The organism is Arthrobacter sp. BI5, from assembly GCF_056680065.1.
Genome location: NZ_CM155264.1, coordinates 57,672 through 112,378, shown reverse-complemented (window position 1 = coordinate 112,378; position 54,707 = coordinate 57,672). Strand labels below are relative to the sequence as shown.

Annotated in this window: 59 protein-coding genes (2 of these 59 cut by a window edge); 33 read left to right on the top strand and 26 right to left on the bottom strand. The window is 69.0% G+C overall.

All coding sequences use genetic code 11. From position 1 onward, the window contains the following. The 4 genes from AC1MED_RS00560 to AC1MED_RS00545 form a co-directional block, all read right to left on the bottom strand. Positions 1–723: the 5' portion of a heavy metal translocating P-type ATPase gene (locus AC1MED_RS00560; RefSeq protein ID WP_479784874.1), read on the bottom strand. It extends 1,548 nt beyond the left edge of the window; the window shows 723 of its 2,271 coding nt (coding positions 1–723); the start codon lies at positions 721–723; the stop codon falls past the left edge of the window. A gap of 91 nt (positions 724–814) precedes the next feature. After that, positions 815–1,045 carry a heavy-metal-associated domain-containing protein gene (locus AC1MED_RS00555; protein WP_346958788.1) on the bottom strand — a complete coding sequence of 77 codons (231 nt, stop codon included), beginning with the start codon at positions 1,043–1,045 and terminating at the stop codon, positions 815–817. A 67-nt stretch (positions 1,046–1,112) separates the two neighbouring features. Further along, a complete protein-coding gene (locus tag AC1MED_RS00550; protein WP_346958789.1) occupies positions 1,113–1,460 on the bottom strand; it encodes a metal-sensitive transcriptional regulator in 348 nt (115 codons plus the stop codon). Between the two features lie 233 nt (positions 1,461–1,693). Next, positions 1,694–2,203 (bottom strand): universal stress protein, encoded by a 510-nt coding sequence (locus tag AC1MED_RS00545; protein WP_479784872.1) that lies wholly within the window; start codon positions 2,201–2,203, stop codon positions 1,694–1,696. A gap of 109 nt (positions 2,204–2,312) precedes the next feature. On the opposite strand from AC1MED_RS00545, the gene AC1MED_RS00540 reads away from it, so the two are divergent. From AC1MED_RS00540 to AC1MED_RS00505, 8 genes are all read left to right on the top strand, one after another. Beyond that, positions 2,313–2,513, top strand: coding sequence for a hypothetical protein (locus tag AC1MED_RS00540; RefSeq protein WP_346958791.1), 201 nt, complete (start codon positions 2,313–2,315; stop codon positions 2,511–2,513). A gap of 50 nt (positions 2,514–2,563) precedes the next feature. Then, positions 2,564–3,703 (top strand): WD40/YVTN/BNR-like repeat-containing protein, encoded by a 1,140-nt coding sequence (locus AC1MED_RS00535; protein WP_479784870.1) that lies wholly within the window; start codon positions 2,564–2,566, stop codon positions 3,701–3,703. Positions 3,704–3,712: 9 nt separating this feature from the next. Further along, positions 3,713–4,000, top strand: a complete 288-nt coding sequence (locus tag AC1MED_RS00530; protein ID WP_479784868.1) for a MoaD/ThiS family protein — start codon at positions 3,713–3,715, stop codon at positions 3,998–4,000. A 189-nt stretch (positions 4,001–4,189) separates the two neighbouring features. Next, positions 4,190–4,996: an ABC transporter ATP-binding protein gene (locus tag AC1MED_RS00525; protein WP_479784866.1), complete on the top strand. Its 807-nt coding sequence runs from the start codon at positions 4,190–4,192 to the stop codon at positions 4,994–4,996. Continuing rightward, positions 4,983–5,693 (top strand): ABC transporter ATP-binding protein, encoded by a 711-nt coding sequence (locus AC1MED_RS00520; protein ID WP_346958795.1) that lies wholly within the window; start codon positions 4,983–4,985, stop codon positions 5,691–5,693. The genes AC1MED_RS00525 and AC1MED_RS00520 overlap by 14 nt, the downstream gene beginning before the upstream one ends. 6 nt (positions 5,694–5,699) lie before the next feature. Further along, entirely contained in the window at positions 5,700–6,581 is an 882-nt protein-coding gene (locus AC1MED_RS00515; RefSeq protein WP_346958796.1) for a branched-chain amino acid ABC transporter permease, read from the top strand. After that, complete coding sequence (locus AC1MED_RS00510) at positions 6,581–7,654, top strand: branched-chain amino acid ABC transporter permease (protein WP_479784864.1); 1,074 nt, start codon at positions 6,581–6,583, stop codon at positions 7,652–7,654. The genes AC1MED_RS00515 and AC1MED_RS00510 overlap by 1 nt, the downstream gene beginning before the upstream one ends. Beyond that, positions 7,651–8,907 (top strand): ABC transporter substrate-binding protein, encoded by a 1,257-nt coding sequence (locus AC1MED_RS00505; protein WP_346958929.1) that lies wholly within the window; start codon positions 7,651–7,653, stop codon positions 8,905–8,907. Before AC1MED_RS00510 ends, AC1MED_RS00505 begins: the two co-directional genes overlap by 4 nt. On the opposite strand, the gene AC1MED_RS00500 is transcribed toward AC1MED_RS00505, so the two are convergent. From AC1MED_RS00500 to AC1MED_RS00460, 9 genes are all read right to left on the bottom strand, one after another. Further along, complete coding sequence (locus tag AC1MED_RS00500) at positions 8,908–9,522, bottom strand: PadR family transcriptional regulator (protein WP_479784862.1); 615 nt, start codon at positions 9,520–9,522, stop codon at positions 8,908–8,910. It lies immediately after the preceding gene. Between the two features lie 70 nt (positions 9,523–9,592). Beyond that, complete coding sequence (ligM, locus tag AC1MED_RS00495) at positions 9,593–11,005, bottom strand: vanillate/3-O-methylgallate O-demethylase (protein ID WP_479784860.1); 1,413 nt, start codon at positions 11,003–11,005, stop codon at positions 9,593–9,595. Between the two features lie 87 nt (positions 11,006–11,092). After that, positions 11,093–11,965: a formyltetrahydrofolate deformylase gene (purU, locus tag AC1MED_RS00490; RefSeq protein ID WP_479777592.1), complete on the bottom strand. Its 873-nt coding sequence runs from the start codon at positions 11,963–11,965 to the stop codon at positions 11,093–11,095. 10 nt (positions 11,966–11,975) lie between these two features. Next, positions 11,976–12,872, bottom strand: coding sequence for a methylenetetrahydrofolate reductase (locus tag AC1MED_RS00485; protein WP_479784859.1), 897 nt, complete (start codon positions 12,870–12,872; stop codon positions 11,976–11,978). 165 nt (positions 12,873–13,037) lie between these two features. After that, positions 13,038–14,531, bottom strand: coding sequence for an aldehyde dehydrogenase family protein (locus tag AC1MED_RS00480; RefSeq protein WP_479784857.1), 1,494 nt, complete (start codon positions 14,529–14,531; stop codon positions 13,038–13,040). After that, on the bottom strand, positions 14,531–15,589 hold the full coding sequence (locus AC1MED_RS00475) for a VOC family protein (protein ID WP_479784855.1): 1,059 nt from the start codon (positions 15,587–15,589) through the stop codon (positions 14,531–14,533). The genes AC1MED_RS00480 and AC1MED_RS00475 overlap by 1 nt, the downstream gene beginning before the upstream one ends. A gap of 28 nt (positions 15,590–15,617) precedes the next feature. Then, on the bottom strand, positions 15,618–16,697 hold the full coding sequence (locus AC1MED_RS00470) for a 4-oxalomesaconate tautomerase (RefSeq protein WP_479784854.1): 1,080 nt from the start codon (positions 16,695–16,697) through the stop codon (positions 15,618–15,620). Then, positions 16,684–17,394 (bottom strand): 4-carboxy-4-hydroxy-2-oxoadipate aldolase/oxaloacetate decarboxylase, encoded by a 711-nt coding sequence (locus AC1MED_RS00465; protein WP_479784852.1) that lies wholly within the window; start codon positions 17,392–17,394, stop codon positions 16,684–16,686. The genes AC1MED_RS00470 and AC1MED_RS00465 overlap by 14 nt, the downstream gene beginning before the upstream one ends. Continuing rightward, a complete protein-coding gene (locus AC1MED_RS00460; RefSeq protein ID WP_479784851.1) occupies positions 17,391–18,122 on the bottom strand; it encodes a PIG-L deacetylase family protein in 732 nt (243 codons plus the stop codon). The genes AC1MED_RS00465 and AC1MED_RS00460 overlap by 4 nt, the downstream gene beginning before the upstream one ends. 254 nt (positions 18,123–18,376) lie before the next feature. Between AC1MED_RS00460 and AC1MED_RS00455 the strand changes: the two genes are divergently transcribed. Together AC1MED_RS00455 and ligM (AC1MED_RS00450) are read left to right on the top strand one after the other, a co-directional pair. Further along, positions 18,377–19,750, top strand: a complete 1,374-nt coding sequence (locus AC1MED_RS00455) for an aminomethyl transferase family protein (protein WP_479784849.1) — start codon at positions 18,377–18,379, stop codon at positions 19,748–19,750. Between the two features lie 24 nt (positions 19,751–19,774). Beyond that, positions 19,775–21,187: a vanillate/3-O-methylgallate O-demethylase gene (ligM, locus tag AC1MED_RS00450; protein ID WP_479784847.1), complete on the top strand. Its 1,413-nt coding sequence runs from the start codon at positions 19,775–19,777 to the stop codon at positions 21,185–21,187. A 42-nt stretch (positions 21,188–21,229) separates the two neighbouring features. On the opposite strand, the gene AC1MED_RS00445 is transcribed toward ligM (AC1MED_RS00450), so the two are convergent. Continuing rightward, entirely contained in the window at positions 21,230–21,931 is a 702-nt protein-coding gene (locus AC1MED_RS00445) for a GntR family transcriptional regulator (RefSeq protein ID WP_479784845.1), read from the bottom strand. A gap of 58 nt (positions 21,932–21,989) precedes the next feature. Here AC1MED_RS00445 and AC1MED_RS00440 point away from each other — a divergent pair, with 58 nt between their 5' ends. Further along, positions 21,990–22,802 (top strand): NAD(P)-binding domain-containing protein, encoded by an 813-nt coding sequence (locus tag AC1MED_RS00440; RefSeq protein ID WP_479784843.1) that lies wholly within the window; start codon positions 21,990–21,992, stop codon positions 22,800–22,802. Between the two features lie 53 nt (positions 22,803–22,855). Here the strand turns inward: AC1MED_RS00440 and AC1MED_RS00435 are convergent, their stop codons facing one another. The 3 genes from AC1MED_RS00435 to AC1MED_RS00425 all read right to left on the bottom strand — a co-directional run bounded on the left by AC1MED_RS00435 (position 22,856) and on the right by AC1MED_RS00425 (position 25,912). Further along, positions 22,856–23,092, bottom strand: coding sequence for a hypothetical protein (locus AC1MED_RS00435; RefSeq protein ID WP_346958810.1), 237 nt, complete (start codon positions 23,090–23,092; stop codon positions 22,856–22,858). A gap of 142 nt (positions 23,093–23,234) precedes the next feature. Beyond that, the gene (locus AC1MED_RS00430; protein ID WP_479784841.1) at positions 23,235–24,929 is read right to left on the bottom strand and encodes an alpha-amylase family protein; all 1,695 of its coding nucleotides are present in this window, start codon (positions 24,927–24,929) and stop codon (positions 23,235–23,237) included. After that, positions 24,926–25,912, bottom strand: a complete 987-nt coding sequence (locus AC1MED_RS00425) for a TIGR03885 family FMN-dependent LLM class oxidoreductase (RefSeq protein WP_479784839.1) — start codon at positions 25,910–25,912, stop codon at positions 24,926–24,928. The genes AC1MED_RS00430 and AC1MED_RS00425 overlap by 4 nt, the downstream gene beginning before the upstream one ends. A 116-nt stretch (positions 25,913–26,028) precedes the next feature. Between AC1MED_RS00425 and AC1MED_RS00420 the strand changes: the two genes are divergently transcribed. Continuing rightward, entirely contained in the window at positions 26,029–27,105 is a 1,077-nt protein-coding gene (locus tag AC1MED_RS00420) for an ATP-dependent DNA ligase (protein WP_479784837.1), read from the top strand. Positions 27,106–27,252: 147 nt separating this feature from the next. Here AC1MED_RS00420 and AC1MED_RS00415 read toward each other — a convergent pair whose 3' ends face one another. Beyond that, complete coding sequence (locus AC1MED_RS00415; protein WP_479784835.1) at positions 27,253–28,572, bottom strand: MFS transporter; 1,320 nt, start codon at positions 28,570–28,572, stop codon at positions 27,253–27,255. Between the two features lie 226 nt (positions 28,573–28,798). Here AC1MED_RS00415 and AC1MED_RS00410 point away from each other — a divergent pair, with 226 nt between their 5' ends. The 12 genes from AC1MED_RS00410 (at position 28,799) to AC1MED_RS00355 (ending at position 40,469) form a co-directional block, all read left to right on the top strand. Continuing rightward, positions 28,799–29,698, top strand: coding sequence for an IclR family transcriptional regulator (locus AC1MED_RS00410; protein ID WP_479784834.1), 900 nt, complete (start codon positions 28,799–28,801; stop codon positions 29,696–29,698). Between the two features lie 160 nt (positions 29,699–29,858). Beyond that, entirely contained in the window at positions 29,859–30,740 is an 882-nt protein-coding gene (locus AC1MED_RS00405; RefSeq protein WP_479784832.1) for a shikimate dehydrogenase, read from the top strand. Then, entirely contained in the window at positions 30,740–32,668 is a 1,929-nt protein-coding gene (locus AC1MED_RS00400) for a bifunctional sugar phosphate isomerase/epimerase/4-hydroxyphenylpyruvate dioxygenase family protein (RefSeq protein WP_479784831.1), read from the top strand. Before AC1MED_RS00405 ends, AC1MED_RS00400 begins: the two co-directional genes overlap by 1 nt. A 45-nt stretch (positions 32,669–32,713) precedes the next feature. After that, a complete protein-coding gene (gene pcaH, locus AC1MED_RS00395) occupies positions 32,714–33,619 on the top strand; it encodes a protocatechuate 3,4-dioxygenase subunit beta (protein ID WP_479784829.1) in 906 nt (301 codons plus the stop codon). Then, positions 33,612–34,229: a protocatechuate 3,4-dioxygenase subunit alpha gene (gene pcaG, locus AC1MED_RS00390; protein WP_479784827.1), complete on the top strand. Its 618-nt coding sequence runs from the start codon at positions 33,612–33,614 to the stop codon at positions 34,227–34,229. The genes pcaH and pcaG overlap by 8 nt, the downstream gene beginning before the upstream one ends. Continuing rightward, the gene (locus AC1MED_RS00385; RefSeq protein WP_479784826.1) at positions 34,226–35,737 is read left to right on the top strand and encodes a lyase family protein; all 1,512 of its coding nucleotides are present in this window, start codon (positions 34,226–34,228) and stop codon (positions 35,735–35,737) included. The genes pcaG and AC1MED_RS00385 overlap by 4 nt, the downstream gene beginning before the upstream one ends. Beyond that, on the top strand, positions 35,730–36,548 hold the full coding sequence (locus tag AC1MED_RS00380; RefSeq protein WP_479784824.1) for an alpha/beta fold hydrolase: 819 nt from the start codon (positions 35,730–35,732) through the stop codon (positions 36,546–36,548). Before AC1MED_RS00385 ends, AC1MED_RS00380 begins: the two co-directional genes overlap by 8 nt. Further along, complete coding sequence (pcaC, locus tag AC1MED_RS00375) at positions 36,545–36,988, top strand: 4-carboxymuconolactone decarboxylase (protein WP_479784822.1); 444 nt, start codon at positions 36,545–36,547, stop codon at positions 36,986–36,988. Before AC1MED_RS00380 ends, pcaC begins: the two co-directional genes overlap by 4 nt. An 8-nt stretch (positions 36,989–36,996) precedes the next feature. After that, a complete protein-coding gene (locus AC1MED_RS00370) occupies positions 36,997–38,211 on the top strand; it encodes a thiolase family protein (RefSeq protein ID WP_479786726.1) in 1,215 nt (404 codons plus the stop codon). 3 nt (positions 38,212–38,214) lie between these two features. Next, positions 38,215–38,874 (top strand): 3-oxoacid CoA-transferase subunit A, encoded by a 660-nt coding sequence (locus AC1MED_RS00365; RefSeq protein WP_479784821.1) that lies wholly within the window; start codon positions 38,215–38,217, stop codon positions 38,872–38,874. A 1-nt stretch (position 38,875) separates the two neighbouring features. After that, positions 38,876–39,544, top strand: coding sequence for a 3-oxoacid CoA-transferase subunit B (locus tag AC1MED_RS00360; protein WP_479784819.1), 669 nt, complete (start codon positions 38,876–38,878; stop codon positions 39,542–39,544). 106 nt (positions 39,545–39,650) lie between these two features. Continuing rightward, positions 39,651–40,469, top strand: a complete 819-nt coding sequence (locus AC1MED_RS00355) for an IclR family transcriptional regulator domain-containing protein (protein WP_479784817.1) — start codon at positions 39,651–39,653, stop codon at positions 40,467–40,469. Here AC1MED_RS00355 and AC1MED_RS00350 read toward each other — a convergent pair. Beyond that, positions 40,438–40,800: a hypothetical protein gene (locus AC1MED_RS00350; RefSeq protein WP_479784815.1), complete on the bottom strand. Its 363-nt coding sequence runs from the start codon at positions 40,798–40,800 to the stop codon at positions 40,438–40,440. The two genes, AC1MED_RS00355 and AC1MED_RS00350, sit on opposite strands and share 32 nt — an antisense overlap. A gap of 111 nt (positions 40,801–40,911) precedes the next feature. Beyond that, the gene (locus tag AC1MED_RS00345) at positions 40,912–41,145 is read right to left on the bottom strand and encodes a hypothetical protein (RefSeq protein ID WP_479784813.1); all 234 of its coding nucleotides are present in this window, start codon (positions 41,143–41,145) and stop codon (positions 40,912–40,914) included. Between the two features lie 210 nt (positions 41,146–41,355). On the opposite strand from AC1MED_RS00345, the gene AC1MED_RS00340 reads away from it, so the two are divergent. After that, complete coding sequence (locus AC1MED_RS00340; protein ID WP_479784811.1) at positions 41,356–42,309, top strand: diacylglycerol/lipid kinase family protein; 954 nt, start codon at positions 41,356–41,358, stop codon at positions 42,307–42,309. On the opposite strand, the gene mscL is transcribed toward AC1MED_RS00340, so the two are convergent. Then, positions 42,306–42,821 (bottom strand): large conductance mechanosensitive channel protein MscL, encoded by a 516-nt coding sequence (gene mscL, locus AC1MED_RS00335; RefSeq protein WP_346958933.1) that lies wholly within the window; start codon positions 42,819–42,821, stop codon positions 42,306–42,308. The genes AC1MED_RS00340 and mscL overlap by 4 nt on opposite strands. A 213-nt stretch (positions 42,822–43,034) precedes the next feature. On the opposite strand from mscL, the gene AC1MED_RS00330 reads away from it, so the two are divergent. From AC1MED_RS00330 to AC1MED_RS00315, 4 genes are all read left to right on the top strand, one after another. After that, positions 43,035–44,087, top strand: a complete 1,053-nt coding sequence (locus tag AC1MED_RS00330) for an FUSC family protein (protein WP_479786724.1) — start codon at positions 43,035–43,037, stop codon at positions 44,085–44,087. A 99-nt stretch (positions 44,088–44,186) separates the two neighbouring features. Then, positions 44,187–44,966, top strand: a complete 780-nt coding sequence (locus AC1MED_RS00325; protein WP_479784810.1) for an IclR family transcriptional regulator — start codon at positions 44,187–44,189, stop codon at positions 44,964–44,966. A 110-nt stretch (positions 44,967–45,076) separates the two neighbouring features. Beyond that, complete coding sequence (locus AC1MED_RS00320) at positions 45,077–46,267, top strand: 4-hydroxybenzoate 3-monooxygenase (protein WP_479784809.1); 1,191 nt, start codon at positions 45,077–45,079, stop codon at positions 46,265–46,267. Between the two features lie 117 nt (positions 46,268–46,384). Next, positions 46,385–46,777, top strand: a complete 393-nt coding sequence (locus tag AC1MED_RS00315; protein WP_479784807.1) for a nuclear transport factor 2 family protein — start codon at positions 46,385–46,387, stop codon at positions 46,775–46,777. A gap of 24 nt (positions 46,778–46,801) precedes the next feature. Here AC1MED_RS00315 and AC1MED_RS00310 read toward each other — a convergent pair whose 3' ends face one another. From AC1MED_RS00310 to purB, 4 genes are all read right to left on the bottom strand, one after another. After that, positions 46,802–47,305: a GNAT family N-acetyltransferase gene (locus AC1MED_RS00310; protein WP_479777519.1), complete on the bottom strand. Its 504-nt coding sequence runs from the start codon at positions 47,303–47,305 to the stop codon at positions 46,802–46,804. Between the two features lie 104 nt (positions 47,306–47,409). Next, the gene (locus AC1MED_RS00305; protein WP_479784805.1) at positions 47,410–48,081 is read right to left on the bottom strand and encodes a histidine phosphatase family protein; all 672 of its coding nucleotides are present in this window, start codon (positions 48,079–48,081) and stop codon (positions 47,410–47,412) included. A 52-nt stretch (positions 48,082–48,133) separates the two neighbouring features. After that, positions 48,134–49,009, bottom strand: coding sequence for an endonuclease/exonuclease/phosphatase family protein (locus tag AC1MED_RS00300; RefSeq protein ID WP_346958832.1), 876 nt, complete (start codon positions 49,007–49,009; stop codon positions 48,134–48,136). 108 nt (positions 49,010–49,117) lie between these two features. Next, on the bottom strand, positions 49,118–50,560 hold the full coding sequence (gene purB / locus AC1MED_RS00295) for an adenylosuccinate lyase (protein WP_479784803.1): 1,443 nt from the start codon (positions 50,558–50,560) through the stop codon (positions 49,118–49,120). Positions 50,561–50,755: 195 nt separating this feature from the next. Between purB and AC1MED_RS00290 the strand changes: the two genes are divergently transcribed. Beyond that, positions 50,756–51,052, top strand: a complete 297-nt coding sequence (locus AC1MED_RS00290) for a hypothetical protein (protein ID WP_479784801.1) — start codon at positions 50,756–50,758, stop codon at positions 51,050–51,052. Positions 51,053–51,117: 65 nt separating this feature from the next. Beyond that, positions 51,118–52,521 carry a hypothetical protein gene (locus tag AC1MED_RS00285; RefSeq protein WP_479784799.1) on the top strand — a complete coding sequence of 468 codons (1,404 nt, stop codon included), beginning with the start codon at positions 51,118–51,120 and terminating at the stop codon, positions 52,519–52,521. Here AC1MED_RS00285 and AC1MED_RS00280 read toward each other — a convergent pair. Further along, complete coding sequence (locus AC1MED_RS00280) at positions 52,518–52,946, bottom strand: phage holin family protein (RefSeq protein ID WP_479777506.1); 429 nt, start codon at positions 52,944–52,946, stop codon at positions 52,518–52,520. The genes AC1MED_RS00285 and AC1MED_RS00280 overlap by 4 nt on opposite strands. Positions 52,947–53,005: 59 nt before the next feature. Between AC1MED_RS00280 and AC1MED_RS00275 the strand changes: the two genes are divergently transcribed. Together AC1MED_RS00275 and pdhA are read left to right on the top strand one after the other, a co-directional pair. After that, positions 53,006–54,124: a histidinol-phosphate transaminase gene (locus tag AC1MED_RS00275; RefSeq protein ID WP_479784797.1), complete on the top strand. Its 1,119-nt coding sequence runs from the start codon at positions 53,006–53,008 to the stop codon at positions 54,122–54,124. 148 nt (positions 54,125–54,272) lie between these two features. Then, positions 54,273–54,707 carry the 5' end (the start) of a pyruvate dehydrogenase (acetyl-transferring) E1 component subunit alpha gene (pdhA, locus tag AC1MED_RS00270; RefSeq protein ID WP_479784795.1) on the top strand. Its footprint extends 843 nt past the window's final position, so only the first 435 of its 1,278 coding nucleotides appear in the window; its start codon is at positions 54,273–54,275; its stop codon lies beyond the right edge, outside the window.

The window sequence follows — 54,707 nt, the reverse complement described above, 5'->3', positions numbered from 1 at the left end:
GGCATCCTTGGCGCCCAGGTCCAGCAGGGCCTTGAGCGCGTCGCCGGCCTTGCGCTTGGCGTTGGCCTCCAGGTAGCGGCCGAGCAGCAGGAAGGTGGTGACGACGGCGGCGACCTCGAAGTACAGGCCGGCGGAGCCCATCCCCTCCATGCCCGGATGTTCGGTGAGGCGGGGATCGGCCAGGAGCTGCCAGGCGGAGAAGACGTAGGCGGCCGTCACACCGATCGACACCAGCGTGTCCATGGTGGATGACAGATGCCGGGCATTGACCGCCGCGGCCCGGTGGAACGGCCACGCCGCCCAGGTGACCACGGGCAAGGCGAGGGCGCCGGCAACCCAGCCCCAGTTCGGAAACTGGACTGCCGGGACCATGGAGAGCACAAAGACCGGCACGGTGAGGGCGGCCGCGGCGATCAGCCTGGGCCGCAGCTTCGCCGCCGTGCCAAGTGCGGGGTCCTCGGCCGCGGCGGCCGGCGCCTGCGGAGTCCTGACGGTGGCCTTGTAGCCGGCGGCGTTCACGGTGGCGGCGATTTGTTCGTCCGTGATGTTGGCCGGGACGGTGACCCGGGCGGACTCCAGCGGGAGGTTGACCGAAGCCTGCACGCCGTCGAGCTTGCCGAGCTTGCGTTCGACCCGGCCGACGCAGGAGGCGCACGTCATGCCCTCGATGTCGAGCTCAATCACCCGGCTCCCGGGCTGGTCCAGCAGTTTCGCGTTGCTCACGGTATGTTCCTCTCGTCCTGCTTGGTGAAGTCCTGCCCGGTGAAGTCCTGCCCGGCTCCGGCCGGGGTACCGCCGAATCCCGCGGCGGGGTTCAGGCCTCGTTCGCGACCACCAGGTAGCCCGCTTCGGCGACTGCCTCGCCGATTTCGGCAGGGGAGAGCTCCTTGTTCGAGGTGATCGTGACGGTGGAGATCCCGCCGGCGTTGAGGTCGACGTCGACGCTTTCGACGCCTGCCAGCGACTCAAGTTCTTCCGAGACGGAGGACACGCAGTGCCCGCAGGTCATGCCGGATACCTCGACGGTGGTGGAAACGGTGCTCATGGCTTGCTCCTTGGTGGGGGACTGGTCATGGTTGATCAGTCCTATTGTGTGGTGGGTGGTGGTGCCGCTACCGCAGCAGGCGCCCGATGGCATCGGTGGCCTCCTTGACTTTGAAGTCGATGGCTTCGGCCCGGAGGTCCGGATCCGGCTCCGCGGCTGCCCCGACGACGCAGTGCCCGATGTGTTCCTCCACCAGCCCGAGGCTGACGGCATGCAGGGCCTTGGTGACGGCGGCAACCTGGGTCAGGATGTCGATGCAGTACTTGTCTTCATCGACCATCCGGGCGATCCCGCGGACCTGGCCCTCGATCCTTTTGAGCCGCTTGAGGTAAGCGTCCTTGTTCGCGGAGTAGCCGTGCTGCTGGGCCGGTGCGCCGTCCAGCGTGCCGGCAGGGGAGGCTTCGGACTCGTTCATGCCACCCAACATATACCCCCTAGGGGTATATGGCAAGTACCCTCCGGGGGTACCGCGGTGTTATGGGAACGGTCCGGAAATTAAAGAGCTCCGGAGTGCGTTATTGGGGGATACGCACTCCGGAGCAGCTATGGGGTAGGGGGTTTCCCGCCTACGGATACAACCTTACGGGGCGGTAGGGACGATGCGCCAGCACCTCGAATAACTACTTTCGCTTTATTTTCCCGGGCCCGTTAGGGGCCGCGGGGTGCCCGGCGGGCGCCGGCGGTCCGTGCCGGGACCATCAGGACCGGACGGTCCTGATGCTGGCTCAGCCAGGCCGCTACCGACCCGTTGAGGGCGGCGCTGAGCCGGTGTCCCAGTCCCGGCTCCGGAGTGCCCACGATGATCATGGCTGCGCCGGCCTCCGCAGCCAGCCGCCCGAGCGCCCGCGCCGGATCCCCGGCCAGCGTCCGCAGGCTCCACGGCACCCCGGCGCCGTCGCAGGCGGCCGCGATGCCGGACCGCAGCGCTTCGGCGGTCGCCTGGATCTCGGCGCTGTCCGCTTCGGGGTGGAGCGAGAGCCGGTGGGCGGAACGTGCCGGATCCCATTCCACGAGGAAGCTGGCCTCGTCCACGTAGGCGCAGAGCAGCGGTGCGGCCAGGCTATTCGCCAGGGCCGCCGCCGTTTCCAGCACCTCGCGCGGCTGGCCCGGCAGGACGCCGACCACCAGGGGTGCGGGGCTCGTGCGCTCGGCAGGCATACTCGATTGTTGGCCCGGCCTTCCTCCCCGGCTAGGGCCTTCCTCCCCGGTCCCTTGCCCGCCTCCCGCCCCGGACCTACCGTGGAAGGACACGGAAAGGCGGGCAGCGGTGGAAATCTTCATGTGGTGGCTGGACCTGGATCTCGCCAGCAAGGAATGGCTGCGTGCGAACCTGCGGGCCGACGAATTGCCCCTGCCGGTGCTGCAGGGCATCGCGGAAGCCGGCGGCCCGCACCCGGACAAGGCGTCGGGCGTGCTGAGCGCCGCCGACTGGGACTTCGTCGAAACCCAGTCCGAATTCGTCGATTGACTGGCGAAAAACCATTGCGGCCTCCGGGCCGCAGTGGTTGCATGTAGGGCATGGCTACCGCAGAGAGTTATGTCCTGGCGATTGGAACCAAAAAAGGCCTGTGGCTGGCAACCAGCCCGGACCGTCGGGAGTGGTCCCTCTCCGGCCCGCACTTCCTGATGAGCGAGATCCCCAGCATCGGCATTGACACCCGTGAAGGCAGGACCCGGATCCTGGTCGGGGTCCGCTCGGAACACTGGGGACCTACCGTCTTCCACTCCGACGACCTCGGCGAAACATGGGACGAGCCCGAAAACGGTGCCATCCGCTTCCCCGAGGACACCGACGCCGCGCTGGAGCGCGTCTGGCAGATCTATCCCGACGCGGAGTCCCGCCCCGGCGTCGTCTGGGCCGGTTGCGAGCCGATTTCGGTCTGGAAATCCACCGACGGCGGCCAGCACTTCGAGCTTAACCGCGGTCTGTGGGACCACCCGCACCGCAGCGAATGGGGCGCCGGGTACGGCGGGGCCGCGGCGCATTCGATCGTCGTCCACCCGGACGGCGAGAAGGTGCACGTCGCCATGAGCACCGGCGGCGTGTACCGCTCGCTCGACGGCGGGACCTCCTGGGAGCCGCGGAACAAGGGGATCTCCGCGTACTTCATGCCCGATCCCAACCCCGAATTCGGCCAGTGTGTCCACAAGATCGCCGCGGACGCGGCCGTGGACGGGCGGCTGTACGCGCAAAACCACCACGGCGTCTACCGCAGCGACGACGACGCCGAGAGCTGGGAGTCGATCGCCGAGGGGCTGCCGGCCGATTTCGGCTTCGTTATGCTGACGCATCCGCGCCGCGCCGGCACGGCCTGGGTCATTCCGCTGAAGGCCGACGGCGAACGGATCCCGCCGGGCGGAAAGCTGGCCGTGCACCGGACCGACGACGCCGGCGCGAGCTGGAAGCGGCTCGACGCCGGGCTGCCGGAGTCCGAATTCAATGCCGTGCTCCGCGACGCCGCCTGCGTCGACGCGGCCGAACCCGCCGGCGTCTATTTCGGCACCCGCGGCGGCAGTGTCTACGCCAGCGCGGACGAGGGCGAACACTTCACCGAGGTGGCCTCCCACCTGCCCGACGTCCTCTGCGTCCGGGCCGCGCAGGTGGCCGGAGCCCGGGTTCCCGGGGCGCAGCCCGCCGCCGCGGCGGCCTCCGCCTGAGGCTGCGCCGTGCCGGAGATCAGCGTGCTGCTCCCCAGCGTCCTGGCGCCGCTGGCCGGCGGGCAGTCCGTCCTGACGGCGCCCGCGGACGCGGCCGTGACCATCGAAGGGCTACTGGATTCCGTGACGGGGAAGTTCCCGGCCCTGTCCAGGAGGTTGCGGGACGAGACCGGTGCCGTCCGCCGCTACGTGAACATCTACGTCAACGGGAATGAGATCCGGCGGCTGCAGGGCCTGGGCACGGAAGTGGCGCCGGGTCAGGAGGTCCTGATCATCCAGTCCGTCGCCGGCGGCTGACCGCGCCTACCGGGTACCGGCCAGCCGCCTGCGGGCAACCGGCCGGCACCCCCGAGCGGGTGCGCGCGGGCCGGTCGTTCAGCGTCCCGAGCACCCGGCGCCAGGCCTTGCTCAAATCGTTGACAATTGTGTCTGCGATCCGTACCGTCGGTCTCGGGCGGTCGTGACTGATCGCGTCGATTCCTAGCAATGGTGCGACAGGAAGGTGCTCCGGTGGCCGCGAGCCTGAGCCTCAAGGACGTGAACCTGCATTTCGGCGGGGTCAAGGTGCTGCAGGACGTGAGCTTCGACGTCGAGCCCGGTGCGATCTTCGGCCTGGTCGGTCCCAACGGGGCCGGCAAGACCTCGCTGTTCAACTGCATCAGCGGCCATTACAAGCCCAGCTCCGGATCAATCACCATCAGCGGCACCGAGGTGTCCGGAAGTGCCCCGTCCCGCCTGGCCCGGCTGGGCCTGGCGCGCACGTTCCAGCACCCCGCCCTGCAGCTGAATGCCACCGTGCTGCAGAATGTGCTCCTCGGCGGGCATATCCGGCTTCCCGGCGGACCGGTGTCCTGGGCGCTCCGGCTGCCGTACACCGCCCGCGCCGAGCGCGGCATCCGTGCCGAGGCGCTCGAACTCCTGACCCGCGCCGGGCTCGGCTGGGCCGCGGACCTGCCGGCCGATGAGCTTTCGCACGGGCTGCACAAGGGGGTGGAGCTGTGGCGGGCCCTGCTCTCCAAACCCGCTTTGCTGCTGCTCGATGAGCCCGCGGCCGGACTCTCGCACGGCGAGGTGGAACAGTTCATCGCGACGGTGAAACGGATCCGCGCCGAGCAGGACATCACCATCATCATCGTTGAGCACCACATGGGACTCATCTCGGCGCTCACCGACCAGGTCGTGGTGCTCGACCACGGACGCAAGCTGATGGCAGGCACCGCGGCAGAGGCGCAGTCCGATCCGCGCGTCATTGAGGCCTACATCGGGAAGGACGCCGCGGATGACGCTGCTTGAACTCACCGACGTGACCGCGTCCTACGGTCCCGTGCAGGTGATCGACGGGGTCTCGCTCAGCGTGCCGGAGGGCGGCTCCGTCGGCATCCTCGGCGCGAACGGCGCCGGCAAGACCACCACGCTGCGCGCGATCAGCGGCACGGTGCGCACCGGCGGCCGGATCACCTTCGACGGACGTGACATCCGGGGCCTGCGCCCCGACCAGGTCGCCGCCCTGGGGATCGCCCACGTCCCGGAGGGCCGCGGGACGCTCGGCCAGCTGAGCGTCCGGGAGAACCTGATGGTCGGCGCGTACCTCCGCAGGGGCCGGCAGGCCATCGCCGCGGACATCGACTACTGCCTGGACCTGTTCCCGCAGCTGCAGGACCGGGTTGGCTCCCGCGCGGCCGCACTCTCCGGCGGTGAGCAGCAGATGCTCGCCGTGGGCCGGGCCTTTATGGCCAAGCCGCGGCTGTTGCTGCTCGACGAAGCGTCGCTGGGCCTGGCGCCCAGCACGGCCAGGACCGTGTACGACGCGATCCGCCGGCTCCGGCGCGAGTCGGGGATCGCCATGCTCGTCGTCGAGCAGAACGCCAACCTGGCCTTCTCGCTGGTCGACACGGCGACCGTGCTCGAAACGGGCCGCAACGTGCTGACCGGGTCCTCCGCCGAACTCAAGGGCATGGACGAGATCCGCCGCGCCTACCTGGGGGGTTGAACGGAGATGGGAACCTTTATCCAGCTCGTCGTCGACGGCCTCTCGACCGGCTCAATCTACGCCGCCCTCGCCCTCGCGATCGTGCTCGTGAACCAGGCGACCGGCCTGATCAACTTCGCCCAGGGCGGCATGGCCGTGCTGTCCAGCTACATCGCCTACGCCTTCGTCAAGACCGGCCTGCCGCTGATCCTCGCGATCCTCATCGCCGTGGTGCTCTCCTTCTTCATCGGCGCGCTGGTGGAGCGGTTCCTGGTCCGCCGGTTCGAACGCGGCGATCCGGACACGGCCGTGGTGGTGACAATCGGGTTGCTCACCCTTGTCACCGGCATCGCCGCAGTGCTCTGGGGCTACAACAACCTCGGATTCCCGTCGCTGTTCCCGCTCACCAGCGTGGAAATCCTCGGCGCGGTGGTGAGTGTCCGGTCGCTGGCCACCACGGTGACCATCGTGGTGATCATGGTGGTGCTGCAGCTGTTGTTCCTCCGCACCAAGCTCGGGCTCGCGCTCCGCGCCGTAGCGGACAACCCGGCGTCGGCAGCCTTTTCCGGCCTCCCGGTGGGCCGGCTGCTGATGGTCGGCTGGGGACTGGCCGCGACCCTCGGGGCGATCGCGGGCGTCCTGGTCGCCCCGCAGCTGACACTGACGCCGGGCATGCTAGATACCGCCCTGGTGTACGCGCTCGCCGCCGTTATCCTCGGCGGCCTGAGCAGCCCGATCGGCTGCGTCGTGGCCGCCTCGGCGATCGGCGTGCTGGAGAACCTGGTGGCCGTCTACGTGCCCCTGATCGGCCATGACCTGAAGATCGCCGTCCCGTTCGTCCTGATCTTCGTCATCCTCATCCTCCGTCCCCAGGGCCTATTCGGCAGAAAGGTCGTGGTGAGGGTCTGATGGCTACCGTAGCGTCCGCTTTCCGCAACCGGCCGGCACGGATTGCCCTGGGCCTCGTGGCCGCGGTGGTGCTGATCGTTGCCCCGCTCGTCCTCCCCGCGTTTGCGAACCAGACCCTGGTGCGCATCGGCGTTTACGCCGTCGCGGTGCTGGGGCTGAACATCGTCATGGGCTACACCGGACAGGTCAACCTCGGGCAGATCTTCTTCGTCGGGCTCGGCGCCTACGTCACCGCCTACGGCGTCAACCAGGGCTGGAACATTCTGGTGGTGTTCCTTGCGGCCTGCGCTGTCGCGGGGATTGTCGGGCTGCTGGTGGCGCTGGCCGCTGCCCGGCTCGGCGGCCTGGCGATCGCCATGGTGACCATTGCCCTGCCGATTGTCGGCGTCCCCCTGGCCAAGCGCCTCTCGGAGTTCACCGGCGGTTCGCAGGGCATCTCGGCCCGCTTCTCGGATGCCCCCGACTGGTCTGGCCTGTACAGCGACCAGTGGCAGTTCTACATCGTGCTGCTGGTGACCGCTGTGGCGTTCCTGCTGGCCCGGAGCCTGGTGCAGGGCAAGTACGGCAGGGCCTTCGCGGTGGTGCGCGAAAACGAAGCCGTCGCCGCCTCGATGGGCGTCTCGCCCTACCGCACCAAGGTGCTCGCGTTCACCATCGCCTCGATCTTCGGCGGCGCCAGCGGGTTCCTCTACCTCGCGGCCGTGCAGTACACCTCACCGGAGACCCTCAGCTTCGGCCACTCGATCAGCCTCGTTGCGGCGATGGTCATCGGCGGCGCCGGCAGCATCGCGGGCGCGCTCCTGGGCGGCGCCTATTACGTGTTCGTGCCGCAGCTGACGAACGCGATCGATCCGAACTTCACAACCCTCAGCCAGGGCGTGATCCTCCTCGCGGTGCTGTTCCTGTTGCCCGGAGGACTGGTCAGCCTTCCGCGGGTGGTCCGCCGGCTCAGCCGGCGGCGGACCGGCCGCCACCAATCCGGGAATCCCCCGCAGCCCGCTCCTGCGCATCATCCGGTTCCGGACGCCGCGCCGGAGGGAGTCGAAAACACAGAGAGGCAAGACCGACCATGAAGATTAGAACAAAGCCAGGCGGGGTCCTTGGCATCGTTGCGATGGCATCGGTCCTCGCGCTCTCCCTCTCAGGGTGTACCCGCGACGGCGCCGGCCAGGGCGGCGGCTCGGGGGCGTCCCCCGGCATCACGGACACGTCCATCACGCTCGGCATCACCACCCCGCTCAGCGGCGCGACGGCCGGCCCGGGCAAGTGCACCGTCGCTGGCGTCTCCGCCTACTTCGGCGCGGTGAACGCGGCCGGCGGCGTGAAGTTCGGCGACGGCAAGACGCGCACCGTCAACATCAAGTCCTACGACGATGCGTATGATCCGCAGAAGTCGCTGGCCAACTTCCAGCAGATGGTGTCGGACAACGTCTTCGCTGCCACCGCGGGCCTCGGCACGCCGACCAACCGGGCCTTCCGCGACGCCGCGATCAGCCAGAAGGTCCCGCAGGTGCTCGTGATGACCGGCGATCCCTTGTTCAGCGACCGGAAGCAAAGCCCCTGGCAGCTGGGGTTCGTGCCGGTCTACCAGAACGAGGGAGCGGCGTTCGGCAAGCTGCTTGCGGCCTCCAAGGACCAGCACAAGGTCGCCATCTTGTCGCAGAACGACGACTACGGCAAGGGCTACGTCCAGGGCTTCAAGGACGCCATCAAGGGCGCCTCCAACATCTCGGTGGTGGGCGAACAGACCTATGAGGCCACCGACACCTCGGTGGACGCGCAGCTCACCCAGCTGGCGTCGTCGAAGGCCGATGTCTTCTTCAACGCCATGTCGATCACGCCGCTGACCATCGCCGCGCTGCAGAAGGCGCAGCAGATTGGCTGGAAGCCCAGCTGGTTCCTCCCGTCCAACACGTCGAGCCCGACGGCGATCCTCGAGCCGGGCGGCGGGTCCGCCTACCCCGGCGTCTACTCGGTGTCCTTCGCCAAGGCGCCGCAGAGCCCGGCGTTCGCCAAGGATCCCGACGTCGTGAAATTCCTCGCCGAACTCAAGCAGTACGGCAACTACCCGGATATGCCGGCGTTCCCGCACTGTATGTGGAGCTACATGGTGGGAGCCACGCTCGAGCAGGCGTTCAAGTCCATGACCGAGCCGACGCGCGACAGCTTTATGACGGCGCTGCGGAACATCAAGGACCTGAAGGCGCCACTGATGCTCTCGGGCACCGCGGTCGACACGACGGTCGACGGCCAGCCGGCCGTGTCGTCCGTCATCGTGCAGAAATACAACGGCAAGGGCTACGCGACGGCCGAGAACTTCGGTTAGCTAGACCAGCCCGGGGCCGGACCACACCCCGCCCGAGGCCTCCAGCTCATCGATGAGCTGGAGGCCTCGCCGGGCCCAGGCGATCTCGATCCGGGCCCGCTCGACCAGGCCCTCGTAGGTAAAGCGTTTGAACGCTATGGTCCGTTCGCGGTCCTCCGGCTCGGTGACGGCGAGGCGCCGCACCAGCATCGGGTTGGCAGTCTGCGCGATCCGGACCAGTTCACCCTCCCACTGGGCCAGTTCAGCCTCCCACTGGGCGATGTGTCCGCGGAAGAACTCGCGCGCCGCCGCCGGTGACGCCGCCTCCAGGTAGGCGGCCCGCAGGTGGGCGGGGTCGCGGACGCGGGCGTACTCCAGCGGCGTCTGCATCCAGTCGAGGAACGCGCGGTTCCCGGCCTCGGTCACGTGGTAGACGCGCCGGGTGGCGCGCTGGCCCCTGGGCTGCTCTTCGCCCTCGATGAGGCCCTCGGCCTCCATCTTGCGCAGCTCGGGATAGATCTGGGAGTCCGGCGCGTGCCACACGTGGCCGACCGACATGGCGAACTGCTTCTGCAGTTCGTAGCCCGAGAGCGGGCCCACCCGCAGCAGCGCCAGCAGCGCGTATCGCAGGCTCATGCGGCACTCCTTCAGTGGGCGGGGTAGGTACAAGGGGGCGCCGCCGCCCCCTTGTACCGGGGTCCCCAGCCTAGGCCGACTGGTAGTTCGTGCGCCAGCCGCCCTGGTAGGTGGCGCGGGCGACGGTGGAGTAGGGCACCGGGCTGACGACGGCGCGCACCTCGGTCTGCACGTGCGGTTCGACGGCGGCCTTGGCGGTTCCGCCGTTCGGCTCCCCCCAAACGACCTTCAGTTCGGTGCCTTCGGGGACGTTGGGGTCGATCGTCGCCAGCGAGAGGGCCCGCCGTTCGTTCGCGCTGTACCCGGTGAACATCGAGTATCCGACCACCGTTCCGTCGGCGTCCACGACCGAGTCATAGTTGGCCGAGCCGTAGTTCGCCAGCGGCAGGTCGAAGAACTTGTAGCTCGGCCCCTCAACGTTGAACAGCGAGGCGTAGATCGACGTGACATCCTCGGCGTCCCAGGCCAGTGTGACCTTCTTGCGCTGGGCGGCCATGTCCAGCCGCTGCAGGGCGTCGCGGCCGATGAAGTCGTGGTCGAACTTCACGAACGAGCCGTAGCCGAGCTCCCAGGGGGTCAGGTAGTAGTCCTCGATGTTTTCGGACACGAACGAGCCGGCCAGGGTCCCGGTCGCTTCGTAGCCGTCCGCGGGGAGCCACTCGCGGTAGCCGCGCTCGGCCTCGCCGGTGTAGATGGCCGGCAACGGCGAGGGGATCCAGCCTGATTCGAGCGTGTTGGACGGGTAGGCGCGCGACCCGACCGGGACGAGCCCAAACTCGGCGCCGGCCTCGACGATCGCGTCGCGGATGCGGCCGTGGTCGGCGTACGGGCCCCAGATCTCGAGCCCCGGCGCGCCGGCCATGCCGTGGCGGAGGGTGCGGACGGTTGTGCCGTCGATCGTCATGGTCGACATGTTGAAGAACTTGAGCTGCTCGAGCGGGCCCCCGTTGAGCTTTTCGATCACCTGCCAGGCGTTCGGGCCCTGGATCTGGAAGCGGTAGTACTGGCGGGTCACTTGGCTGCCGTAGGGCCGTGACGGCGAACGGCGGTCCACGGTGATGTCAAGATTCCCGTAGCCGCCGGTCTCGCCGTGGTAGAGCAGCCAGTTCGCGGCCGGGGCGCGCCCGACATAGACATACTCGTCCTCCGCCTCGCGGAAGAGGATGCCGTCGCCGATGACGTGCCCGGACTCGGTGGTCGGCACATACTGCTTCGCCTTGTTAACCGGGAACAAGGCGGTCGAATTGATCGCCGTGGACGTGATCAGCTTGATCGCGTCCGAGCCTTTCATGAACAGGTTGTCCATGTGGTGGGACTGGTCGTAGAGCACGGCGGTCTGGCGCCAGGCGGTCTGCTCCTTGATCCAGTTCTGGAAGTCGGCCGGAACCACCGGGTAAATGTACGAGCCGATCTGGGAGTTGCGGAGGAGGTCGACTGCGCCGCGGGACGCGTCGAGGACTTCCTGCAGATTCTTAGGTGCCACGGTGAACCTCTTGTTCTGTGTCGGTTGGTGCTGTCGGACTGTTGGGTCGGGGCTGCGGAAGGAAGCCCGCGGCGCCGGGTTGATGGGTCAGAAAACGATGGTCTGGTTGCCGTGCCGGATGACGCGGTCCTCGGCGTGCCATTGGACGGCGCGCGAGAGCACGGCCCGCTCCACGTACGCGCCGCGGGCCTGGAGGTCGAGCGCCGAATGGGCATGCGTCACCCGGGCGACGTCCTGCTCGATGATCGGGCCCTCATCAAGGTCCTTCGTGACGTAGTGCGACGTCGCGCCGATCAGTTTGACGCCGCGCTCCTTGGCCTTGCGGTACGGGGCCGCGCCGATGAACGCGGGCAGGAAGGAATGGTGGATGTTGATCAGCGGCACCCCCACCCGGTCCAGGAAGTCCGGTGACAGGATCTGCATGTAGCGCGCCAGCACCACAAAATCGACGTTCCCGTCCAGCAGTTTCAGGATCTCGGCTTCCGCCTGGGACTTGTCCTCGCCCAGGGAGGGCACGTGAAAGAAGGGCACCCCGAAGGAACGGACGTCCTCCGCCGTGTTCGTGTGGTTCGAGATCACCATCGGGATGGTCACCGGCAGCTCACCGCGCCGGTGCCGCCACAGCAGTTCGAGCAGGCAGTGGTCCGACGTCGACACCAGGATGGCCATCCGCTTGGGAACGGACCGGTCGGTGAGCGTCCAGGAGAGCCCCAGCGGGGCCAGGGTCTTGTCCAGGTCCGCTTCGATCGCCGGCATCGCGGCGGCAAGGTCGGGCCGGTTGAACACCACCCGCTGGAAGAAATCGCCCGACGTCGGGTCGGACGAGTACTGGTCCAGGGAGACGATGTTCCCGTTGTTGCGGGTGACCAGGGCTGCGACCGCTGCCACAATCCCGGGCTGGTCGGGGCCGTGGACGATCAGGCACGACTGATCCTTCAGCGATTCGGTATGAAGGGCCACCGCCGCCTCCTCAGCCCTGCTCGGCGGTGAAGTGCCGGGCCCACTCCGCCGTCGCCAGCAGGCCTCCGAAGGTGTAGAAATGCAAGCCCACCCGGCCGCCGATCTGCGGCTGCGCCCCCGGCGTATGGGCCGCCAGGACGGCCGCAAGATCGTTGACGAACCGGTCCGGTCCCGCATCCCCCATCAGGTTCGTCAGCGAGAACCCGTACTTCTTCACGATCATCGCGTTGGCGCCGACGCCGAAGCGGCGCGCGAAGCCAAGGAGCCGTTTGATGCCCGCCGGCCCGGGCGTGCCGACGCGGATCGGGGCCTTGATGCCCTTGGCCCGCACGGCATCGATCCAGTCGGCGACCGGGTCGGTGTCGAACGCGAACTGGGTCAGGATGACGGCGCCGAGCTCCTGCTCGGCAAGGGCGGCGGCCTTGTCCTCCAAGGCGCCCCAGAGGCGGTCCTTCGGGATGTCCGGGTGTCCTTCCGGATATCCGCCGATGCCCACCTCGCGGACGCCGAACTGCTGCAGGATGCCGCTGCGGATGACAGCGAGCGAATCCTCGTACGGGCCCTCCGGCGTCGCCGGGTCACCGCCGACGGCGAACACATGTTCGGCGGCGCCGACCTCCTGCAGCCGGCCGAGGAACTCCTCCAGCTGCCCCTGGCTCTTCAGGCGGCGGGCGGAGATGTGCGGAACGGGCACGAAGCCGAGGTCGCGGACTGCCTTTGCGGCGGCCACCCGCATCTCGAGGTCCTCGTTGCCGAGGAAGGTGACGTTGATCCGCGTGCCGGGTGGGATCTGGTTTTTCGCCTCATTCAGGGCGGGGATGTCCTTGCCGGTCATCTCTAGTGAAAAATCCTGGATGAGTTCCAGCGATGCTGCCCGGTTGGTCGCGGGCGTGATTCGAGTCGCCATCGGGGAGTCCTTTCGGTGGGTGCAACGGTGCGCCCACTCCCGACTTTAGCTATGTCGATAGGGACTGTCCATAGGTATTTGCAAGGAAGCGGCGGCCCGCCCCCCGCTGCGCCGGTCAAGACGCAGCGGGGCGTTCCCGCTCCCGGGCTTAGCCCGTGGCGCCGGTCAGACTGCTGACGGGTCAGCAGGCTCCAGGTGGGCGATCGCCCGGGTGTCCTGGAAGGCCCGGACCCCTTCGATCCCCTGCTCCCGGCCCATGCCGGACTGCTTCATGCCGCCGAACGGAGCGCGCAGGTCCAGCCGGGTGGCGCCGTGGTCATTGACCCAGACGTAGCCGCAGACCAGCTTCCCGCCGACGCGGTCCGCCGTGGCGGGGTCAGCGGTCCAGACCGAGCCGCAGAGCCCGGCCCAGGTGGCGTTCGCGGCCTCGATCCCTTCCTCCTCGGTGTCGAACGGGATGAGCGGGATGACCGGGCCGAACTGCTCCTGGGTGACGACGCGCAGCGCGGGGTCCGGGTCGATCACCAGGGCCGGGCGCAGGAAGTTCCCGCCCTGCAGGGCCGGGTCCGTCGGCAGTGACCCGTACTCCCTCACGTCGGCCCCGGCCGCCTTCGCCTCCTCGATGAGCGCGGTGACGAAGGCCTTCTGGGCCGGGGAGTGCAGGGGCCCCATGGTGGTCCCCTCCTGGAGCCCGTAGCCGATCACGGCCTGCTCGAGCCGGCCCGCCAGCCCCGCGACAACCTCGTCCAGGCGCGAACGGTGGACGTAGATCCGCTTCGCGTTCATGCAGATCTGCCCGGTGGTGTCGAAGATCGCGGCGTAGAGCCGGTCCAGATGGGTGTCATCGAGAATGGCATCCGCCAGGATGACGGCGGCGTCGTTTCCGCCGAGTTCCAGCGTCACCCGGGTCAGCGATTTCGCGGCCATCTCCATGATGCGCTGTCCGCCGCCGACGCTGCCGGTGAAGCAAACCTTCGCGACGTCGGGGCTGGTGATGAGGGCGGCCATGTCGGCATCCTTGCCCGTCACGACGTTCAGCACGCCCGGCGGCAGTTTCTCGGCGATCCTCTGGACCACCCGGGCAGTCGCCAGCGGGGCCGTGGGCGGCGGCTTCACGATGGCGGTGTTGCCGGCGAGCAGCGCGTGCGGCAGCGAGGCCGCAAGGATCGCGATCGGCCAGTTGAACGGCACGATTACCGTCACCACGCCCAGCGGCTGGAACGCGACCGTTGTGGTGACCGGGATGCCGGGTGCGGGCGGGAGCACCTTGGTGGCCTCCACCTCGTCGGCAAGCGCCAGGGCAAGGTTCCAGCGGATCTCGAACACCAGCGAGTCGACCCACGCCTCCATCCGGATCTTCCCGTTCTCCTGGGACAGGATGGCGGCGTCCTCGTCGCGGAAGTCGGCGATGCCTTCAAGGGCCGCCCGCATCTGCCCGGCGCGTTCCTGGGCGCTCAGCGCGGACCATCCGGGGTAGGCCGCCTTCGCCGCGGCGATCGCGTCGTCGACGTCGCCGGGGCCCGCCGCGGCCGCGTGCCCGACCGTGACGCCGGGCTTTCCCGGGTCGGCGATCTCCAGGGTCGAGGCCGCCTGGCGCTCGGACCCTCCGATGTACAGTCCGGTTGTCACCGGCGTCGACGTGTTCGTTGCGTTGGTCATCACTTCGCACCTCTCTGTGCAGTATTGCTCTGTGCGGTATTGCCGGGTCCGTTCATTGCGTCGTTCACTGGGCCGCCGGCCACGTTCGGCGTTCCGTGGGTGTGGAAGGTCTCGATCGTTTTCATGCCCCACGCCTGGCCCTTCTTGCGTTCCTCCTGGGTCCATTCCACCACCGGCGAGTCGGGATCCAACAGCAGGCGGGCACCGGCGTTGGCAAATTCGATCCGGTTGCCGCCGGGCTCCCAGACGTAGAGGAAAAAGGTCTGGTTTATGGCATGCTTGTGCGGGCCGGACTCGATGTGGATGCCGTTCTCCAGGAAAATGTCGGCGGCCTTGAGGATGTCCTCGCGGGTGTCGGGGGCGAAGGCGACGTGGTGCAGCCGGTTGCCGTGCTTGAGCCAGTCGTCGGAGTACACAATGTCGTAGGACTTGTTGTTGAAGTGGAACCACCAGGCGGCGTAGCCGCCGTCGTCGAGCTTGATCCGCTCGCTCTCCCGTCCCCCCAGCGCCTTCGCCACGAACTCGCCGTTGGCCACCACGTCCCTGGCCAGGTAATTGATGTGGTCTAGCCGCCTGGCGTTGACGCCGCGGCCGGGGAATGCCGAGGCCTGGTTTTTCAGCGCGGGCTTGTCGTCGGTGGCCACATACCGCTCGGTCTCGTAGTAGATGGCCATGTCGTGCCCGTCAGGGTCGCGGAAGGCATACGCGGGGCCCGTCCCCATCTCACCGTTCACCCAGCCGACGCCGAGGCCGGTGGCCTCGATCGCCGCCACCCGGCGCTCCAGCGCCGCCTGGCTGCTGGTCCGGAAGGACGTCCGGCCGACGCCGGCGTCGGCCGATTCGGTGAGTTTCAGCGTGTAGACCTGGTACTCGTCCCACGTCCGCAGGTAGGCGGACCGCTTCGACCCGGCTCCATCAGCTCCATCAGCTCCGCCGGTTTCCGCGACGACGCGCATGGCCAGCAGGTCGCGGAAGAACCACAGGCTCTTCTCAAAGGTGGGAGTCAGTAGCTCCACGTTTCCCAGGTGGGCGACGTCGAACGAGGTGAACTCGGTCATGGAACTGTCCTCTCTCAGGGGGTGGGTGTCACAGGCGGGGGCGTGGATAGACGCGGCCCTCGAAGATTTTTCGCGCCGTGCGCAGGGCGGCCGAGCCGGTGACGGTGAAGCCGCCGGCGGAGGGCTCGACCCCGACCTCGACGTCGAAGTGGCCGGTGGGATGCTCCACCCGGAACGGGGCGTCCGGCGGCGGCAGCGCGGCAATTCCGTGGCCCACCGATCCGTCCGCCAGCACTCCGGCGGCGACCGTGAGCGCCCCGAGGACGCCGATCGAGGTGTGGACGCGGACGGGCAGGAAACTGCGGGTGGCGATGCTGCCGCCGGCCCGGGGCGGCGCCAGCAGGACCAGCTTGGGCACGGTCGCGCCGGTGACGTCGCCCATGCCCATCAGGCCGGCCGCGGCGAGGCGGAGTTCGGCCAGGCGGGCGGCCAGGCCGGTATCAGCCTCCAGTTCTTCCGGCGGTTCGTCTCCGGTGACGCCGAGGTCGGCGGCACGCAGCAGCACGCTCGGCATGCCGTTGTCGACGCAGGTCAGTTCCACCTCCCCGACGCGGTCCAGGACCCGGCCCGTGGGGAACAGTGCCCCGGTTGACGAGCCCGCGGTGCCTTCGAAGTTGAGCCGAATCGCGGCCGCCGTCCCGGGGACGCCGTCGATCGCGAGGCCTCCGTCGTAGTCCACCGCGCCGCCGGGGGTGGCGAAGCGGGCGGTGGCGATGCTGTTGGTGTTGACCATCCGGATGCGCACTTCGGTCTGCTCCCCGCCGGCCGGCACCAGGCCGCGCTCAAGCGCGAACGGGCCCACCCCGGCCAGGATGTTGCCGCAGTTCTGGCGGCCAGTGACAAACGCCGTGTCGACACCCAGCTGCAGGAACAGGTAGTCCACGTCGGCGCCGTCGTCCGGGGATGGCGCGATGACGGCGACCTTGCTGGTGAGCGGGTGCGCGCCGCCAAGCCCGTCGATCTGCCGGGGGTCGGGGGTGCCCATGATCCGCAGCAGCAGCCCGTCGCGTTCACCGGGGTCCGCAGGCAGGTCCGAGGCGAGGAAATATGCGCCCTTGGAGGTGCCGCCGCGCATCAGGAGGCACGGGATGCCCTCAGCCGCGGCCATCGTCCGCCTCGTACTCCGCCGCGCTCACGTACCGGACGCCTAGCCCGTCCAGCAGGCCGCGGAGCCGGTTCCGGTCCAGGCTCAGCTCTCCGGCGCGGTAGGCCGCGCGCGCTTCGGCCTCTTTCGCTACCCGCGCGTCGGCGGCCTCGAGGGCGGCCCGCACACCGCCGCGCGGCACGCACAGCACCCCGTCGTCGTCGGCCACGATCACGTCCCCCGGGCAGACGAGGGCGCCGCCGACCGTGATCGGCACGTTCACCGAGCCGGCCGTGGCCTTGACCGTCCCCTGCGCGTTGACCGCGGCGGACCAGACCGGAAAACCCATCTCGCGCAGCTCGGCGACGTCGCGGACGCCGCCGGTGGTCACGAGCCCGCGCACCCCGCGGTACCGCAGCGCCGTCGCGAACAGTTCGCCGAACGAGCCGTCCAGGCACGGCGAGGTGGTGGTCACCACCAGCACGTCCCCCTCCTGGCACTGTTCCACGGCCGCATGGATCATAAGGTTGTCCCCCGGCCAGCAGAGCACCGTAACGGCCGAGCCGGCAATCCGGACCCCGTCCTGGATCGGCCGGAGCGCGGCGCCCACCAGCCCGCTGCGGCCCATGGCCTCGTGCACCGTCGCCACCCCGTGCGCGGCGAGGGCCTCGATCGACGGCGCGTCCGCCCGCTGCACGCCGGTGACCACAACGGGTCTCACTCGAGCACCTCGGTGACCTGCGGGTAGTAGCGCATGTAGGCCTCGCCCCGGGTATCGACGGGCAGGCCCAGGTTCGGTCCGGCATTGCGTTTGACCTGCACGCCCCGGCGCACGGCGAGCGAGCTGTAGTAGTCCCACATGTGCTGCTGGGCGGGCAGGCACTTCATTGCCCGCTCCTTGGCGGGAAAGGCGGCGGTGATGTCGAGCAGGACGTCGGGCTTGAAGTCGCACTGTTCGGGCTGGTGCGGTTCGAAGAAGAACACCGGCGGCGCGCCGAGCACCTCGCCGGGCGCGTCGTACCCGATCGCCTGGGCCAGGATCCTGGCCTCGATCGCCAGCTTCGCGGCCGTCGGGTGGTCGCCGTTGTACGGGTCCAGCAGCGGATGGGTCAGCACGACGGTGGGCTGCACCCGGCGGTAGACGCGGACGAGGGCATCGAGCAGTTCCCGGCTCGGCAGGAGCGGGTAGTCGCCGGCGTCGAGGAATTCGATGTCCGCCCCGAGGGCCGCCGCGGCAGCCTCGGCCTCACTGCGCCGCAGCGCCTTGATCTCCTCCAGCGACTTCCCGGCCAGCCACTGGCTGGCGGACTCGCCGCGCTCGCCGTAGGAGAGGCAGACGACGACGGCGCGCTCGCCGCGGGCGGTGGCGGCGGCGATCGCCCCGCCGGCCCGCCAGACGAAGTCGCCCGCGTGTGCGCTGACCACCAGCACAGTGCCTCCGTTGCCCATGATGAGGTCCTTCCCGGATTGCTTGCCCATCCTCGACGTGCGTTCACGACGTGCGTTCCCGATCTAGCCCCCGGCAGCCGCGGACAATGCCAGCGAACCACGCTCTGGCACTGCGGTCAAGGCATCGGATACAATTTTGTTAGCAATCGCGGGCTGAGGGCTTCTGCGGCGATTTTCGCCCGCTGGCATTCGTCCTGCGGACCGAAGAGTCCGGTGGTCCGAACAAAGGAGTTCACAGTGACGGAGGCCGTGCGGTGACGGAGTCCTTGCAGGAAGCGCTGGACCGGGCCGGTTCGCCGGTCGAGCTGCTGCGGAACTCGCCGGCCCGCCCCCATGTGTTCCCGGTGGCGGCGGAGTTCAGCAACTGGCGCTCCGAGCAGCGTTCCTGGCGGACCAGCTGCGCACTGCTGGACCAGTCCCACCACATGACCGACCTTTTCCTCAGCGGTTCCGGCGCGGAGCGCCTGCTCAGCGGGCTCGCGGTGAACTCCTTCGCCAGGTTCCCGGTGGACCGCGCCAAGCAGTTCATCGCGGTGAACCACCGCGGGCAGCTCATCGGCGACGCCATCCTCGCCCACCTTGAGGACGACTCCTTCAACCTGGTCGGGCATCCGATGGTGATCGACTGGGTGCAGTTCCATGCGGAGACGGGGGACCACGACGTCGACGTCGTCCGCGACGGCAATTCGATCGTGCGCCCCGGCGACCCCCGGCTGTTCCGCTACGAGCTCCAGGGACCCACCGCCGTCGCGATCATCGAGAAGCTGATCGGCGGTCCGGTGCCGCAGATCGGCTTCTTCCACATGGGGCGCTTCCCGATCGCGGGACTGGAAGTCCGCGGGATCCGCCACGGCATGGCCGGCCAGCCCGGCTACGAGCTTTTCGGACCGTGGGCCGACGGCGCGCGCGTCCGCGACGCGCTGCTGCAGGCCGGAGCCGAGTTCGGCCTGACCCCGGTGGGGGCGAAGGGCTATTCGACGGCGAACCTTGAGTCGGGATGGGTGCCCTCGCCGGTGCCGGCGATCTTCTCCGACGAGCGGCTGCGGGCGTACCGCGAGTGGCTTCCGGCCCCGGCGGCGGGGTCGCTGGGCGGCAGCTTCGACCCGCCGGACATCGAGGACTACTACCTGACCCCGTTTGACCTGGACTATGGACGGTCGGTCGCGTTCGACCACGACTTCGTCGGACGCGAGGCGCTGGAGGCGCTGGCCGCCGGCCCGCAGCGGCGCAAGGCGACGCTGGTCTGGAACCCCGACGACGTCCAGGCTGCGATCGGCTCGCTGCTGCGCCCGGGCACCCCGGCGAAGTACATCGACCTGCCAAAGGCACGGTACGCCCTGTACCAGGTGGACCGGGTGCTCCAGGACGGGGTGACCGTCGGCCAGTCCTTCGACTGCGGCTATATCGCCAATGAGCAGTCGTTCGTTTCGCTCGCCACCCTGGACCCCGGCCGCGCCGAGCCCGGTGCCGAGGTCACAGTGCTCTGGGGCGAGCAACCCAACTCGGCCAAGCTCCAGGTCGAGCCGCACCGGCAGATCGCCGTGCGCGCCACCGTCGCCCCGGCCCCGTTCGTCCGCTATGCCCGTGAAAGCTACCGCGCCGCCACGCTGCGCGGCCCAGGCACCTGATCGACTACCGAAGGAGAAAAACCGATGGCCCAGAAGTCCCTGCAGGATGTGCTCGATGCGGCAGGCAACACCGTCGAACACCTGCGCAATTCACAGCTCGGCACCTACATCTACCCGGTGGTCCCCGCGGAATTCACCAACTGGCGGCGGGAACAGCGCGCCTGGCGTGAGACCGCCGTGCTCTACGACCAGTCCCACCACATGGTGAACTTCTTTATGAAGGGCCCCGATGCGCTCAGGCTCCTTTCCGATACCGGCATCAACAGCTTCGCGAACTTCCCCGTGAACACGGCCAAGCAGTTTGTGCCGACGGCGTCCAACGGAGGCGTGATCGGCGACGGCATCCTCTTCCACCAGGCCGAGCACGACTTCGTCTACGTCGGACGCGCCCCCGCCGCGAACTGGCTCCAGTTCCACGCCGAGACCGGCGGGTACGACGTCGAGTGCCGCTACGACGACCGGTCGCCGTCGCGCCCCTACGGCCAGGCCGTCCAGCGGGACTATTACCGCTTCCAGATCCAGGGTCCGAACGCCTGGCAGATCATCGAGAAGCTCAACGGCGGGACCCTCGAACAGGTGAAGTTTTTCCACATGGGGCACCTGGACATTGCCGGCGAGCAGGTGCGCACCCTGCGCCACGGGATGGCCGGGGCCCCGGGGCTGGAGATCTGGGGACCCTACGAGCAGCACGGCAAGATCCGGGACGCGGTGCTTGAAGCCGGCGTCGAATTCGGCATCGAACCCTGCGGCTCCCGGGCGTACTCGTCGAACACGCTCGAGTCGGGCTGGATTCCGTCGCCGCTGCCGGCCATCTACAGCAGCGACGCCGAGCGGGGCTATCGGGAATGGCTGCCCGCCACGAGCTATGAGGCGATCAACGCGCTCGCCGGCTCCTTCGTGTCGGCGGACATTGAGGACTATTACCTCACGCCGTGGGAACTCGGCTATGGCTCGTTCGTGAAGTTCGACCACGACTTCATCGGCCGCGACGCCCTCGAGCAGATCGACCCGGCCGCCCAGCGCAAAAAGGTCACGCTCGCCTGGAACGACGAGGACCTGGCGAAAATCTGGGCGTCCTTCCTGGACCGCGACACCCCCGGCTACCAGTTCTTCGACGTCCCCAACGCGAACTACGGCTCGTCGAACTACGACTCCGTGGTGGACGCCGACGGTGCGGCGGTGGGTCTCTCGCTCTTCACCGGTGTGACGGCAAACGAGCGCCGCGGATTGTCCCTGGCGACGGTGGACCCCAACGTGGAAATCGGCACCGAGGTGCGCGTGGTCTGGGGCGAACCCGACGGCGGATCGCGCAAGACCACCGTGGAACCGCACGAGCAGCTCAGCGTGCGCGCCGTCGTGAGCCCGGTGCCCTACGCCGTCACCGCCCGCACCGAGTACCACGGCGGCTGGCGTACCGCGGGCACCGCTGCCGGGTGAGGACCGCCCCCTGCCAGGCTCCGGCCAGGCCGGGGGCGCACCTCAGCCCGCGGAAGCCGGACCGGCTTCCGCGGCTGAGACCTCGCGCAGGGCGTCGATGACGCTCAGCAGGTGGCGGCGCACGGCGAGTTCGGCGGCGTCGGGGTCACGGGCGACGACGGCGTCGATGATCGCCGCGTGCTCCAGCACCGAGACTTTCGCCCGCTGGGGCCGTGAGGAGAGCTTGAACTGGTGCCGGACGCTTTGGGCGTGCAGCCGGGCCAGCACCTCGGAGGCGGTGGCATGATGGCTCAGTTCGCGGAGCCGGACGTCGAGGGACAGATGCAGGCGGGAGTACTCGACCAGGTCGCCCTCGGCGACCGACTCGATCATCCGGGTCCGCAGGTCCGCCAGGGCCGCCGCATCGTCGTCGGAAAGGCGGCCTGCGGTCTTGGCGGCACACAGGCCCTCGACGCCGATCCGCACCTCGAGGATTTCGATGGCCTCGTCCACGGAGATCGCCCGTACCCGGGACCCGCGGTTCGGCAGCCGTTCCACCAGGCCTTCGCCCGCGAGCTCGAGCAGCGCGGTCCGTACGGTGGCCCGGCTCGCCGAGAACGCGGCACTGAGGTCCGCCTCGATCAGCCGCTGGTTGGGCGCGTACTCGCCGCGGATAATCGCCTCCCGGACGACGTCGGTGACGCTCGGGTCAACGGTGGCGGCGGCTTCGGCCCCCAGCGGTGGACCGCCAGTGACTGACGACATGTGCATTCAACTCCCAGAAAGGCCGGACAAGGAAGGGGCCCCGATGCGAGACACCATATTGTCTACAATCCTAGGAGCAACGGAGGGCAGTGTCCGCAGGCGCGTCGCCGTTCTGGGTCTCGGCGAGGCAGGAAGCATCTACGCCGGGGACCTGGCCCGGGCCGGAGCGGCCGTCACGGCGGCCGATCCGGCCGTCACCGCCGTCCCCGCCGGTGTAACGCCCGCCGCCGGCGTCGGCGACGCCGTCCGCGGTGCCGACCTGGTGCTGAGCCTGGTTGGCGGAGCCGCCGCGGGCGCCGTCCTCGAGGAGGCGCTGCCGGCCATGGCACCGGGAGCCCTCTTCGCCGATATGAACACCGCCGGCCCCGGGGAAAAGCGGCGGCTCGCGGCCCGCGCGGACCGGCATGGCATCCTCTTTGTCGACGTCGCCATCATGGCTCCGGTTCCCCGCGCGCGGATCCTGACGCCCCTCGTGCTGAGCGGGGCGGGGGCCGATGAGCTGCTCGCCGTCCTCGCCGGATGGGGGATCCCGGGGACCAGTGTGGGCGGCGACGCCGGGCGGGCCGCGGAATTGAAGCTGCTGCGCAGTGTTTTCATGAAGGGCCTGGCCGCGACCGTCCTCGAGTCGGTGGCGGCGGCCCGGGCAGTGGAAGCCGGGGACTGGATCATCGACCAGATCGCCGCGGAACTGGGCCCCTCCGGCCACGCGGTCGTGGCGCGGCTGCTGGAGGGCAGCCGGATGCATGCCGTGCGGCGGGAGGAGGAGATGTGCCAGGCGCGCTCGTTCCTCGAATCGCTCGGGGCCGCCCATCCGATCACGGACGGCACGATCGAGTGGCTGCATTCGCTGGCCGCGGGCAGTCCTGACTGACTACGCCCGCCGGCCCGGTCGGCTGACTGTGCCGCGCAGCGCCCCCAGCTGCCTCAGGCGACCCGCCAGAGGCTGCATTCGTCCGCGTTGACGGCCTTGCGCGTCCCGGACTGCCGGTCCAGGATCCAGACGACGCCGATCCCCGGCGCCGTTTCCTGCACGCTGCCGCGGCGGATCACGACGTCGTCGTAATTCGGGCCGACGCGCAGCCGGGCCTCGATCTCGTCGCCGCGGTGCAGCTGGTCGAGGGCGCGGATGCGGGTTGTCTGGGCTTTGGCTTCCTTCAACATGGAGGGCCTCCTGGACTGGAGCTGGTGCCAGCTCTTGCCGGCATCTCCAGTGTCCTGCGCCATTGTTGCCGCCGCGTTTCGGCCCGGTAAGCGGTGGGTTAGTTTTGCGGAGCCGCCGCGTTTCCGCGCCATTGCGCCGGCATCAGGGGCTGAGCCGGTCCTCCGGGTGGTGGATCCGGAACCAGCGGTAGCCGTAGCGGTCCAGCTCCAGGTCGAAGCCGCCGTCGTCCTGAAGCGGGATGTCCTCGCCGTCCAGCAGGTCCTGCAGCACCGCGCCGGCGTAGGAGCGCCCCGGTTCCTGCGCGGAGGCCGCATTGGCGCTCACCGAGGCCGGTTCGGCGCCGAAGTTGTGGGCCAGCAGCAGGGCGGAGCCATCCCGGCTGCAGCGGTGCAGCAGCACCCTGGCCACCGGCTGCTTGACGAGTTCGAACCGGCCCCAGCCCAGCTCAGGACTTTCGCGGTAACGCTGGATGAGCGAGGCAATGAAATTCCACAAAGATTCCGGGTCCCGCTTGCCCGCAGCCGCGTTAATGTTCTTGGGACCGAAGTAGCCGTCCACCACCTGGGCCACCAGCTCCTGCTCCCGGGCGGTGGAGAAGCCGGCGTTGGCCGTGTCATTCCACTGCATGGGGGACCGGACTGCGGAGCGGCCTTTCGCCCGCAGGTCCTCGCCCATCCCGATCTCCTCGCCGTAGAACAGCACGGGGGTGCCCGGAAGCGAGAACATCAGCGAATAGACCATGCGGATCCGGGCCGGGTCGCCGTTAAGCATGCCGGGCAGCCGGCGGCGCAGGCCCCGGCCGTACATCTGCATGTCCGGGTCGGGCCCGAACGCGGCGAAGACTTCCTCCCGCTCCGCGTCGCTGAGCTTGTCCAGCGTCAGTTCGTCGTGGTTGCGGACAAACATGGCCCACTGGTTGTCGGGATGGATCGCCGGCCGGGAGCCCAGCGTTTTAGCCAGCGGCCGGGCATCCTCGCGGGCCAGGGACAGGTACATGTTCTGCATGGAGAGGAAATCGAACTGCATGTTCAGTTCATTTCCCGCCGCGCCGCCGAAGTACTTCAGCTGCTCCTTGTAGGGCAGGTTGACCTCGCCGAGCAGGACGGCGCTGCCGTGCCGCCGGTTCAGGAAGCTGCGCAGCGCGCTCAGGTAATCGTGCGGATCGATTCTGGCCGCCTTGTCCTTGGGCTCTCCCCGGAGTTCGAGGAAAAACGGCACCGCGTCGAGGCGGAAGCCGTCCAGGCCCAGCTGCAGCCAGAAGCCCATGGATTTTGCGATCTCGTCCCGGACCCGCGGATTCATCACGTTCAGGTCCGGCTGGTGTTTGGCGAACATGTGCAGGTACCACTCGCCGGTGGCCTTATCCTGGGTCCAGATGGCGGTTTCCTCGCCCGGGAAGACCACCTGGTCCGAGGTGTCCGGCGGGGTGTCCTTCCGCCACACGTAGTAGTCCCGGTACGGGTTGTCCACCGACTTGCGGGCTTCGACAAACCACGGGTGCTTGTCCGAGGTGTGGTTGATGACGAAGTCGGCGATCACCCGGATGCCCCGGTCGTGGGCGGTGCGGATGAATTCCACCACATCGCCGAGGGTACCCAGGCGCCGGTCCACCCCGTACATGTCCGTGACGTCGTAGCCGTCGTCACGGTCCGGGGACGGGTAGAACGGCATCAGCCAGATGCACGTGATCCCCAGGGCGGCCAGGTAGTCCACGCGCTGGGTGAGGCCGGAGAAATCCCCCGTGCCGTCGCCGTCGTTGTCGAAGAAAGTCTCCGGATCCAGGCAGTAAATCACGGCGTTCTTCCACCACAGGTCCGAGGTCTCGGCGATCCTCACGCGGTCACCTCCTGCGGCCGGCTGCCGGAGCGCAGCTGGGGAAGCACCCGTTCGGCGAAAGCGTCGATGAACGGCGCCTGCTCCTGGCCGACGAAGTGCAGGTAGAGCTCGTCGAAGCCGAGGTCCAGGTATTCGGCCAGCCACTGGGCATGCTCCCCGGTGTCGGCCGAGATGTTGACGACCTTGCGCACCTGGTCCGGGCCGACGTCGGCGCTGACGCCGTCGAAGTGCGCGGCGCCGGGGAGGTCCCACGGGATGGGCGGGCTAAAGACGTTGCTGCGCCACTGGTCCATCGCGGTCGCCAGGGCCGCCTGCTCCGTCGGGGCCCAGGACAGGTGGACCTGCAGGACGGCCTCGCCCCGCCCGCCGGCGTCCCGGTAGGCGGACAGCACCTCCCGGAGCTTGCCGGGCGGCTGGTTCACGGTCACCAGGCCGTCCGCCCACGCCGCGCCGCGGCGGGCCGTTTCCACACTGACGGCCGGCGCGATCAGCGGGGGCTTGATCTCCGGCACGTCCCACAGCCGGGCCTGTTCCACCGTGACCAGCCCGTGGTGCGTCACCTCTTCGCCGTTATGGAGCCGGCGGATGATGTCCACACACTCCTCCAGCCGGCGCTGGCGGGTTTCCTTGGCCGGCCAGGGGTCGCCGGTCACGTGTTCGTTCATGTTCTCGCCGCTGCCCGGAGCCATCCAGAACCGTCCGGGAAACATGTCGGCCAGGGTGGCCGAGGCGTGCGCGATGATGGCCGGGTGGTAGCGCTGCCCCGGGGCCGTGACCACGCCGAACCGCAGTCCTGTGGTGGCCAGGGCGGCGCCGAGCCAGGACCAGGCGAATCCGGAGTGGCCCTGCCGTGCCGACCACGGCTCAATGTGGTCCGAGCACATGGCGGCGTCGAATCCCGCCTGTTCCGCCAGCTGGACGTCCTTGAGCAGCCGGCCCGGGCTGATCTGTTCGTGCGAGGCATGGAATCCGAGAGTAGCCATCGTTAATGTCTACCGCCGGGCCGCGGGTCTGTCGAGGGCGCCGGCCGGCGGCGGCCCGGCGCGCCGGACGGCCCCGGGGATCGACGCCGGCGTCCGGCCGCGCCAGAATGGGCCGTATGCGACTGCCGTTGATGCCCCCGATCGCGCCGATGCTGGCGAAGGCCGTCAGCGCCCTGCCGGAGGGGGACATGAGCTTCGAGCCCAAGTGGGACGGGTTCCGCTCCATCATCTTCCGCGACGGCGACGAGGTGGAGATCGGCAGCCGCAACGGCAAACCGCTGACCCGCTACTTCCCGGAGCTCGTGGAGGCGTTGAGGGCAAACCTGCCGCCGCGCTGCGTGCTCGACGGCGAGATCATCCTGGTCGGTCCGCCGGGGAACCGCCTCGACTTCGACGCGCTCCAGCAGCGGATCCACCCCGCGGCGAGCCGGGTCCGGCTGCTCGCCGAGCAGACCCCCGCGAGTTTTGTCGCCTTCGACCTGCTGGCCCTCGGCGACGAGGATTTCACCGGCCGGCCGTTCCAGGAGCGCCGGGCAGCCCTGGAGCAGGCGCTCGCGGACAGCTCGGCGCCGGTGCACCTGACCGCCGCGACCCGGGACCGGGATACCGCGGCACTGTGGTTCCGGCAGTTCGAAGGCGCCGGCCTGGACGGGATCGTGGCCAAGGCAATCGACGCCAGCTACCAGCCGGACAAGCGCACCATGTTCAAGGTCAAGCACGAACGCACCGCTGACTGTGTCCTTGCCGGGTACCGGGTGCACACCTCCGGCCCGGACCGGATCGGTTCGCTGCTGCTGGGACTGTACGACGACGACGGCGTGCTGGCCAACGTGGGCGTGGTGGGCGCCTTTCCGATGCAGCGACGCAAGGAGCTGTTCGAGGAACTGCAGCCGCTCGTCACCGACTTCGCGGACCACCCGTGGGCCTGGGCCCGGCAGGAGGAGGGATCCCGGACGCCGCGCAACGCCGAGGGAAGCCGCTGGAGCGGGGGCAAGGACCTGAGTTTCACGCCGCTGCGGCCCGAGCGCGTGGTGGAAGTGAAGTATGACCACATGGAGGGCGAGCGTTTCCGGCACACCACGCAGTTTGTGCGCTGGCGGCCGGACCGGGAGCCGACCTCCTGCACGTACGCCCAGCTGGAGGAACCGGTCAGCTACGACCTGGCCGCCGTGCTGGGCGCCGGCCGCTCTTAGGGGCCCGGGGTTCGGCGTCGGGCGTTCCCCGCGACGCTCCAGCCCGGTTCTTCCGCCGTCCGCTGCCCCGACACGCGGAAAAGCCCGGCGTGTTGCGGTAACACGCCGGGCTTTTCCGGGCAGAACCGGGCAGGAGCGTCGGGGACCTTAGCGCAGGCCGAGCTCCTTGGTGGGAACCTTGAAGGTTTCCTTGGCGGTCAGGGCCGAGACGGCGGCAATGACGCAGATGATGCCGGTGAAGATGGTGATCTGGACCCAGCCGCCGGGCTTGATGCCGCCCATGGCCGCCACGATGGCCGGGGCAAAGCCCGCCATCAGGAAGCCGAGCTGGGTGCCGATCGCCAGTCCGGAGAAGCGGACCTTGGTGCTGAACATTTCGGCGTAGAAGGAAGGCCAGACCGCGTTGGAGGCCGCGTAGCCGAAGGAGAAGAAGCCGATGGCGGCGAGGAACATCAGCGGGACGCTGCCGGATTCGAGGCTGAGCAGGAACACCGGGGTCAGGACTGCACTGGACAGCGCGCCGTAGATGAAGACGGGCTTGCGGCCGATCCGGTCGGCCAGCTTGCCGAAGAGCGGCTGGGTGCCGAGGGCGACCAGGTTGGCGCCGACGACGAGCCACAGGGTGATCGTGCCGTCCACGTTGGCGACGTTCTTGGCATAGGCGATCGCCAGGGTCCCGAACACGGTGGAGACGGCGGCGATGAAGGCGCAGGCAACCACGCGCAGGACGTCGCGCCAGTGGTGCTTGAGCAGGTCCGCGACGGGGAGTTTGGAGATCTGGGCGCTCTTCTGGGCTTCCTCGAAGGCGGGCGGCTCGTGCAGGGTGCGGCGGATAAAGAACGCAACCACCACGACGACGGCGCTGAGCCAGAACGGAATGCGCCAGCCGATGCCGTACTTGATCTCGTCCGGCAGGGCCAGGACGGGGATGAAGACGAGCGCGGCAAGGATCTGGCCGCCCTGGGTGCCGGTCAGGGTCCAGGAGGTGAAGAACGAGCGGCGGTTGTCCGGTGCGTGCTCCAGGGTCATGGACGACGCGCCGGCCTGCTCGCCGGCAGCGGAAAGACCCTGGCAGAGCCGGGCCACGACGAGCAGCGCGGGAGCCCACCAGCCGACGGTCTTGAAGTCCGGCAGGCAGCCGATCAGGAAGGTGGAGGCGCCCATCAGCAGCAGGGTGAACATCAGGACCTTGCGGCGGCCCACCCGGTCACCGAAGTGGCCCAGGATGACGGCGCCGACCGGCCGCGCCACGTAGGCGAAGCCGAAGGTCGCGAAGGACATGATGGCGGCGTTGGCGCCCGCGTCCGGGAAGAAGACCTTCGGGAAGATCAGCGCGGCGGCGGAACCGAAAATGAAGAAGTCGTAGTACTCGACGGCGCTGCCGAGGAAGCTGGCGAGGGCCGCCTTCTTTGGTGTCCCGGCCGGTGCGGCAGTGCCCGGCGTCGTAGACGGGAGTGTCTGGCTCATGGTGTTCCTTTGGTGTGACGACGTTGTCGCGGATGGATCGGGAAGGTCTCGCCGGCCGCTGGCTTCGAGTGTGCGGCAGCCGGTGGACCGAGGAAAGACCCGGACTAGTAGCCACATGGTGGGAGCTACTTGTGCGATGTAGCAAGCATGGCTGTGAGCGCCATCACTTGTCAAGAAAAATAATCACGATCTAGCAATAGCTCTCATCATGTGAGAACATCGATCCATGAGTGTGAACCAAGACACAGAGGCGGCCCCTGCCGCCGACACCCCCGCGGAAGCCCCCGGCGACGGTCCGGACGAAGCCCTGAAGCCGGCCACGGCCCTCCAGGTGGACGAGTCGCTCAAGCCGGCGAAACCCGCCAAGGAAGACTCGCGCACCGACATGGTCGGCAAGGCCTTGGGGCTGTTGGTCCTGCTGGGTGACGAGCCCCGCGGGGCCAGCGCCGCCGAGCTGTCGCGCCGCGCGGAGCTGCCATTCAGCACCACTTACCGGCTGCTCGGCTCGCTGACCAGGGACGGTTTTGTCGACTACGAGGCCGACGGCCGCCGCTACCACCTGGGCCTGCGCGTCTTCCAGCTCGGCCAGCGGGTCTCCAACCACCACGGTTTTGCCGGCACCGCGCTCCCCATCCTGCGGCGCGTCACCGAGGAGACCGGCGAGGCCACCATCCTGTCGGTCCGCGACGGGCAGCACCACCTCACCGTGAACAAGGTGGACGGTCCGCAGACTTTCCGCGTCACGTCCGATCCGGGCCACCTCGGTGCCCTGCACACCACGTCCGTGGGCAAGGCGCTCGTCGCGTTTGCCGACGACGCCACGCGGCAGCAGCTGGTGGAGGACCTTGAGCTGGAGCCGCTGACCGACCTGTCCATCACGGACCGGGACGCCTTCCGGGCCGAGATCGAGCTGGTCCGCAAGCGCGGTTACGCCACCATGGACGAGGAGAACGAGCTGGGCATGCGTGCCGTAGCCGTCCCGGTCTTCAATTCGCAGGGCCACGCCTTCGCCTCGCTGGCCACCGCGGTACCCGTCTTCCGGATGAGCATGGAAGCCCTGGTGGCCCTCGTGCCGCTGCTCCAGGCCGCCGCGGCCGAGCTCTCGGCCCGCCTTCCCCAGGGCTGAAACCGGCGGATCTCCCGGGTCCACCCCAAAAGTCATCAACGAGTGTTCGACATAAGAACATCCGTGCAATATGTGAACACTTGCGCTAATGTAATCCCTATCACCCGGCCCGCCGCCTACTTCGCGGCCGCCGAGTGCCGTTGTCAAAGGAGCTAGACGGATGAGCAACCGAGCAGAGTCCTTCCTCGTGGGCCTGGTAGGCGATGGCGTCACGCCGTCCCTCACGCCCCCCATGCACGAGCGCGAAGGCGACGTACAGGGCCTCCGGTACCTTTACCGCCCCATCGACCTCACCGAACTGGGCCTTCCCGGCCAGGCCGTCGGAGAACTCCTGACCGGCGCCCACCGGCTCGGCTTCAACGGACTGAACATCACCCACCCCTGCAAGCAGCTGGTGCTCGAACACCTCCACGAGATCTCACCGGACGCCCGGCGCCTCGGTGCCGTCAATACCGTGACCATCGAGGACGGCCGCTTCATCGGCCACAACACCGACTTCTCCGGCTTCGCCTCCGCCCTGGCTACCGGCCTGCCCGGCGCGAAGCTGGACCGTGTTGTGCAGCTCGGCGCCGGCGGCGCCGGATCCGCCGTCGCCTATGCCCTGCTGACCGCCGGAGTCCGGCAGCTGGACCTCGTGGACACCGACGCGGCCCGTTGCGCCGCCCGCGCGGCCGAACTGGCCGGCTTCTTCCCGGACAGCCAGGTCACGGCCCGTACGACGGCGGAGCTGCCGGAGCTGATGCCGCTCGCCGACGGGCTGGTGCATTGCACGCCGGTGGGCATGGCCGCCCACCCCGGCGTCCCGCTGGACATGTCCCTGGTGGAGTCCCGGCACTGGGTCGCGGACATCGTTTACCGGCCGATCGAGACCGAGCTGGTCCGCGAAGCCCGGTCCAGGGGCTGCGAGGTGCTCGACGGCGGGCGGATGGCGGTGGGGCAGGCCGCCGACGCGTTCCGGATCTTCACCGGTCTCGAGGCCGACGCGGACCGGATGCGGGCCCACTTCCTGGAGCTCGTCGCCGCCGAAGAGGTGGCCGCCTGATGCGCACCGGAATCGCCACCGTCTGCCTCTCCGGCACCCTGAAGGAGAAGATGCAGGCCTGCGCCGTCGCCGGCTTCGACGGGATTGAAATCTTCGAGCAGGACCTCGTGACGTCGTCGCTGAGCCCGGAGGAGATCCGGGCGATGGCCGCGGACCTGGGCCTCAGCCTTGACCTCTACCAGCCGTTCCGCGACTTCGACAGCGTTCCGGAGGAGCTGCTCGCGGCGAACCTGCGCCGGGCGGAGGCCAAGTTCCGGCTGATGTCCCGGCTGGGCATGGACACCATCCTGGTCTGCTCCAATGTGGCCACCGCCAGCATCGACGACGACGAGCTCCGCGCCGCGCAACTGTCCCGGCTCGCCGCCCTCGCCGGTGAGCACGGTGTGAAGGTCGCCTACGAGGCCCTGGCCTGGGGCAAGTACGTCAACGACTATGAACACGCCCACCGCCTGGTGGAACTGGTGGACCACCCGAACCTGGGCACCTGCCTGGACTCCTTCCACATCCTGTCCCGGGACTGGGACACCGCCCCGATCGAGCAGTTCAACCCGGAGAAGATCTTCTTCGTCCAGGTCGCGGACGCGCCGAAGCTGTCCATGGACGTGCTGTCCTGGAGCCGGCACTACCGGGTCTTCCCGGGCGAGGGGCAGTTCGAGCTCGCCAAGTTCATGGGCCACGTGGTCCGCGCCGGCTACACCGGTCCCGTCTCGCTGGAGGTCTTCAACGACGTCTTCCGGCAGTCCGACGTCGAGCGCACCGCCGTGGATGCCATGCGCTCGCTGATCTGGCTGGAGGAGCAAAGCGCCCAATGGCTGGAGACGCACCCCTCGTCGGCACAGCCTGCCGAGGCCGCCGGCGGCGCCGGCCGCCGCCGCTACCCGATGGAACTGGCCACGCTGCCGCGGGTGGCCGAACCGGCCGGGTTCAATTTTGCCGAGGTGCGGGCCGCGGACACCGCCGCGCTGGAGACCCTGCTGGGCCAGTTGGGGTTCGCGTTCAACGGCCGGCACCGGACCAAGAATGTGCAATTGTGGAGCATGGGCCACGCACGCGTGATCATCAACGAGGAAGCGCCCGCCGCGGCGGAGACCGCCATTGCCGCGGTCGGCTTCGACGTCGACTCCCCGGTGATCGCCGCCGCGCGGGCGCAACAGCTCAAAGCCCCGGCCGTGCCGCGCAAGAGCCAGGCGAACGAGGAAATTTTCCAGGGCTTCGCCGCCCCGGATTCCACCGAGGTCTTCCTGTGCCAGGGCAGCCCGGACGGCACCGCCGCCTGGGTCAACGAATTCGGCACCTCCGGCGACGCAGCCGGCCCGGGCGCGGGCCCGCAGGCCGTGATCGACCACGTCAACCTCGCGCAGCCCTGGCAACACTTCGACGAGGCGGTGCTTTTCTACACCAGCGCCCTGGCCCTGGAGCCCCAGCCGTACGCCGAGGTGGCGAGCCCCACCGGCCTGGTCCGGTCCCAGGTGATGACCACGCGGGACCGCGGCGTGCGGCTGGTGCTGAACCTGGCCCCGCTGCTCCAGCAGGAGGCCGGCCCGGACGCCGGCGCCGCTTCCCCGGGAACGCAGCGCCGGACCTACCAGGAACACATCGCGTTCGCCGTCGACGACCTCGTGGCGACGGCCCGCGCCGCGCGCGGCCGCGGCCTGGAATTCCTGCAGATCCCGGCCAACTACTACGAGGATCTGGACGCGCGCTTCGACCTGGACCCCGCATTGCTGGCCACCCTGCGCGAACTGAATCTGCTCTATGACCGTGACGCCGACGGCGAGTTCCTGCACTTTTACACCGCCACCGTCGGCAGCGTGTTCTTCGAAATGGTGGAACGCCGCGGCTCCTACGACGGCTACGGGGCCCCCAACGCCCCGGTCCGGCACGCCGTCCAGTACGACCACCTGCACCAGCTGAAACTCACCGCCTGACCGCACCCGGCCAGGACCGACCCACCCCAACGAAAGGAGGCTGCTGTGCCTGAAGAAATCAACCTCGAAATTTTCAACGCGGACCCGCTCACCGAAGACGTGTCCGACGCAGCGCCCGCGGCACCGGCTCAGGCCGCAAAGGCTGTCCCGGCCCTGGACACCGCGGCGGAATCGCAACAGATCCTCAGCGACGAGATGAAAGCACTGGGGGAGGCTTACGCACAGGCCCGCCGCAACGGCGCCCCGGCGGAAACCCAGCCCCGGCTGGACTACCCGCCGTACCGCAGCAGCATCCTGCGGCACCCGACGAAGAGCCTGCAGCACGCGGATCCGGAAACCATTGAGCTGTACTCGCCCGCGTTCGGACACATGGACGTGCACGCGCTGGAATCCGACCTTACGATCCAGCACAACGGCGAACCGCTGGGCGAGCGGATCATCGTCTCCGGCCGCGTGCTCGACGGCGACGGCCGGCCCGTCGCGGGCCAGCTGGTGGAAATCTGGCAGGCCAACTCCTCCGGCCGCTACATCCACAAGCGCGACCAGCACCCGGCGCCGCTCGACCCGAACTTCACTGGCGTCGGCCGCTGCATCACCGGCGCGGACGGGTCCTACAGCTTCATCACGATCAAGCCCGGCGCCTACCCGTGGAAGAACCACCTGAACGCCTGGCGCCCCGCCCACATCCACTTCTCCCTGTTCGGCCAGGAGTTCACGCAGCGGATCGTCACGCAGATGTATTTCCCCGGCGACCCGCTCTTCGCGCTGGACCCGATCTACCAGTCGATCGTGGACCAGGACGCCCGGGACCGCCTGGTTGCCACCTACAACCACGACCAGACCAAACCGGAGTGGGCGCTGGCCTACAACTGGGACATTGTCCTGACCGGTTCAAAGCGGACCTGGACCGAAAACGAGGCATTGGGTGCAGAAGGAGACGACCATGAGTAAATTGACCCCCACACCCGGCCAGACGGTGGGCCCGTTCTACGGCTACGCCCTGCCCTACGCCAAGGACCGGGAGCTGCTGGCGCCCGGTTCCGCCGGCTCCATCCGCCTGCAGGGCACCGTGTACGACGGCGCGGGACACCCCGTGCCGGACGCCATCCTGGAGATCTGGCAGGCGGACGCCGAGGGACAGGTCCCGCAGCGCACCGGCTCGCTGGTCCGTGACGGCTACACCTTCACCGGCTTCGGCCGCAGCGCGGTGGGCAACACCGGCGTCTTCACCTTCACCACGGTCAACCCCGGCCGCACCGCGCCCGGTGCAGCGCCGTTCATCTCCGTGGTCGTGTTCGCCCGCGGCCTGATGAACCGGCTCTTTACCCGCGTCTACCTGCCGGAGAACGAGGAAGCCCTCGCCGCGGACCCGCTGCTGTCCTCCCTCGATCCGGAGCGCCGCCGGACCCTGATTGCCCGGCGCGACCCGGACGGCGGCCTGAGCTGGGACATCCGGCTGCAGGGCGAGGGCGAGACGGTGTTCCTCGACTTCGAAGGCGAAGGCCAAAGCGCCGCGGGCACCGGCGCTGAGGAAAACAGCGCCCCGGACGCCTCGCAGTGACGGCGGGCAACCGCGGCGACTTCGGGCAGGACGGCGATGTCGGCCTGCTGAGCCCGGTGTCGGCGTCGCCCGCGGTCGCGGCCCTGACCGGGGACCGGGCGGTCCTCGCCGCCCTGCTCCGGGTCGAAGCCCGCTGGGCGGAGGTGCTGGAAGAGGCGTCCCTCGCTCCGGCCGGTTCCGCGGCCCTCGTGGCGGAAGCCGCCGGCGTTGACCGCTATGACATTGCTTCAATCGCCGTCCGCGCCCAGGGCGGCGGCAACCCGGTGATCCCGCTGCTCGGCGACCTCCGGGCGCAGGTCACGGCCCTCGACACCGCCGGGATCGGCGCCGCACGGGCCGTGCACACCTCGCTGACCAGCCAGGATGTGCTCGACTCCGCCCTGATGCTGCTGGCTTCCGGCGCCGTCCGGGAACTGCTCGGCGAGATCAAGTGCACGACGGCGGCCCTCGCCGCCCTCGCGCACCAGCACCAGCAGACCCTGTGCGTAGGCCGGAGCCTGACCCAGCACTCGCTGCCGTTCAGCTTCGGCCTGAAAGCCGCGCAGTGGTTTCACGGCCTCGCCGCGGCCGCGCACCGGCTTGAGGGCCTGCAGTTTCCGGTGCAGACCGGGGGTGCGGCCGGAACCCTGGCGGCCGGCACCGTGCTGACCGAAGGCTCGTCGCTGGCGCCGCTCGACCTCGCCGACCGCCTCGCCGGCCGGCTGGGGCTGGCCGCGGTCCCGGCACCGTGGCACACCAACCGCCTCGCGGTTACCGCGCTCGGCGACGCCCTGGCCGCCGTGACGGACGCCGCAGGCAAGATCGCCGCCGACGTGCTGTTCCTGAGCCGCCCCGAGGTGGCCGAACTCGCCGAGCCGCGCGCCGCCGGGCGCGGCGGCTCCTCGGCCATGCCGCAGAAGCAGAACCCGGTGCTGTCCGTGCTGGTCCGCAGCGCCGCGCTGCAGGCACCGGCGCTGGCCGCCCAGCTGCACCTCGCGGCGGCCAACTTCAACGACGAACGGCCCGACGGCGCCTGGCACTCCGAGTGGTCCGCGCTGCGCTCCCTGCTCCGGCTGGCCCTGGGCGCCGCCGGCCAGCTACGCGAGCTGACCGAAGGCCTGCAGGTCTTCCCGTCGGCGATGCGGCGCAACCTGGACCTCTCCGGCCCGCTGCTGCTTTCCGAGGCGGTGACCGCCGCCGTCGGGCCGCTGCTGGGGACGGACGGCCGGCGCCGGCTCCAGGACGTGGTGGACCAGACCCTGCAGGTGCCCGCGGCCGAACAGCCCGGCGCCTACCGGAAACACCTCCGCGCAGCAGTCCCGGCCAGCCTGCTCTCCGATGAGCGGCTTGAAGAACTGCTGGACCCGGCCAACTACCTTGGCGAGGCCGCGGAAATCTGCCGCCGCATCCTCGCGGCGTGGCCCGACTTCGCGCAGCCTGACCCCGCGCAGCCTGACGCCGCGCAGGCCCGCCCCGAACCGACTGAACCGAATCAACCGACTGAAGTGAAAGGCGCCAACCGTGGCTAGACCAACCGTCAAGGCCGTACTGCTCTCGCCCGTGCGCGAGCTCGGCGACAAGCCCCTCCTCGTCCTGGGCCCGTCCCTGGGCACGTCCACGCTGCTCTGGAGCCAGGCCGGCGCCCTGCTGGGCGACGACGTCGACGTCGTCGCCTGGGACCTGCCCGGCCACGGCATCTCGCCGGCCGCGGCGGAAACCTTTTCCATCGCCGAGCTCGCCGACGCCGTCGTCGAACTGGTCGATTCGATCGCTCCCGGCGCGCAGTTCCACTACGCCGGCGTCTCGCTTGGCGGGGCCACCGGCCTGCAGTTGGGCATCAAGCACGGGGAGCGGCTCAAGAGCCTCTCCGTGCAGTGCACCGGCGCGAAGATCGGCACCCCGGAAGGCTGGCTGGAGCGGGCTGAGACCGTCCGCACCCAGGGCACCCCGGTGATGATCGAGGGCTCCGCCCAGCGCTGGTTCGCGCCGGGCTTTATGGAGCGCGAGCCCGACCGCAGCAGCCGGCTGCTGCACACCCTGCGCGACGCGGACCGCTTTAGCTACGCATACTGCTGCGAGGCCCTGGCCGGCTTTGACGTGCGGAGCGAACTGGGCAGCATCCGGGTCCCCACCCAGGCGGTGGCCGGCGCGGAGGACGCTGTCGCGCCGCCGTCGCTCGCAAAGGAAATGGTGGATGGGATCACGGCCGGAGGCGGGACGGCCAACGCGGTCACCCTCGAAGGCGTGGCGCACCTGGCCCCCTTCGAGGCGCCGGGCCACGTGGCCGACCTGCTGCGCAGCCTGATCAACTGGACCGAATCGCGCGGAGCGGGCCAGTGACCGGGCCCGAACTCGGCGGGCCGGAGCGGAACGGTGTGGTTCAGCCGGACGCCACCAGCCAGGAGATCTACGACGGCGGTCTGCGGGTCCGCCGCGAGGTGCTTGGCGCCGCGCACGTGGACCGGGCCAACGCCAACAAGGATTCCTTTACCGAGGACTTCCAGGACATGATCACCCGGATCGCCTGGGGCGGGATCTGGACCCGGCCCGGGATCAGCCGCCAGATGCGCTCCGCCGTCACGATTACCGCGATGGTGGCGCACGGCCACTGGGAGGAACTGGCGATGCATATCCGCGCCGCCATCACCAACGGCCTGAGCAGGGACGAGATCAAGGAAATCCTGCTGCAGACCGCCATCTACTGCGGAGTCCCCTCCGCCAACACCGCCTTCAAGACCGCGCAGCAGGTTTTCCATTCCATGGACGCGGAGAGAATTTAGAGGAAATGATGAAACAGGCTTTTGTGTACGACGCCGTGCGGACGCCGTTTGGGAAGTTCGGTGGCGGTCTTGCCGGGGTGCGCCCGGATGATCTGGCCGCGCACGTGATTGGCGAGGTGGTGCGGCGTGCGCCGGGGCTCGACGCCGGGCGGATCGATGAGGTGGTGTTCGGCAACGCGAACGGCGCGGGCGAGGAGAACCGCAATGTCGCCCGGATGGGCACGCTGCTGGCCGGGTTGCCGGTGTCGGTTCCGGGCACCACGGTGAACCGGCTGTGCGGGTCCTCGCTGGACGCGGCGATGATCGCGTCCCGGCAGATCAACACCGGGGACGCGGACCTGGTGCTGGTCGGCGGGGTCGAATCGATGTCGCGGGCGCCGTGGGTGCTGCCCAAGACCGAGAAGCCCTACCCGGCCGGGGACCTGTCGCTGGTCTCCACCACGCTGGGCTGGCGGCTGGTCAACAAGAACATGGCCCCGGAGTGGACCGTGTCCCTGGGCGAGGCGACCGAGCGGCTGGCCGACAAGTACGGGGTGGGCCGGGCGGCGCAGGATGAGTTCGCCGCGAACTCGCACAACCTGGCCGCCGCGGCCTGGGACGAGGGGTTCTACGACACCCTCGTCACCCCGGTCCCGGGCACCGACCTGGTCCGGGACGAGGGCATCCGTCCCGGGTCCTCGGCGGAGAAGCTCGCCGGGCTCAAGACTGTGTTCCGCGCCGAGAACGGCACGGTCACGGCCGGGAACGCGTCGCCGCTCTCGGACGGGGCCTCCGCGGCGTGGCTCGGGTCCGAGGATGCGGCCGGGATCCTGGGGCTGGAGCCGCTGGCCCGGATCGCGGGCCGCGGCGCGCACGCGAACGACCCGCAGTTCTTCGGCTACGCCCCGGTGGAGGCGGCGAACAAGGCCCTCGCGAAGGCAGGCATCGGCTGGGATCAGGTCGGCGCCGTCGAACTGAACGAGGCGTTCGCCGCGCAGTCCCTGGCCTGCATCAACGCCTGGGGCATCGACCCAACAATCGTGAACCGGCACGGCGGCGCGATCGCGATGGGCCACCCGCTGGGCGCCTCCGGCGGACGGATCCTGGGCACCCTGGCCCGGTCCCTGCAGGCCTCCGGGGAACGCTGGGGCGTCGCCGCGATCTGCATCGGCGTCGGCCAAGGACTCGCCATCGTCCTCGAAAACGTTTCTGCCGTACCGTCGGCACCGGCTGCAAAGGGCTAGGACATGCTGAACTTCATTGACACCGTCGGCGAGGCTGTCGCCGACATCAGGGACGGCTCCACGGTGATGATCGGCGGCTTCGGCAACGCCGGGCAGCCGTTCGAACTCATCGACGCCCTGATGGACTGCGGCGCCACGGACCTCACCGTGGTCAACAACAACGCCGGCCAGGGCGACCAGGGCCTCGCGCTGCTGATCAAGGAGGGCCGGGTCAAGAAGATGATCTGCTCCTTCCCGCGGCAGTCCGACTCCTGGCACTTCGACGCGAAGTTCCGTGCCGGCGAGATCGAGCTGGAGCTGGTGCCGCAGGGGAACCTGGCTGAGCGGATCCGCGCCGCCGGCGCCGGCATCGGCGGCTTCTTCACCCCCACCGGCTACGGCACCATGCTGGCCGAGGGCAAGGAGACCCGCTTTTTGGACGGCAAGTGGCAGGTGTTCGAGACCCCGCTCCACGCGGACGTCGCGCTGATCAAGGCGCTCAAGGCCGACGGCAAGGGCAACCTTGTCTACCGCAAGACGGCCCGCAACTTCGGGCCCATCATGGCGGCGGCTGCCAAACACACGATCGTCCAGGTCTCCGAGCTCGTCCCCACCGGCGCCCTGGACCCCGAGAACGTCGTGACCCCCGGAATCTACGTCAACACCATTGTGAAGGTGGCCTGAGATGAGCCTCAAGACGAGTATCCAGACTTCGGACGCGCCGCTGGGCCGCGACGATTTGGCCCGCCTGGTGGCCCGGGATATCAGGCCCGGCTCGTTCGTGAACTTGGGCATCGGCCAGCCCACCCTGGTCTCCAACTACCTCGAACCGGAGCAGAACATCACCCTCCATACCGAGAACGGCATGCTGGGGATGGGCCCGGAAGCCACCGGTGACCAGATCGACGACGACCTCATCAATGCGGGCAAAATTCCCGTGACCGAACTGCCCGGCGCCTCCTACTTCCACCACGCCGACTCTTTCGCGATCATGCGCGGCGGTCACCTCGACATCTGCGTCCTGGGCGCGTTCCAGGTCTCCGCGACCGGCGACCTCGCGAACTGGCACACCGGCGCTCCGGACGCGATCCCGGCCGTCGGCGGTGCCATGGACCTGGCCACCGGCGCCAAGGACGTCTTCGTGATGATGACCCTGCTGACCCGCGAGGGTGTGTCCAAGCTGGTGGAAAGCTGCAGCTACCCGCTGACCGGAATCGGCTGCGTCACGCGGGTCTACACGGACAAGGCGGTGTTCCTGACCGGACCCGACGGCGTCCAGGTGCGGGAGACCTTCGGCTGCACCCTCGAGGAGCTGCAGGCCCTGGTGCCGGTGCCGCTCACGGCCGCCGCCTGACCCCCCCATAGCGCGAACGTACACTTCGGGCCCCGCCGGAGCGCCCCTGCCGGCCCTGATGTGTACGTTCGCGCCGATAGAGTGATGCGTGATCGAGAGGCGTGAAATGACTGAGGCAGCACAGGGCACCCGGACCGGCGGGGCGCCGTCGGCCAGCGACCAGTACGTGCAGTCGCTGGCGAGGGGACTGGCGGTGATCCGCTCCTTCGATTCCGAGCATCCGCTGATGACGCTGACCGAGGTGGCGGCCCGGACCGGCCTCACCCGCGCCACGGCACGTCGTTTCCTGCACACCCTGGTGGAGCTCGGCTACGTCCGTACCGACGGCAAGACCTTCGCCCTGACCGCCAAGGTGCTGCAGCTCGGTTACGCCTACCTGTCCGGCCTGTCCCTGCCGCAGATTGCCCACCCGCACCTGGAGGAGCTTTCGCTCAAGCTCGGGGAGTCGACGTCGGCCGCCGTCCTTGACGGGACGGACATCGTCTACATCGCGCGGGTCGCGACGCGGCGGATCATGACCGTCGGCATTACCGTGGGCACCCGGTTCCCTGCCTACGCCACGTCCATGGGCCGGGTCCTGCTTGCCGGCCTGCCGCCTGCGCGACTCCAGGAGTACCTGGCCGCGGCTGAGATCCGTCCGCTGACGCCGCGTGCCATCGGCACCCGCGAAGGGCTGCTGGCGGAGCTGGACACCGTCCGGGCGCAGGGCTGGTGCCTGCTGAACCAGGAACTGGAGCTGGGGCTGATGTCCCTGGCCGCGCCGATCCACGACGGGCCGGACAAAGTGGTCGCGGCCATCAACGTCTCGCTGCAAGCCCAGGCCGTGGCCGCCGAACCGGATCCGGAGGCTTACGTTGCCGCGGTGCGCGAGGCCGCCGTCGCCACCGCCGAACTCATTTCCGCGGACCTCTCCGCCGGACGGTAACGACGCCGGCCAGGACCAGCCAGGCGGCCCCGGAAGCCGTCAGGAACCCGGCGATCGACGCTGGCCAGCCCAGCTTCCACAGGATCAGCCAGAGCGCGACGGCCGCCACGACTGCGGCCACGGCAAGGGCAAGGACGGTTCCCCGGCTCCTGCGGTCGCGGGATTCGGGCCGGGCCTTGGGGAGGGGCAGCGCCGGCAGCTGCGCGTGCCGGTGCTCCGAGGAATCCGGCCAGGGCGCGCCGTCGGGCCAGAGTTGGCCATAGCCCGGCTCGGCCCTGAGATAAGAATCGGATGGTTTTCCGGCGTCAAAATTTGCGCGCTCTGTCATCATTCCCCCAAATGAGATCAGTGTCCCGGTCCGCAGCGGGCCGGTAAATCCCGCCCAGTCTGGCACAACCAGGCCGGGAAATGACGAATTCCGCGGCATTATTTCAGCCGGGCGTCACCGCTCGGAACCCGACGGCGTCGATACGGTGATGGTGACCCCGGCCGCTTCGTCACGGATGAGCAGGTTCAGCGGCCGGTCCACGAGGCTGGCGTGCATGTCTTCGCTGTCCTCCGGGGCCAGCTGCTCTGCCAGCCGGGTCAGGGCCAGCGCCATCGCCCGGCCCCAGTCGTGCGGATCCCTGCTTGATGCCTCAGCCTCGGCTGAATAGTTTCCTTCTGGTCCGGTCATGTGCCCCGCCTTCCGCGCCTGGAACGCGGCCGCCCCGGCGAATCCGGAGAGGCAGCCGGCCGAGCCGGCACGCTTCAGTTCCTGAACATGGCCAGTGTAGTGACCGGCCACACAGCGCGTCCATGATTCCGCGCCCCGCTGCAAGAGTTGGCCGCCGGCACCGATAGGATTTCCCTGCGGGCACCTCCCGCCTACTTGCCAAAGGACGCCATGCCACAGACCAATGCCGCGCAGGACACCACCGTTCAGACCAAGCGCGCCGCCGTGATCGTCAATCCCATGAAATCCTCCGGCGAGGACTTCAAGGCCGCGTTTTACCGGCTCTGCGAAACGCAGGGCTGGACTGAGCCGCTTTGGCTGGAGACCACGGCCGAGGACACCGGCCTGGGCCAGGCGCGGGAAGCACTCGAGGCGGGGGTCGACGTCGTGATTGCTGCCGGCGGCGACGGAACCGTCCGCTGCGTGGCCGAGGTCCTTGCGGGCACCGGGACGCCGATGGGCCTGGTCCCCATGGGCACCGGCAACCTGCTGGCCCGCAACATGAACGTCGACATCACCGACCCGGTAGCGGCCAGCTACGACATCCTTAACGGCGCGGACGTCAAAGTGGACGTGGTCAAGGCGACGCTGGACCACAGCCAGGACGAACAGCTCTTCCTGGTCATGGCCGGCCTTGGCTACGACGCAGCGATCATGGCCAACACCGTGGACGAACTCAAGGACCGGGTGGGCTGGCTCGCCTACGTGGAGGCCGGCATCCGGCACCTGCCCGGCAAGCCCGTGAAGGCGAAAATCAGCGTCGACGGCCAGCACCCGGTCCGCCGCCGGATCCGCAGCGTGATGGTAGGCAACTGCGGCAAAATCACCGGCGGGGTGGAGGTTTTTCCGGACGCCAGGCTGGATGACAACATCCTCGACGTCCTGCTCCTGGCCCCGAAGGGCAAACTGGGCTGGTTCAGCGTGCTGGCGGGCATGTTCGGCCGGAAGAACGGCAAGAACAAGTCGGTGGAGTATTTCGCCGGGAAGACCGCGGAAATCAGCCTCGAGCACGAACTGGAGTTCCAGCTTGACGGCGACCACATCGGCAAGGCCAAGCACCTCAGGGTCGAAGTGGAGCACGAGGCGCTGACCATCCGGATGACGCTGCCTCCGGAGCTGTCCTAGCTCGTCGCCGAAGCCTGCTGTTTCGGGGCCGTGGCGGACAGGTGAAGATTGTCGCCCGGGCGCGGCCCGGGACGGGCGCCGTCGTCCGCGTGCTCAGCGGTTCCTCCGCTTCCGGCCAGGCCGGCCAGCAGGTCGCGGATCTCCGCGAGCAGCGCGGTGTCCGCCGGGAGTGGCTCTTCCTCGGGTTCCTGGGTGGCCAGCCGGTGCTTGACCATCCTGTTAAGCCGGTTCATTGGCGCCACGAAAATGAAATACACCACCGCCGCGGTGATCATAAAGGTCACGAACGACGTGATCACAGCGCCGATGTTCACGAACGTCTTGGAGTTTCCGGGCCAGATGGCAAAGCCGAGCCCGTCGGCGTGGACGCCGCCCGTCGCGGCGACGATCGGGTTCACGATGTTCGTGGTGAAGGCCGTGACCAGTGCGGTGAAAGCCGTGCCGACGACGACGGCGATGGACAGTTCGATCACGTTGCCGCGCAGGATGAAGTCCTTGAAACCTTTGAACATGGGGTCCTCTGAAATGGTGCCGGGCGGGTGGTTCAACCGATAGACGCTACCACCTCACCCGCCTACCACGCCTTCCGTTGAACGGAAAATGAGACCGGTTCGGCAGCGGATCCGGCGTACGCTTCAGGAGGATGCCAGTGCCGCCGTCGTTCCCCGTTCGACTGCAAAGGAAAGCCCATTCCACCTGTGAAGCCTGCGAAACTGCTCGCCGAGATGTTCACCATGGCTCCAGCCAACAAAGACCACCAGGCCGCGATCCGTTGCGCCGTGGGCGTCTTTGTCCCGCTGATCACGCTGCTATTGCTGGGCCGGTTGGATCTGGCGATTTTCGCCTCTTTCGGCGCCTTCGCCGGGATCTACGGACGGAACGAGCCCCACGGCCGGCGGTTCGTGCTGCAGCTGCGCGCCGGCTCGCTCATGCTCGCCGTGATCCTGCTCGGCGCCCTGACCGCCCGCGCCGGGTCAGCTTTCGCGCTGACGCCGTCGGCCACTACCTGGCTGCAGGTCCTCGCAACCACGTTGGTGGCCGGCGGCTGCTCCCTGATCGTGGCCTGGTGGCGGCTCCGCCCGGCCGGATCGCTGTTCCACATCTTCGCCTTCGCGGCCATCGCCTCGATCCCCAGCCAGCCGCCGCTCTGGCAGGGAATGCTGGTGGCTGTCCTGACGGTGGCGTTCTCGCTGCTGGTTGGCCTGTCCTCCCGGGTGGCGCCGGGCCGCCGCCAGCCGTGGGCATGGCCCCGGCGCGTCCGGCTGGCCGCCGAGGAGCGCCGCGTGGCCCGGCTCGAAGCGGTGGGCTACCTCGTCGCGGCCGGGCTGGCCGGCACCCTCGCCACCCTGGCCGGCGAATGGCTCGGTTTTGGCCATAACTACTGGGCCATGGTGGCCGCCGTCGTGCCGCTGGTGGGGCACAGCACGCGTCACCGCATCAGCCGCGGCGTGCAGCGCATCATCGGCACCGCGCTGGGGCTGGTGCTGCTGGCGGCGATCCTGCTGCTGGAGCCCACCCCTTGGCAGACCGTGCTGGTCATTGCGGCCTGCCAGTTCGGCGCCGAGATGTTCATCGCCCGCCAGTACATGCTGGCCCAGATCTTCGTCACCCCGCTGGCGCTGATCTCGACCCTGCTGGTGGCCCGGGTGCCCGCGGGAATCCTGCTGCGGGACAGGTTCCTGGAGACCATCATCGGAGCCGTCGTCGGCGTCGGCGTCGTGCTGGCCCCGGCCCTCTGGCGCCGGCTGGCCCCGCGCCCGGCCCCGCAGCCCAACTAACTCAACAACGGCGGGTTACCTGGGGGCGAGGCGGGCGGCGGTCGCCGTTCAATGGAAGACTGGTCCCAGGCAGACAACAGTTCGCAGGAAGCGGGACGCGTGGCTAATTCCGGGTCGGGTGACTCCGTGGTGGACCGTGTGGTGCGCCTGCTCGAGGCCTTCCCCGAGGGCTCCGCGGCCCTGCAGCTGTCCGACCTCGCGGACCGTGCCGGCCTGCCGCTGACCACCGCGCACCGGCTGGTCCGGCAGTTGGCCGGGCACGGCCTGCTTGAGCTGGGCGACGCCGGGTCGGTCCGGCTGGGGCTGCGGCTGTGGGAGCTGGTCAACCGGAATTCGCCGACGCTGGCCCTCCGGCAGGCGGCGATGCCCTTTATGGAGGACATCCAGCAGGTGCTCAACCAAAACGTGAACCTGGCCGTGCTGGACGGCTGGGACGCCCTGTTTGTGGAGCGGCTGTCCCGCCGCGGCTCGGTGGCTAACCGCGCCAAGATCGCCGGACGGATGCCGGTGCACCTTTCTTCCGCCGGGGTGGTCCTGATGGCCCACCAGCCGGCCGCCGTGCAGTCCGCGTACCTGCGCCAGTTCAGCGAGCCGGCGGGCCAGCTCCGGCCCGGTGACCTCCGGGCACTCCTGGCCGAAGCGGCCGGCCAGGGCTATGCCCAGCTGGCCGGGGTGGTGGATCCCGACACCTGGGGAATCGCCGTCCCGGTGCGGGACACCAGGAAGCGGACCGTGGCGGCGCTCGGCGTCGTGGTCCCGCTGCGCGAGATGCGGCTGCAGGCGCTGGTGCCGGCGCTGCAGACCGCGGCGCGGGGCATCGGACGTCGGCTGGGGGACTCCCGCGCCGCCCTCGATTTCCGTTCAATGGAAGACATGTAACGCGGATCACTGCTCCGGGGGCACACTGTTAGCCAGAACACCGATCCGGTCCGGAACCCGGGCGTGCACCCGCCACGCGGTTCCGGACCCCGCAACGAAGCGAGGACACAATGGCAGCCCGAAAAGTCATCGCCACCCAGGTGGCCATCGTTGGCGGCGGCCCCGCGGGGCTCATGCTCTCCCACCTGCTGGCCAAAGAAGGCATCGAGTCCACCGTGGTCGAACTGCGGAGCCGGCAGGAAATCTCCGAAACCGTCCGGGCGGGCATCCTCGAACACGGCACGGTCAACCTGCTCGTGGACAGCGACGTCTCCGACCGGGTGCTGCGCGACGGCGACCGCCACGACGGCATCGAACTGCGGTTCAACGGAGAAAGCCACCGCATCGACTTCCAGGACCTGGTGGGCGAGTCGGTCTGGCTCTACCCGCAGACCGACGTCTTCAGGGACCTCGCCGCGCGCCGGGAAGCCGACGGCGGCGACGTCCGGTACAGCGTGACGGACACCAGCATCCATGACATCGAAGGCTCACCTAGGGTCTGGTTCACGGACGCCGACGGCACCGAGTTCGAGCTGCAGGCCGACTTTATCGCCGGGGCGGACGGCTCGCGGAGCCACTGCCGGGTCCAGATCCCCGAGGCGGACCGAAAGTGGTACTTCCACGAGTACCCCTTCGCCTGGTTCGGCATCCTGGCCGAGGCGCCGCGCAGCTCCGATGAGCTGATCTACGCCAACTCGGACAACGGTTTCGCGCTGATCAGCCAGCGCACCGAGACCGTGCAGCGGATGTACTTCCAGTGCGACCCGCACGAGGACGTCAACAACTGGGACGACGAGCGCATCTGGGAAGCGTTCCGCAGCCGCGTCAACGGCAACGGCTTCGAACTCAAGGAGGGCCCGGTCATCGACAAGACGGTCCTGAAGTTCCGCAGCTTTGTGCACGCCCCGATGCGGCACGGCAAACTGTTCCTGGCCGGCGACGCCGCCCACACCGTCCCGCCGACCGGCGCCAAGGGCCTCAACCTGGCCATCCACGACGTCCGGGTGCTGTTCGGGGGCCTGGACAGCTTCTACAAGACCGGGTCCACCATGCTCCTTGACTTGTACAGTGACCGCGCCCTGGACCGGGTCTGGAAGGCGCAGCACTTCTCCTACTGGATGACCTCCATGCTGCATACCCCGGCCGACGCCGACGACTTCGCCCGCGCCCGCCAGCTCGGCGAACTCAACTCCGTGGTGTCATCGCGGCACGGCCGCGCCTACCTGGCCGAGGCCTACACCGGCTGGCCCGCAGGCGGCTAGGGGCCCCGCCGGTGGCTCCGGCAGCTCCGCAGATTTCCGTCGACAGTACCCCGGGCCGGGACTAGCCTTAAACCGTCCCAGCATGACCCGACAAGGACGACGGAGAGGTGTCCGATCATGGGAACCGCAGAGAATGTTGAATTGGTCCGGCGGGGGTACGAGGCCTTCAACGCAGGGGATATGGCGACCCTCAGCGAGCTGTTCGCGGAGGACGCAGTCTGGCATGTGGCCGGAAGCGGCGTGCTATCGGGAACGAAGCAGGGCCGCGACGCGATCCTGGCGTACTTCGGCGAACTGGGAGCGCGCACCCAGGGTAATTTCCAGGCCAACGTCCAGGACGTCGTTGGCGGAGAAAACTACACGGTCGCAATCCAGCAAACCCATGGGGAAGGCAACGGCAAGACCCTGGACATGGGCACCGTGATCACGTTCGTGGTCCGCGATGGAAAGATCGCCGAGGGCCGGGAGTACTTCGAGGACACGGCCACGGCAGACGATTTCTGGACCTGACCGCTCGCCAGCCGGGCCCTGCGCCTAGGCCATCGCGGTGTGCGCGGCGCTGTGCGAATCGATCCGCTTCGCGTAGCAGTACGAGTGCTCCACGCCGATGTACGGGCCGAAGTTCGGCACGGCCACAAAGCCCGAGTTCTGGTAGAACTGCCGCCCGTCGGTCTGCACCGACCCCGCCTCCGCGGTCAGGGTGGTGATGCCCAGGGCATGGGCGTGGCCCTCCAGTGCAGCCAGAATGGAACTGGCCACGCCTGAACCGCGGGTGTACGGCAGCACGTAGAGCCGCTTGATCTCGGCGGTGTGCTCGTCCAGCAACCGCAGCCCGCCGCAGCCGACGGGCTGTCCGGAGCCCTTCTCGTAGGCGAGCAGGAACACGGCGGTGTCGGCTTCCGACGGCGGTGGCCCCGCTTCGTGCGCGCTGTGGCCGAAGCGGGCATCCAGTTCCGCCTGCTGGGCTGCCCGCAGGTCGGCGCCCACGGGGTTGGTCCAGGGGACCTGCCGGATGTTGAGCCGCGGATTGGTCTGCATCGCTGCCTCGCTTCGCCGAAGGGTTATGCAGACCAAGGCTATGGAGCGGCGGTTTCGATGGTGTTTCCTGCAGGTTAGGGTTCTGCGAAATCGCCGCCGGCGCATCAGGCGGGGCGGCCGGTGGGGTCCTCCGCCGTCGGGTCCGCCAGGGCGAGTCCGCCCACCGGGCTGTCATCCCAGTGGATCAGGCGCCAGCCGGCGTCGGGGTCGCCCTCCAGCGCCACGATGCCGGTATTCGCCAGCACATGCCGCGCGGCGAACTCCGCCTCGACGTTGGACGCGCGCAACCCCGTCCAGACCCGTATCGCGGCCCCGTGGCTGACGACGGCGACGGCAGCGCCGTCGTCGCCGGCCGAGGCAGCGGCGGCGATCCGGGCGATTGAGTCGTCGTAACGCTCGAAGAAGTCGTGACCGCTGGGGCCGGACGGCACCCGCCGGTCCAGTTCGCCCGCGGTCCAGGCGAAGACGGTGCCGAGGTAGCGCAGGTGGGATTCGCGGTCGGTGAGCTTCTCCAGCGCCCCGGCCTCGATTTCGCGCAGCCCCTCCAGCACCTCGATGTCCAGGCCGCGGGTGGTGGCGAGCGGGGTAGCCGTGAGCTGGGTGCGGATCAGGGTGGACGCGTAGAGCAGGCCGATCCGCTCGTTCGCCAAAGAGCGGGCCAGCGCGTGCGCCTGGCGTTCACCGAGTTCGGTCAGGCCCGGTCCCGGATGGGCGGTGTCCAGCTGCCCGAGGACATTGCCCGGGGTCTGGCCGTGGCGGATCAGCAGAAGCCTCATGGCAGCGATTTTACCGGCTGCGCCCGGCCCTCCCTGCGGCGCTGTCCCGCGGTCAGGGGATCCTGACCGTGGCCTGGATCGGGGCGTGGTCACTGGGGTACCGGTCATCCAGCCGGAAAGTGTTGACCGCGGCCTCGGCAACCTGGATGTCCGGCGTGACGGCGATCCAGTCGATCCGGCTTTCGCCGATGACCGGGTCCTTGTAGTTCGGGAACGTCCCGTACTCCGGGGTCAGCCGCTGCTTCGCCACAGCCCAGGAGTCCCGGAAGGTGCCGCTGCCCACCAGGGTGCTGTATGCGCCGGAGGCGCCGGCGTCGGCGTTGAAATCGCCCATCAGGACGGTCGGCAGGCCGGAGCCGACCTTGGCGGTGTGCTCGACGATGGCGTCCGCGCTGCGCAGCTGGGCGTATTCGGACTCGTGGTCGAAGTGGGTGTTGACCACCATCAGCTCGCGTCCGGTGCAGTTGTCTTCGAACCGGCCCCAGGTGGCGATCCGGGTGACGTCGTTGCCCCACGTCGCCGAGCCGGGGATATGGGGCGTGTCGGAGAGCCAGAACTGGTCCCAGGTCTGCAGCTTCAGGCGGCGGGAGTCGTAGAAAATGCAGGAGTGCTCGCCCCGGCTGCCGCCTTCGCGGCCGTGGCCGATCATCCGGTAGTGCTCCGGGAGGGCCTCGCCGATCACCGCCAGCTGGTGCTCCAGGCCTTCCTGGATGCCCAGCACCTCCGGCAGTTCCTCCGCCAGGACTGCCTGCAGTGCCGGAACGCGCTCGGGCCAGTAGTCGGCCTGCCCCGGCAGGGTCGCCGCGATGTCACAGCGGATGTTGAAGCTCATCAGGCTCAACGCCGCCGCGTCCGCGGCAGCGTCCGCGTCGGCTGGGCCGGGGTCGGTCAGAACAGTCCGTGCTGTCGACGGAGAGTCGCTCGGCAAGGGGTCTCCTCGGGTCGGTAACAGTCCCAGCTTCCTGGCGAAAGCTGGCCAGTCTTCGACGGCTGCGTAAACGGCGGCCTGCCGGAAGGTGAATTCAGGACCTCCCGGCTACGCCAGGTGATCGACCAGCTTGTCCGCAATGCCGGTGTACTTGCCCGGGGTCAGGGCCAGGAGCCGTGCCTCGGCGTCCGCGGACAGGCCCAGGCCCTGGACGAATTCCTGCATCCGCGCGGCGTCTACCCGCTGACCGCGGGTCAGGTCCTTGAGCCGTTCGTACGGGTTTTCCATACCGGCGACGCCGGCGATGGCCTCCGCGCGCATGACCATCTGGATCGCCTCGCCGAGGACCTCCCAGTTGGTGTCCAGGTCCCTGGCGAGGACGTCTTCCGCGACGTCCAGGCGGTCCAGGCCCTTGGCCACGTTGGAGATGGCCAGCAGCGAGTGGCCAAAGGCCACGCCGATGTTGCGCTGCGAGGAGGAGTCCGTGAGGTCCCGCTGCCAGCGGGAGGTGACCAGGGTGGAGCCCAGCACGTCCAGCAGGCCGGAGGAGATCTCCAGGTTGGCTTCCGCGTTTTCGAAGCGGATCGGGTTGACCTTGTGCGGCATCGTGGAGGAGCCCGTGGCGCCGGCCACCGGGACCTGGGCGAAGTAGCCGATCGAGATGTAGCTCCAGATGTCGGTGCAGACGTTGTGCAGGATCCGGTTGAAGCGCGCGACGTCGGCGTACAGCTCCGCCTGCCAGTCGTGGCTTTCGATCTGGGTCGTGAGCGGGTTCCAGGCCAGGCCCAGGCCCTCCACGAAGCTCTTGGCGACCTGCTCCCAGTCGGCGCCCGGGACGGAGGCGACGTGGGCTGCGTAGGTGCCGGTAGCGCCGTTGATCTTGCCGAGGTATTCGGTCCGGGCGATGCGGTCCAGCTGGCGGGTCAGCCGGTGCGCGATCACGGCCAGTTCCTTGCCGAGCGTGGTGGGCGTGGCGGGCTGGCCGTGCGTGCGCGAGAGCATCGGCACCGCACGGTTGGCCTCGGCCATGGCGCTGATTTGCGCGACGAGTTTCCGGGCCGCCGGCAGCCACACGTCCTCCACGGCGCCCTTGATACCCAGCGCGTAGGAGAGGTTGTTGATGTCCTCGGAGGTGCAGCCGAAGTGCACCAGCGCGGTCAGGTGCTCGATCCCGATGCCGGGGAGCCGGCGGCCGATGTAGTACTCCACGGCCTTGACGTCGTGCACCGTGACGGCCTCGATTTCGGCCAGTTCGGCAACCGATGCGGCGTCGAACTCGGTGACGACGGCGCGCAGCTTCTCCTGCTGCTCGGCGCTCAACGGCCCGGCGCCCGGCAGCACGTTGTTGCTGGTCAGGTGGATCAGCCACTCAACCTCGACGGCTACCCGGTCCCGGTTGAGGGCGGCCTCGGAGAGGTAGTCCACCAGCGGCGCGACCGCCGACTGGTAGCGGCCGTCGAGCGGGCCGAGCGCGATCTGGTGGTCGGACGCGGCGAGGGCCAGGCGTCCGGACGGCGTGCGGGTCTCAGCTGTGGCGGCAGTTTCAGGCATGGTCCGATTCTTTCACGAAGTGCCGCCGGGCCTTAAGTGGGCCATCCCCGTATGACATTGCGTCCCGGCGGTGCGGGTGCGCCGCCGGCGCGGACCCGCCGGTTTTCCACATAACCGCCCCGGCCGCTTCCGGCGCCGGCGGCCGGTGCCTAGCGTCGAACCGGGACAGAACCACGAACGAAGGGAGCCCCGTCCATGAGAGGCACGGTGACGGCAGCGGAGGCGGCGGCTTGCGCCTCACGCAGCTACGAGGTCCAGCAGTTGGCTGCCAGGGTTGCGGCGTGCGCCGAGCAGGCAGGCGCCGTGCTCGCCACGCTGAGCCAGCTGGAACTCCAGACCTGGCAGTCCCCGGCCGGCCGCGCCTACCGGACCACGCTGTCGCTGCAGGCCGCATCGTTGCGGCGGGGCCGGGACGGGCTGCAGGACGCCACGGCAGTGGTGCTGCGGCACGCCCAGAGTGTGGCGCTGTCGTCCGGCCGCCCGGGGTACTGATGGCGGAGGCCACCCCGGCGGGCTCCGGAGAAGTCCCCCGCCCGTCCGCGCCGCCCCCCGATGGGATGCTGCGGATCCGCGGCGGGATCGGCGGCCTCAGCTTCCAGTTCGAGGAACTGCTCGCCGGCGCGGCGGCGCTGGACGGTGTGGTGCGCGAGCTGTACGCCCTGGAGGCAGAGGCCGACGGCGTCCGCCGGGCGCTGTTCGACTACCAGTCCGACTCCTACCGCAGCGGCAGCAACGCCATCATCGCGGTCGGGGAGGCCGGCCGGGACGTCGGCCGTGTCCGGGCCGAGTTGGAACGCATCGCGGCCCAGGTCCAAGCCTGCCACCGGGAGTACGAGTTCACCGAAGCCCGGAACGCCCTGCTGCTCCGGATAGGGGTCTCCGGCCCGGAGTACGGCTCCGCCCTGCGGCCCTTCGAACTCCCCGGCGTCCGCGACCAGGTCGAACACGGGATGGCCATGGCTCCCGGTGGTCTGGCCCTGTTGCTGGGGCTGCCTGCTCCGCTGGCCGGGGCCGTCGGCATACTCAGCGGCCCTGCCGACGTCCGCCACGCGATCCGGGGGCTCTCGACAACGCCCGGGCTGGAGTTCCTGAGGCCGCGGCCGGTCACCATCGTCGCCAGCGAAACGGCCGTTGCGAACGTAGACCTGTCCCCGGCGGGCCTGCTGCGGCGCGCGGAAGCGGTTGGCCGGACCAGCGGCGACATTGAAGTCATTCGGGTCGACGGCGGCAACCGGCGCGCCTGGACGGTCATCCTGCCGGGAACGCAGCTCGGCGGCCTGCCCGAGGGAACGAACCCGTTCGATGCGGCGGGCATCGCCGAAGGACTCGGCTACGACTCGCAGGCGACGGCCGGTGCCATCCGGCAGGCCCTGCGGCAGGCCGGTGCGGAGTCGGGCGAACAGCTCGCCGTGGTCGGCTACAGCCAGGGAGGCATCCATGCCATGAACCTCAGCAGGGACAAAGCCTTTCTGGCCGAGTTCGACCTCAAGTTCGTGCTGACGGCCGGTTCCCCGGTCGGCGGCATCACCCCGGAGCCGGGGATCGGGAGCCTGCACCTGGAGCACCAGAACGACTGGGTGCCCGGAGCCGACGGGCTGGCCAACGCGGACACCAAGGACCGGGTGACCGTCACCTTGACCAATGAGCTGGTCATGCCGCCGCCGCAGGACTTTGGCCTCGCTCCCGGCCACCGGCTGGAAAACTACGCGGACGGGGCGGAGGCCGTCTCGGCGAGCCGGGATCCCTCGCTGCAGGCGTCCACCGCGGCGCTGGCGGCGGTAGTCGGCGCGGGCGGCACCGCGACGGTGACCAGATTTTCCTTGCGCCGCGAGGCGCTGCCCGCGCAGGGCGTGGTCACGGCTCCGGGGCCGGACCGCCGGGCCGGCCAGCCGCCCACGGCCCGGTCCGCGCCGCGGACAGGACCGGCCGTGAAACCGGTGCCGCTGGGCGTGGCCGGTTAGCGCCGGCGGCCGCCCGGCAGCCTGCCGGCAACCAGGGACACCACGGTAATGATGATGGCGGCGAAGACCGCGGTCCAGAAGAACGAATCGATGGTGAAGTGCACCGGCGTGTAAGCGCTCAGCCAAGAGGTGAGGTAGAGCATCGCGGCGTTGATGATGATGGTGAACAGCCCCAGCGTGAGGATGGTGAGCGGCAGCGACAGCAGGCTCACCAACGGCTTGACGAGGGCGTTGACGATTCCGAAGATGAGCCCGATGAATAGGTAGGCCAGGATGATCCCGATCGCATCCGTGCCCTGCGTAACGCCGCTGTTGGCCACGGCCCCGGTGGTGGCGGAAGTGGAGATATCCAGCCCGGGAAGGATCCAGCTGGCAATCCATAGGGCCAGTGCATTGACGATGACCCGCACGAAGAGTGAGCGCATGGCCTCATGCTGTCACATCGGCCGACCTTCCGGCAGGAGGGCGAAGTAGGCTATGGGGCATGACTTCATCAGACAACCCGGCCGGCGGGATCCGCCCGCGGCCGGTGGTAGACCTGCTTCCCCGTTACGCCGCCGGCAAACCGCCGGTGCCCGTCGACGGACTCGTAAGCTACAAGCTGTCCTCCAACGAGAACCCCCTGCCTCCGATTCCTGCAGTGCAGCAGGCCATCGCCGCGCAGACCGACTTCAACCGCTACCCGGACCCGCTGAGCACCAAACTGCGCGGGGCGCTCGCCGGCTTCCTGGACGTTCCGGCGGAGGACATCGTTACCGGCGCCGGCAGCCTCGGCGCCCTCAACCAGCTGCTGGCCACCTTCGCCGGCCAGAACGACGACGGCAAGGCCGACGAAGTCATCTACGCGTGGCGCTCCTTCGAGGCGTACCCCATCAGCGTCGGCCTCGCCGGCGCGGAGAGCGTGCAGGTCCCGCTGACTTCGGACGGCCGGCACGACCTGGATGCGATGGCGGCTGCCGTGACGGCCAGGACCCGGATGATCCTGCTGTGCACCCCGAACAACCCGACCGGGCCCATCCTCACCACCGAGGAGACCGAGCGGTTCCTCAAGACGGTCCCGTCGGACATCGTGGTGGTCATCGACGAGGCCTACCAGGAATTCGTCCGGGCCGAGGACGCCGTCGACGGCATCGAGATGTACCGCAAGTACCCCAACGTCGTCGTGTTGAGGACCTTCTCCAAGGCGCACGGGCTGGCCGGACTGCGCGTGGGCTACAGCGTGTCCCAGCCGGACCTCACGCAGCACCTGCGTGTCACCGCCACGCCGTTCGCGGTTTCCCAGATCGCCGAGGGAGCGGCCGTCACCTCGCTCGAGCATTTCGGCGAGGTTGTAGAAAGGGTACAAAGCCTGGTCGACGAACGGGACCGCGTGACCGCCGGGCTGCGCGACTTGGGCTGGTTTGTGCCGGACGCCCAGGGCAACTTCGTCTGGCTCAACCTGGGCGCCAACACTGCCGAATTCGCGGCACTGGCGGGGGAGCGGGCACTGTCCGTCCGCGCCTTCGGCAACGAGGGGGTACGGGTCAGCATCGGCGAAGTCGAAGCCAACACCCGGTTCCTGGAGTTGTGTGCGATCTATACAAAACCCCCGCAGCGTTCCTAGCGCTTAACACGAAACCCGCGGCATGCGGCCTGCGGATAAAGTAGGGGACGAGTAAGCCAATATATATGCCGGGCCAGGAATGCATGCCCGGTCCGGCATATATCCCAGCGATTGCGGCGCATTCGGGTGCGGCAGGCAAGGAGACGGTATGGGCGCCACACATCTGCCCGCTACCGAGTTCGACGGAACCGAAGTGGATGACCAGCTCGAGGCGCAGGCCGAGGCCGTGCTGGGCGATCCGGACGTCCCGATGGTCCAGCTGCTAAGCCCGGACGGCAGCATGGGCACCGATCCGGTGTTCTCCGAGTACGCCGCACGGCTCGACGCCGAAAAACTCCGCGGCTTCTACGCCGACATGGCCAAAATCCGCCGCTTTGACGTCGAGGCAACCGCACTCCAGCGCCAAGGCCAGCTGGCCCTGTGGGTTCCGCTCACCGGCCAGGAGGCGGCGCAGATCGGGTCCGGCCGGGCGAGCCAGCCGCAGGACTACATCTTTCCCACCTACCGGGAGCACGGCGTCGCGCTGACCCGCAACGTCGACCTCGCCGAGCTGCTGCGCCAGTTCCGCGGTGTGTCCAATGGC

Excerpts from the sequence above, each read along its gene's own strand:
- mscL (WP_346958933.1), bottom strand. The coding sequence starts at position 42,821 with ATGTTCAAAGGTTTCAAGGACTTCATCCTGCGCGGCAACGTGATCGAA.
- AC1MED_RS00345 (WP_479784813.1), bottom strand. The coding sequence starts at position 41,145 with ATGACCGGACCAGAAGGAAACTATTCAGCCGAGGCTGAGGCATCAAGC.
- AC1MED_RS00405 (WP_479784832.1), top strand. The coding sequence starts at position 29,859 with ATGAGCAACCGAGCAGAGTCCTTCCTCGTGGGCCTGGTAGGCGATGGC.
- AC1MED_RS00305 (WP_479784805.1), bottom strand. The coding sequence starts at position 48,081 with ATGAGGCTTCTGCTGATCCGCCACGGCCAGACCCCGGGCAATGTCCTC.
- AC1MED_RS00330 (WP_479786724.1), top strand. The coding sequence starts at position 43,035 with ATGTTCACCATGGCTCCAGCCAACAAAGACCACCAGGCCGCGATCCGT.
- AC1MED_RS00475 (WP_479784855.1), bottom strand. The coding sequence starts at position 15,589 with ATGACCGAGTTCACCTCGTTCGACGTCGCCCACCTGGGAAACGTGGAG.
- pcaG (WP_479784827.1), top strand. The coding sequence starts at position 33,612 with ATGAGTAAATTGACCCCCACACCCGGCCAGACGGTGGGCCCGTTCTAC.
- AC1MED_RS00290 (WP_479784801.1), top strand. The coding sequence starts at position 50,756 with ATGAGAGGCACGGTGACGGCAGCGGAGGCGGCGGCTTGCGCCTCACGC.
- AC1MED_RS00410 (WP_479784834.1), top strand. The coding sequence starts at position 28,799 with ATGAGTGTGAACCAAGACACAGAGGCGGCCCCTGCCGCCGACACCCCC.
- AC1MED_RS00470 (WP_479784854.1), bottom strand. The coding sequence starts at position 16,697 with ATGGCCGCGGCTGAGGGCATCCCGTGCCTCCTGATGCGCGGCGGCACC.
- AC1MED_RS00510 (WP_479784864.1), top strand. The coding sequence starts at position 6,581 with ATGGCTACCGTAGCGTCCGCTTTCCGCAACCGGCCGGCACGGATTGCC.
- ligM (WP_479784847.1), top strand. The coding sequence starts at position 19,775 with ATGGCCCAGAAGTCCCTGCAGGATGTGCTCGATGCGGCAGGCAACACC.
- AC1MED_RS00515 (WP_346958796.1), top strand. The coding sequence starts at position 5,700 with ATGGGAACCTTTATCCAGCTCGTCGTCGACGGCCTCTCGACCGGCTCA.
- AC1MED_RS00340 (WP_479784811.1), top strand. The coding sequence starts at position 41,356 with ATGCCACAGACCAATGCCGCGCAGGACACCACCGTTCAGACCAAGCGC.
- AC1MED_RS00400 (WP_479784831.1), top strand. The coding sequence starts at position 30,740 with ATGCGCACCGGAATCGCCACCGTCTGCCTCTCCGGCACCCTGAAGGAG.
- AC1MED_RS00275 (WP_479784797.1), top strand. The coding sequence starts at position 53,006 with ATGACTTCATCAGACAACCCGGCCGGCGGGATCCGCCCGCGGCCGGTG.
- AC1MED_RS00285 (WP_479784799.1), top strand. The coding sequence starts at position 51,118 with ATGCTGCGGATCCGCGGCGGGATCGGCGGCCTCAGCTTCCAGTTCGAG.
- AC1MED_RS00350 (WP_479784815.1), bottom strand. The coding sequence starts at position 40,800 with ATGATGACAGAGCGCGCAAATTTTGACGCCGGAAAACCATCCGATTCT.
- purB (WP_479784803.1), bottom strand. The coding sequence starts at position 50,560 with ATGCCTGAAACTGCCGCCACAGCTGAGACCCGCACGCCGTCCGGACGC.
- AC1MED_RS00365 (WP_479784821.1), top strand. The coding sequence starts at position 38,215 with ATGCTGAACTTCATTGACACCGTCGGCGAGGCTGTCGCCGACATCAGG.
- AC1MED_RS00550 (WP_346958789.1), bottom strand. The coding sequence starts at position 1,460 with ATGAACGAGTCCGAAGCCTCCCCTGCCGGCACGCTGGACGGCGCACCG.
- AC1MED_RS00310 (WP_479777519.1), bottom strand. The coding sequence starts at position 47,305 with ATGCAGACCAATCCGCGGCTCAACATCCGGCAGGTCCCCTGGACCAAC.
- AC1MED_RS00545 (WP_479784872.1), bottom strand. The coding sequence starts at position 2,203 with ATGCCTGCCGAGCGCACGAGCCCCGCACCCCTGGTGGTCGGCGTCCTG.
- AC1MED_RS00500 (WP_479784862.1), bottom strand. The coding sequence starts at position 9,522 with ATGAGCCTGCGATACGCGCTGCTGGCGCTGCTGCGGGTGGGCCCGCTC.
- AC1MED_RS00320 (WP_479784809.1), top strand. The coding sequence starts at position 45,077 with ATGGCAGCCCGAAAAGTCATCGCCACCCAGGTGGCCATCGTTGGCGGC.
- AC1MED_RS00420 (WP_479784837.1), top strand. The coding sequence starts at position 26,029 with ATGCGACTGCCGTTGATGCCCCCGATCGCGCCGATGCTGGCGAAGGCC.
- AC1MED_RS00315 (WP_479784807.1), top strand. The coding sequence starts at position 46,385 with ATGGGAACCGCAGAGAATGTTGAATTGGTCCGGCGGGGGTACGAGGCC.
- AC1MED_RS00480 (WP_479784857.1), bottom strand. The coding sequence starts at position 14,531 with ATGACCAACGCAACGAACACGTCGACGCCGGTGACAACCGGACTGTAC.
- AC1MED_RS00280 (WP_479777506.1), bottom strand. The coding sequence starts at position 52,946 with ATGCGCTCACTCTTCGTGCGGGTCATCGTCAATGCACTGGCCCTATGG.
- AC1MED_RS00435 (WP_346958810.1), bottom strand. The coding sequence starts at position 23,092 with ATGTTGAAGGAAGCCAAAGCCCAGACAACCCGCATCCGCGCCCTCGAC.
- AC1MED_RS00425 (WP_479784839.1), bottom strand. The coding sequence starts at position 25,912 with ATGGCTACTCTCGGATTCCATGCCTCGCACGAACAGATCAGCCCGGGC.
- AC1MED_RS00505 (WP_346958929.1), top strand. The coding sequence starts at position 7,651 with ATGAAGATTAGAACAAAGCCAGGCGGGGTCCTTGGCATCGTTGCGATG.
- AC1MED_RS00355 (WP_479784817.1), top strand. The coding sequence starts at position 39,651 with ATGACTGAGGCAGCACAGGGCACCCGGACCGGCGGGGCGCCGTCGGCC.
- AC1MED_RS00520 (WP_346958795.1), top strand. The coding sequence starts at position 4,983 with ATGACGCTGCTTGAACTCACCGACGTGACCGCGTCCTACGGTCCCGTG.
- AC1MED_RS00485 (WP_479784859.1), bottom strand. The coding sequence starts at position 12,872 with ATGGCGACTCGAATCACGCCCGCGACCAACCGGGCAGCATCGCTGGAA.
- AC1MED_RS00535 (WP_479784870.1), top strand. The coding sequence starts at position 2,564 with ATGGCTACCGCAGAGAGTTATGTCCTGGCGATTGGAACCAAAAAAGGC.
- AC1MED_RS00460 (WP_479784851.1), bottom strand. The coding sequence starts at position 18,122 with ATGGGCAACGGAGGCACTGTGCTGGTGGTCAGCGCACACGCGGGCGAC.
- AC1MED_RS00525 (WP_479784866.1), top strand. The coding sequence starts at position 4,190 with ATGGTGCGACAGGAAGGTGCTCCGGTGGCCGCGAGCCTGAGCCTCAAG.
- AC1MED_RS00360 (WP_479784819.1), top strand. The coding sequence starts at position 38,876 with ATGAGCCTCAAGACGAGTATCCAGACTTCGGACGCGCCGCTGGGCCGC.
- AC1MED_RS00555 (WP_346958788.1), bottom strand. The coding sequence starts at position 1,045 with ATGAGCACCGTTTCCACCACCGTCGAGGTATCCGGCATGACCTGCGGG.
- AC1MED_RS00445 (WP_479784845.1), bottom strand. The coding sequence starts at position 21,931 with ATGTCGTCAGTCACTGGCGGTCCACCGCTGGGGGCCGAAGCCGCCGCC.
- AC1MED_RS00415 (WP_479784835.1), bottom strand. The coding sequence starts at position 28,572 with ATGAGCCAGACACTCCCGTCTACGACGCCGGGCACTGCCGCACCGGCC.
- AC1MED_RS00370 (WP_479786726.1), top strand. The coding sequence starts at position 36,997 with ATGAAACAGGCTTTTGTGTACGACGCCGTGCGGACGCCGTTTGGGAAG.